47 protein-coding genes and 1 pseudogene (1 of these 48 cut by a window edge) are annotated in these 57,328 nt (G+C 73.7%); 30 read left to right on the forward strand and 18 right to left on the reverse strand.

From position 1 onward, the window contains the following. Positions 1–160: 160 nt before the first annotated feature. The gene (locus ABZ693_RS22815) at positions 161–1,069 is read right to left on the reverse strand and encodes a LysR family transcriptional regulator (RefSeq protein ID WP_359880203.1); all 909 of its coding nucleotides are present in this window, start codon (positions 1,067–1,069) and stop codon (positions 161–163) included. A gap of 179 nt (positions 1,070–1,248) precedes the next feature. On the opposite strand from ABZ693_RS22815, the gene ABZ693_RS22820 reads away from it, so the two are divergent. After that, entirely contained in the window at positions 1,249–2,748 is a 1,500-nt protein-coding gene (locus ABZ693_RS22820; protein WP_359880206.1) for an MFS transporter, read from the forward strand. Positions 2,749–2,787: 39 nt separating this feature from the next. On the opposite strand, the gene ABZ693_RS22825 is transcribed toward ABZ693_RS22820, so the two are convergent. After that, the gene (locus tag ABZ693_RS22825; protein WP_359880208.1) at positions 2,788–5,313 is read right to left on the reverse strand and encodes an FtsX-like permease family protein; all 2,526 of its coding nucleotides are present in this window, start codon (positions 5,311–5,313) and stop codon (positions 2,788–2,790) included. A 419-nt stretch (positions 5,314–5,732) separates the two neighbouring features. On the opposite strand from ABZ693_RS22825, the gene ABZ693_RS22830 reads away from it, so the two are divergent. From ABZ693_RS22830 to ABZ693_RS22850, 5 genes are read left to right on the forward strand one after another with little or no spacing between them, the layout of a single operon-like run. Further along, entirely contained in the window at positions 5,733–6,539 is an 807-nt protein-coding gene (locus ABZ693_RS22830; protein WP_359880210.1) for a TIGR03084 family metal-binding protein, read from the forward strand. Beyond that, complete coding sequence (locus ABZ693_RS22835; protein WP_359880213.1) at positions 6,536–8,266, forward strand: acyclic terpene utilization AtuA family protein; 1,731 nt, start codon at positions 6,536–6,538, stop codon at positions 8,264–8,266. The genes ABZ693_RS22830 and ABZ693_RS22835 overlap by 4 nt, the downstream gene beginning before the upstream one ends. Further along, complete coding sequence (locus tag ABZ693_RS22840) at positions 8,263–9,867, forward strand: acyl-CoA carboxylase subunit beta (RefSeq protein ID WP_359880216.1); 1,605 nt, start codon at positions 8,263–8,265, stop codon at positions 9,865–9,867. The genes ABZ693_RS22835 and ABZ693_RS22840 overlap by 4 nt, the downstream gene beginning before the upstream one ends. Positions 9,868–9,878: 11 nt before the next feature. Next, the gene (locus ABZ693_RS22845) at positions 9,879–11,849 is read left to right on the forward strand and encodes an ATP-binding protein (protein WP_359880218.1); all 1,971 of its coding nucleotides are present in this window, start codon (positions 9,879–9,881) and stop codon (positions 11,847–11,849) included. Beyond that, entirely contained in the window at positions 11,846–12,979 is a 1,134-nt protein-coding gene (locus ABZ693_RS22850) for an acyl-CoA dehydrogenase family protein (protein WP_359880220.1), read from the forward strand. Before ABZ693_RS22845 ends, ABZ693_RS22850 begins: the two co-directional genes overlap by 4 nt. Positions 12,980–13,083: 104 nt before the next feature. Here ABZ693_RS22850 and ABZ693_RS22855 read toward each other — a convergent pair whose 3' ends face one another. From ABZ693_RS22855 to ABZ693_RS22865, 3 genes are read right to left on the reverse strand one after another with little or no spacing between them, the layout of a single operon-like run. Continuing rightward, on the reverse strand, positions 13,084–14,331 hold the full coding sequence (locus tag ABZ693_RS22855) for a vWA domain-containing protein (protein WP_359880222.1): 1,248 nt from the start codon (positions 14,329–14,331) through the stop codon (positions 13,084–13,086). Next, positions 14,328–15,596: an AAA family ATPase gene (locus tag ABZ693_RS22860; protein ID WP_359880224.1), complete on the reverse strand. Its 1,269-nt coding sequence runs from the start codon at positions 15,594–15,596 to the stop codon at positions 14,328–14,330. Before ABZ693_RS22860 ends, ABZ693_RS22855 begins: the two co-directional genes overlap by 4 nt. 48 nt (positions 15,597–15,644) lie before the next feature. Further along, on the reverse strand, positions 15,645–16,991 hold the full coding sequence (locus ABZ693_RS22865) for a hypothetical protein (protein ID WP_359880225.1): 1,347 nt from the start codon (positions 16,989–16,991) through the stop codon (positions 15,645–15,647). Between the two features lie 372 nt (positions 16,992–17,363). Here ABZ693_RS22865 and ABZ693_RS22870 point away from each other — a divergent pair, with 372 nt between their 5' ends. Next, complete coding sequence (locus ABZ693_RS22870) at positions 17,364–18,086, forward strand: enoyl-CoA hydratase family protein (RefSeq protein WP_359880228.1); 723 nt, start codon at positions 17,364–17,366, stop codon at positions 18,084–18,086. Between the two features lie 104 nt (positions 18,087–18,190). Next, positions 18,191–18,715 (forward strand): TetR/AcrR family transcriptional regulator, encoded by a 525-nt coding sequence (locus ABZ693_RS22875; RefSeq protein ID WP_359880348.1) that lies wholly within the window; start codon positions 18,191–18,193, stop codon positions 18,713–18,715. Between the two features lie 102 nt (positions 18,716–18,817). Here ABZ693_RS22875 and ABZ693_RS22880 read toward each other — a convergent pair whose 3' ends face one another. After that, positions 18,818–19,927: a citrate synthase 2 gene (locus ABZ693_RS22880; RefSeq protein WP_359880230.1), complete on the reverse strand. Its 1,110-nt coding sequence runs from the start codon at positions 19,925–19,927 to the stop codon at positions 18,818–18,820. A 248-nt stretch (positions 19,928–20,175) separates the two neighbouring features. On the opposite strand from ABZ693_RS22880, the gene pdxH reads away from it, so the two are divergent. Further along, entirely contained in the window at positions 20,176–20,925 is a 750-nt protein-coding gene (pdxH, locus tag ABZ693_RS22885) for a pyridoxamine 5'-phosphate oxidase (protein WP_435842512.1), read from the forward strand. Between the two features lie 422 nt (positions 20,926–21,347). After that, on the forward strand, positions 21,348–22,724 hold the full coding sequence (locus ABZ693_RS22890; protein WP_359880233.1) for a PAS domain-containing protein: 1,377 nt from the start codon (positions 21,348–21,350) through the stop codon (positions 22,722–22,724). Positions 22,725–22,795: 71 nt separating this feature from the next. Here ABZ693_RS22890 and ABZ693_RS22895 read toward each other — a convergent pair whose 3' ends face one another. Next, complete coding sequence (locus ABZ693_RS22895; RefSeq protein ID WP_359880235.1) at positions 22,796–23,551, reverse strand: SIS domain-containing protein; 756 nt, start codon at positions 23,549–23,551, stop codon at positions 22,796–22,798. Between the two features lie 150 nt (positions 23,552–23,701). Between ABZ693_RS22895 and ABZ693_RS22900 the strand changes: the two genes are divergently transcribed. From ABZ693_RS22900 to ABZ693_RS22910, 3 genes are all read left to right on the forward strand, one after another. Further along, on the forward strand, positions 23,702–24,394 hold the full coding sequence (locus ABZ693_RS22900; protein WP_359880238.1) for an iron-dependent transcriptional repressor DtxR: 693 nt from the start codon (positions 23,702–23,704) through the stop codon (positions 24,392–24,394). A gap of 543 nt (positions 24,395–24,937) precedes the next feature. Continuing rightward, entirely contained in the window at positions 24,938–25,786 is an 849-nt protein-coding gene (locus tag ABZ693_RS22905) for an alpha/beta fold hydrolase (RefSeq protein ID WP_359880239.1), read from the forward strand. 119 nt (positions 25,787–25,905) lie between these two features. Further along, the gene (locus tag ABZ693_RS22910; protein WP_359880241.1) at positions 25,906–26,874 is read left to right on the forward strand and encodes a hypothetical protein; all 969 of its coding nucleotides are present in this window, start codon (positions 25,906–25,908) and stop codon (positions 26,872–26,874) included. Between the two features lie 131 nt (positions 26,875–27,005). Here the strand turns inward: ABZ693_RS22910 and ABZ693_RS22915 are convergent, their stop codons facing one another. From ABZ693_RS22915 to ABZ693_RS22925, 3 genes and pseudogenes are all read right to left on the reverse strand, one after another. Then, a complete protein-coding gene (locus tag ABZ693_RS22915; RefSeq protein WP_359880242.1) occupies positions 27,006–28,673 on the reverse strand; it encodes a transporter in 1,668 nt (555 codons plus the stop codon). Then, positions 28,670–29,509 carry an ABC transporter ATP-binding protein gene (locus ABZ693_RS22920; protein ID WP_435842513.1) on the reverse strand — a complete coding sequence of 280 codons (840 nt, stop codon included), beginning with the start codon at positions 29,507–29,509 and terminating at the stop codon, positions 28,670–28,672. Before ABZ693_RS22920 ends, ABZ693_RS22915 begins: the two co-directional genes overlap by 4 nt. A 434-nt stretch (positions 29,510–29,943) precedes the next feature. Then, positions 29,944–30,594, reverse strand: a pseudogene (locus ABZ693_RS22925) (bifunctional DNA primase/polymerase); the annotation flags it as partial. 462 nt (positions 30,595–31,056) lie between these two features. On the opposite strand from ABZ693_RS22925, the gene ABZ693_RS22930 reads away from it, so the two are divergent. The 3 genes from ABZ693_RS22930 to ABZ693_RS22940 all read left to right on the forward strand — a co-directional run bounded on the left by ABZ693_RS22930 (position 31,057) and on the right by ABZ693_RS22940 (position 34,854). Continuing rightward, positions 31,057–32,439: an NsdA family TPR-like regulatory protein gene (locus ABZ693_RS22930; protein WP_359880248.1), complete on the forward strand. Its 1,383-nt coding sequence runs from the start codon at positions 31,057–31,059 to the stop codon at positions 32,437–32,439. Positions 32,440–32,782: 343 nt separating this feature from the next. Next, on the forward strand, positions 32,783–34,156 hold the full coding sequence (locus ABZ693_RS22935) for a hypothetical protein (protein WP_359880251.1): 1,374 nt from the start codon (positions 32,783–32,785) through the stop codon (positions 34,154–34,156). A 17-nt stretch (positions 34,157–34,173) separates the two neighbouring features. After that, a complete protein-coding gene (locus tag ABZ693_RS22940; protein WP_359880254.1) occupies positions 34,174–34,854 on the forward strand; it encodes a tyrosine-protein phosphatase in 681 nt (226 codons plus the stop codon). A 39-nt stretch (positions 34,855–34,893) separates the two neighbouring features. On the opposite strand, the gene ABZ693_RS22945 is transcribed toward ABZ693_RS22940, so the two are convergent. Further along, positions 34,894–36,210, reverse strand: coding sequence for an ABC transporter substrate-binding protein (locus ABZ693_RS22945; protein ID WP_435842509.1), 1,317 nt, complete (start codon positions 36,208–36,210; stop codon positions 34,894–34,896). A 183-nt stretch (positions 36,211–36,393) separates the two neighbouring features. On the opposite strand from ABZ693_RS22945, the gene ABZ693_RS22950 reads away from it, so the two are divergent. Further along, on the forward strand, positions 36,394–36,840 hold the full coding sequence (locus ABZ693_RS22950) for an SCO4402 family protein (RefSeq protein ID WP_359880354.1): 447 nt from the start codon (positions 36,394–36,396) through the stop codon (positions 36,838–36,840). Positions 36,841–37,007: 167 nt separating this feature from the next. Further along, entirely contained in the window at positions 37,008–37,859 is an 852-nt protein-coding gene (gene purU / locus ABZ693_RS22955; protein WP_359880258.1) for a formyltetrahydrofolate deformylase, read from the forward strand. A 132-nt stretch (positions 37,860–37,991) separates the two neighbouring features. Here purU and ABZ693_RS22960 read toward each other — a convergent pair whose 3' ends face one another. Beyond that, entirely contained in the window at positions 37,992–39,371 is a 1,380-nt protein-coding gene (locus ABZ693_RS22960; protein ID WP_435842510.1) for a zf-HC2 domain-containing protein, read from the reverse strand. Next, on the reverse strand, positions 39,368–39,961 hold the full coding sequence (locus ABZ693_RS22965) for a sigma-70 family RNA polymerase sigma factor (RefSeq protein WP_359880264.1): 594 nt from the start codon (positions 39,959–39,961) through the stop codon (positions 39,368–39,370). Before ABZ693_RS22965 ends, ABZ693_RS22960 begins: the two co-directional genes overlap by 4 nt. Before the next feature lie 262 nt (positions 39,962–40,223). On the opposite strand from ABZ693_RS22965, the gene ABZ693_RS22970 reads away from it, so the two are divergent. Further along, a complete protein-coding gene (locus ABZ693_RS22970; RefSeq protein ID WP_359880267.1) occupies positions 40,224–40,598 on the forward strand; it encodes an STAS domain-containing protein in 375 nt (124 codons plus the stop codon). Between the two features lie 79 nt (positions 40,599–40,677). Here ABZ693_RS22970 and ABZ693_RS22975 read toward each other — a convergent pair whose 3' ends face one another. Further along, on the reverse strand, positions 40,678–42,270 hold the full coding sequence (locus tag ABZ693_RS22975) for a class I adenylate-forming enzyme family protein (protein ID WP_359880270.1): 1,593 nt from the start codon (positions 42,268–42,270) through the stop codon (positions 40,678–40,680). Positions 42,271–42,459: 189 nt separating this feature from the next. On the opposite strand from ABZ693_RS22975, the gene ABZ693_RS22980 reads away from it, so the two are divergent. The 4 genes from ABZ693_RS22980 to ABZ693_RS22995 all read left to right on the forward strand — a co-directional run bounded on the left by ABZ693_RS22980 (position 42,460) and on the right by ABZ693_RS22995 (position 46,617). Beyond that, positions 42,460–43,650, forward strand: coding sequence for an amidohydrolase family protein (locus ABZ693_RS22980; protein WP_359880273.1), 1,191 nt, complete (start codon positions 42,460–42,462; stop codon positions 43,648–43,650). Further along, on the forward strand, positions 43,650–44,783 hold the full coding sequence (locus ABZ693_RS22985) for an acyl-CoA dehydrogenase family protein (RefSeq protein ID WP_359880274.1): 1,134 nt from the start codon (positions 43,650–43,652) through the stop codon (positions 44,781–44,783). Before ABZ693_RS22980 ends, ABZ693_RS22985 begins: the two co-directional genes overlap by 1 nt. Positions 44,784–44,791: 8 nt before the next feature. Further along, a complete protein-coding gene (locus tag ABZ693_RS22990) occupies positions 44,792–45,694 on the forward strand; it encodes an acyl-CoA dehydrogenase family protein (RefSeq protein ID WP_359880357.1) in 903 nt (300 codons plus the stop codon). Between the two features lie 365 nt (positions 45,695–46,059). After that, entirely contained in the window at positions 46,060–46,617 is a 558-nt protein-coding gene (locus tag ABZ693_RS22995; RefSeq protein ID WP_359880276.1) for an ATP-binding protein, read from the forward strand. Positions 46,618–46,909: 292 nt separating this feature from the next. On the opposite strand, the gene ABZ693_RS23000 is transcribed toward ABZ693_RS22995, so the two are convergent. Then, positions 46,910–47,836, reverse strand: a complete 927-nt coding sequence (locus tag ABZ693_RS23000) for a cyclase family protein (protein ID WP_359880279.1) — start codon at positions 47,834–47,836, stop codon at positions 46,910–46,912. Between the two features lie 102 nt (positions 47,837–47,938). Between ABZ693_RS23000 and ABZ693_RS23005 the strand changes: the two genes are divergently transcribed. Genes ABZ693_RS23005 through ABZ693_RS23015 form a run of 3 tightly spaced genes read left to right on the forward strand, consistent with a single transcriptional unit; the run spans position 47,939 to position 51,215 of the window. Then, on the forward strand, positions 47,939–48,898 hold the full coding sequence (locus tag ABZ693_RS23005; protein WP_359880280.1) for an SDR family NAD(P)-dependent oxidoreductase: 960 nt from the start codon (positions 47,939–47,941) through the stop codon (positions 48,896–48,898). Further along, positions 48,895–49,950: an alcohol dehydrogenase catalytic domain-containing protein gene (locus tag ABZ693_RS23010; protein WP_359880283.1), complete on the forward strand. Its 1,056-nt coding sequence runs from the start codon at positions 48,895–48,897 to the stop codon at positions 49,948–49,950. The genes ABZ693_RS23005 and ABZ693_RS23010 overlap by 4 nt, the downstream gene beginning before the upstream one ends. 38 nt (positions 49,951–49,988) lie before the next feature. Beyond that, positions 49,989–51,215, forward strand: coding sequence for an MFS transporter (locus ABZ693_RS23015; protein ID WP_359880285.1), 1,227 nt, complete (start codon positions 49,989–49,991; stop codon positions 51,213–51,215). 7 nt (positions 51,216–51,222) lie between these two features. On the opposite strand, the gene ABZ693_RS23020 is transcribed toward ABZ693_RS23015, so the two are convergent. After that, complete coding sequence (locus ABZ693_RS23020) at positions 51,223–52,284, reverse strand: GlxA family transcriptional regulator (protein ID WP_359880288.1); 1,062 nt, start codon at positions 52,282–52,284, stop codon at positions 51,223–51,225. Between the two features lie 24 nt (positions 52,285–52,308). On the opposite strand from ABZ693_RS23020, the gene ABZ693_RS23025 reads away from it, so the two are divergent. The 3 genes from ABZ693_RS23025 to ABZ693_RS23035 all read left to right on the forward strand — a co-directional run bounded on the left by ABZ693_RS23025 (position 52,309) and on the right by ABZ693_RS23035 (position 55,980). Beyond that, a complete protein-coding gene (locus ABZ693_RS23025; RefSeq protein WP_359880290.1) occupies positions 52,309–53,670 on the forward strand; it encodes an MFS transporter in 1,362 nt (453 codons plus the stop codon). Positions 53,671–53,766: 96 nt separating this feature from the next. Then, positions 53,767–55,152: an MFS transporter gene (locus ABZ693_RS23030; protein ID WP_435842511.1), complete on the forward strand. Its 1,386-nt coding sequence runs from the start codon at positions 53,767–53,769 to the stop codon at positions 55,150–55,152. Positions 55,153–55,215: 63 nt separating this feature from the next. Continuing rightward, positions 55,216–55,980: a hypothetical protein gene (locus ABZ693_RS23035; protein ID WP_359880296.1), complete on the forward strand. Its 765-nt coding sequence runs from the start codon at positions 55,216–55,218 to the stop codon at positions 55,978–55,980. 120 nt (positions 55,981–56,100) lie between these two features. Here ABZ693_RS23035 and ABZ693_RS23040 read toward each other — a convergent pair whose 3' ends face one another. Continuing rightward, a complete protein-coding gene (locus tag ABZ693_RS23040) occupies positions 56,101–56,403 on the reverse strand; it encodes a helix-turn-helix domain-containing protein (protein ID WP_359880299.1) in 303 nt (100 codons plus the stop codon). 301 nt (positions 56,404–56,704) lie between these two features. Between ABZ693_RS23040 and ABZ693_RS23045 the strand changes: the two genes are divergently transcribed. Further along, a complete protein-coding gene (locus tag ABZ693_RS23045) occupies positions 56,705–57,262 on the forward strand; it encodes a hypothetical protein (protein ID WP_359880301.1) in 558 nt (185 codons plus the stop codon). Here ABZ693_RS23045 and ABZ693_RS23050 read toward each other — a convergent pair. Continuing rightward, a protein-coding gene (locus tag ABZ693_RS23050) for a flavin reductase family protein (protein ID WP_359880359.1) crosses the window boundary here: on the reverse strand, positions 57,249–57,328 show its final stretch. The gene runs 544 nt beyond the window's last position; the window shows 80 of its 624 coding nt (coding positions 545–624); its start codon lies beyond the right edge, outside the window; the stop codon is at positions 57,249–57,251. The two genes, ABZ693_RS23045 and ABZ693_RS23050, sit on opposite strands and share 14 nt — an antisense overlap.

Below are 57,328 nucleotides of genomic sequence, written 5' to 3' on the forward strand. Positions count from 1 at the left end.
GCCGCCGCCACCCCCGCCGGGGCGCGCGCCGGAGCGCCGGGTCAGGAAACCGAGCGCCCCTGACCCACCCGGCGTACCGCCGAGGAGCCGAGAAGTGGTGTCGGAGGGGGAAATCACCCCCTCCGCCGCCACTTTTCTGTTCCCGCCTTCCCGCGCGCGCTCACCTGGCGGTACGGGCCCTCACCTCCCGCGCCGCCTCGCGCGCGGCCGTGACGAAGGCCCCCACCGCCTCGGTGGTGTGACCGGCCCGCCACACCAGGCCGTAGTCGGTCGGCTCCGCGTCGGCGAAGGGGACGTAGGCGACGCCGGGGCGCGCGTGGTACGTCGCCGTGTGCGCCGGCGCGAGCAGCGCGCCCCGGCCGCCGGCGATCAGCATCAGCGCCTCCTGCAGCTGGGTCACGCCGGGCCCGCGGGCGATCGGCCGGCCGCTCGGCGTGTGCGTGGGGACGTGGTGGGCGAGCCAGGAGGCGGGTACGTCGCCGTCGACCGTGAGCAGGGTGACCTCGGCCAGGTCCTCCAGGGACACCGCGGCCCGCGCGGCGAGCGGGTGGGCCGCGTGGATCGCGAGGACGCGTTCCTCCGCGAGCAGTGCCGGGCCCGCGCTCAATTCTTCGTCTTGTACGGGCAGCTCGGAGATCTGGACATGGAGTTCGCCCTTGCGGAGCTGACCGTACGGATCGGCGAGCGGGGCCTCGCAGAACTCCACGGCAAGCCGCGGGCGCCCGGCGCGCAGTGTCTCCGCCGCCCGCATGGCGATCTCGCCGGTCAGGGGGTTGGCGAACCCGACGTACAGCACGGTGTCGATACCGCGCGCGCTGGCGGCCGCCCGTTCCAGGGCGGCCTCGATCGCGCGGTGGTGCGGTTCGAGATCGGCGCGCAGCTGCCGCCCGAGCGAGGTGAGGGCGACCTTGCGGCTGGTACGGGCGAACAGCGGTGCGCCGACGCGGCGTTCGAGCCGCTGGACGAGCTGGCTCACCCGGGCCCGGGACAGCCGCATCCGTTCGGCCGTGCGGCCGAAGTGCAACTCTTCGGCGAGCAGCAGGAAACACTCCAGCTCGTCGTGCTCCACCGGCGTTCCCCCTGCTTGCTCGGTATCGGTAAGCCTGGCTGAACGAACGTTGCGTTCTTCGCCGTTGTTCCCCCCTCCCGCCCTGACCGAGGGTGGTCGAGCCGACGGATCCCGGCACCGCCCTTCATTCTCTTCAGCCCCTTCATCTGCCCCTCCGCCCTCACCATCGAGGAATCGACATGACTTCACGGCAAACAGCGAGCGGTGCTCTGCGCGGACGCGAAGGGGGCGTCCTGCTCGTCCTGTGCGGCGCGATCTTCCTGGAGGGCATCGACGTGGCCATGCTCAACGTGGCCCTGCCGTCCATCCGCGCCGACCTCGGCCTGTCCACCGGCTCGCTTCAGTGGGTCATGAGCGCGTACGTCCTCGGATACGGCGGCTTCATGCTGCTCGGCGGCCGGGCGGCCGACCTGTTCGGGCGCCGCCGGATGTTCGTCGGCTGGCTCGCGGTCTTCCTGCTCTTCTCCGGCCTGGGAGGATTCGCCACCGAGGGCTGGACACTGATCGTCGCCCGGTTCGTCACCGGCGTCGCCGCCGCCTTCATGACCCCGGCCGGTCTGTCCATCATCACCACCGGTTTCGAGGAGGGCCCGAGGCGCGACAAGGCCCTGCTCTTCTACGCCGGCACCTCGGCCGCCGGCTTCTCGAGCGGCCTCGTCGTCGGCGGGCTGCTCACGGCGGTCGACTGGCGCTGGGTGTTCTTCGCCCCGGTCGTGCTCTCCGCGCTGATCCTCGTTGCCGCGCTCGCCCTCGTACCCAAGCCGCCGCGCCCCGGCCGCGCCGGGACCGGCACCGGGGGAGCGGGCGTCCGGCAGAGCGTCGACCTGGCCGGGGGCGTCACCGTCACCGCCGCCGTCGTCCTGCTCGTCCTCGGCGTGGAGCGCGCCACCCATTCGAGCCTCGCCTGGACGGCCGGAACGATCGGCGCGGGCCTCGCCTTCCTCGCCGCGTTCGCCGCCGTGGAACGCCGTTCGGCGTCCCCGCTGGTCCGTCTCGGCGTCTTCCGCAGCGGCGCCCTGGTCCGCGCCAACCTCTCCGGGCTGCTGTTCTCGGCGGGCTTCTTCGGGTTCCAGTTCCTGGTCGTCCTCTACCTCCAGGAACTGCGCGACTGGTCGACTCTTCAGACCAGCTTCGCGATGATCGTCATCGGCATCGACGCGGTCCTCTCCCCGCTGCTCACCCCCCGGCTGGTGGCCCGCTTCGGCAACGCCCGGGTGATCTTCGGCGGACTGCTCCTGGCCTCGCTCGCGTACGCCCTGTTCCTGCCGGTCGGCGCCGACTGGACGTACCCGGCGATGTTCCCCAGCCTGATCGTCCTCGGCCTCGCCTTCTCCCTCGCCTACGGCCCGCTGACCATCGTCGCCACCGAAGGCGTCAAGGAGGAGGAACAGGGGCTGGCCGGGGGACTGCTGTACACCTCCTTCCAGTTCGGCGCCGCGCTCGGCCTCTCCACCGTCACCGCCGTCAACGTCGCCGCCACCACGTCGACTTCACCGGCCGCGCTGCTCGACGGCTACCGGGCCGCCCTGTGGGTACCGCTCGCCGCGGCCCTGCTCGCCACCCTGGTCAGCGCCTTCGGGCTCCGCGCGCGGCGGGCTGCCGGAACGGTGGTCTCGCCGGGAGAACCCGTCGACCGGGGAGCCGACCGCAGCAGCGATCAACTCCCCGTATCCCACTGATCCTTCGCGCCCGGCTCCGCCCCCCCCGCAGGCCCCCGCTCACGCCTCCCGCAGCGCGTCCACGATCACCATCCGCCGCACCCGCCGGGCCGGCAGGACCGAGGCCGCGATGCCCGTCACGACGGTGGCGGCGAGCAGGGCCAGGATCGTCAGGGCCGTACCGCCCGACGAGGCCAGGACGTCCAGCGGGGCGATCCGGCCGCCGAGGACGGAGCGGGCGGCGAGGGTGCCGTAGACGACACCGAGCAGGGTGCCCGCGAGCGCGCCCGAGAGGGCGAGGAGTACGGACTCCAGAGTCAGCATGCGGCGCAGCTGCCCGCCCACCAGCCCGATCGCCCGCAGCATCCCGAACTCGCGGGTCCGCTCCTCCACCGTCAGCGTCAGCGTCGCCGCCACGCCCAGCGCGGCGATGGCCGTCGAGAAGCCGAGCAGCACGGTGACCACCATCATCAGCCGGTCCAGCATCGTGCGGACGAGCTTCGCGTCGGAGCCGGTGTCGGCGACGCGGATGCCGGGGTACGCGGCGAGCGCGCGGTCCACCGCCGCCCGGGCCTCGTCGCGGCCGGTCCCGTCCGCCGGGTTGACCAGCACCGTCGCGAGCCGGGCCGCGGTCGGCTCCGTACCCCCGTCGGAACCCGACGCCAGCCGGTCGAACGTCGCCCCCGTCACGTACAGCCCCGCGTCCGGGTACAGCTGCATGGGCAGCATCTCCGCGCCCCGTACGGCCGTGAGGTCCGGCCCCGGGTTCCGCAGCGGCCCGAGCGCCTCCCCGTCCCGCAGCGCCCGCGCCTGCGGTACGCCGTCGGCGCGCGGGTTGAGGCCCGCAGGGTCGGCCGTGGCGACGAGGGTGCGGTGTCCGTCGAGGGTGACGGTGGCGGTACGGACGGGGGTGACGGTCAGGTTCCGCTCGGCGCGCAGCGCCGCGAGGGCCCCGGCCGGCACCGTCTCGTCGTCCGGGTCGAGGGCGAACACCGACGGCATCCGGTCCGCCAGCAGCTCCTCCAGGCCGCCCTTGGTGATCCCGATGGCCGTCACCGCCGACACGGCGACCGTCACGCCCACCAGCATCGCGGAGGCGGCGGCCGCGGTCCGGGCGCCGTTGGCGCGCAGCTGCTGCACCGACAGCCGGCCGACCGTGCCGAACGGGCGGCGCAGCGCGAGGCCGATCAGCCCGACGATCGGCGGCAGCAGGTGGCGCGCGTACCGCAGGACGGCGAAGAAGGTGAGGATCGCGCCAAGCGTCACCGCGAGCAGCGAGATCGCCGAGCCGCCGAACGCGCCGATCGCCAGCAGCCCCGCGCCCGCCACCAGCATCACGACGGAGACGGCCTCGCGCACCGCGCGCCGGCCCGGCTCGGGCAGGGTCGCGGCGCTGCCGGCGGCGAGGGCGGCGACCGGCGGTACGGCGGAGGCGGCGCGCGCCGGGCGGCGGACCGCCCACAGGGTGAGGAGGACGCCGAACAGTCCGCCGAGGAGGAACGTCCAGCGGCCCGGCATCAGCGAGATCTCGACCGGGCCGAGGTCGGCGAGCCCGGCCAGGAGCGCCGTGCCGAGCGCGCAGGCGCCCGCGCCGGCCGCCAGTCCGGTGCCGGAGGCGAGTACGCCGAGGAGCAGGCCCTGGCGGCGGATGATCCGGCGGATCTGTTCGCGGTCGGCGCCGACGCAGCGCAACAGGGCGAGCTGGCGGGCGCGTTGGGCGAGGACGACGGAGAAGGTGTTGGTGACGACCATCCGCGCCACGGCCATCGCGATGAGGACGAACGACAGCGCCGCCGTGAGCACCACCGCGTACATCGTCTTCCCGCTGCGCATGGCCTCCTCGACGGCCCGGGTGTGGGTACGGGCGGCGACGTCGTCGCCGAGCGCGCGCCGTACATCGGCCGCGACGTCGGACGCGTCGGCGCCGGGGCGCAGCGCGAGGTCGAGGTGGGTGGCGCGCAGGCCGGTGGCGTACGTGGCGGTGGCGGCCTCGGGGATGCCGAGGGCGGGCTGCGAGCCGAGGGTCTGCGAGGAGGCGGTGTCGAGCAGGCCGGTGAGGCGGACGCGGGCGGTGCCGCCGGTGGCGGTGGTGACCGTCACCGTGCCGCCGACGCGGGCGCCGACGCGGGCCGCGCTGTCCTCGTCGAGGGCGATCTCGCCCGCGCGTTCGGGCCAGGCGCCGGTGGCCAGGCGCTGCCAGCGCAGGGCGGGTTCGGCGGCGACGGAGGTGACGAGCGCGCGGTCGTCGAGGGGGCGGCCGGCGGGGGTGAGGACGTTGGCGTGGCCGACGAGGCGGGCGGCGACGGCCGCGACCCGCGGGACCTTCGCGGCCTTGGCGGCGGCGCCGGCCGGGAGGGCGGCACCGGGGGCGCCGCCCCGCGGGGCGACCTGGACGGGCGCGTCGCCGACGTCGATCGCCGCCGACTGCTCGTACGACTGGACGAGCGCGCCCGCGCCGCCGACGGACAGGACGAGGAACGCGACGCCCACGGCGACGGCGGCGCCGGTGAGGACGAGTCGGCGCAGCTGGGAGCGGAAGTCCTTGAGCGTGAAGGAGAGCAGTGAAGCGGAGCGGGTGGGCGGCATGGTCTCCACGCTAGGAGTGAGGGGCCCTCATATGCGGCCCTACCAGGCACGATTCCGGGTCATCCCGGAGTCGGCGGGTCAGGGGCGGGGGCGTACCTCTCGGGGATGACCCGGTGTACGACCCGGGGCGCGGGGCCGGGCGCGGGACCTGGAGTGGAGCCGGGTCCCGACCTGGTGGGTAGCCGGACGAGAGACCGGCGGGGAAGCCGGGTGCCGGGCCTGGAGCGGGGCCGGGTACGGGCTCGGACGCGGGGCCGCGCGGTGTGCGGGCGGGGTCCGGCCGGCGTAGTCCCCCAGGTCCTCCCGCGGGCCCGAAAACTCAAAGCAAGCACGCTTGATTGTTTCTGTGGTGGCTGCCATGCTCCTCACGCACGTCCGTGACCCGCCCGTCCCCGCCCCGACCTCGAGGGGAGCGCTCCGTGTCCGACCCTGCCGCCGTACTCGACGACCTGCGTGCCGAGAGTGAGGAAGTCGACGCGCTCGTACGGGAGTCGAGCGAGGAACAGTGGGCGCTGCCCACGCCCGCGCCGCGCTGGACGGTCGCGCATCAGATCGCCCACCTCGCCTGGACGGACAACGCCGCGCTGCTCGCGGCGACCGACCCGGAGGCGTTCGCGGGGGAGGTGGCGAAGGCCGCCGCGGCGCCCGACCGTTTCGTCGACGACGGCGCCGAGGAGGGCGCGGCGCTGCCGCCCGCCGAACTGCTCGCCCGCTGGCGGGCCGGCCGCGAGGAGCTCCACCGGGTGCTGCGCGAGGCGCCGCCCGGCACTCGATTCCCCTGGTACGGGCCCGCCATGAGCGCCGTCTCGCTCGCGACGGCGCGGCTCATGGAGACCTGGGCGCACGGGCAGGACCTGGCCGACGCCCTCGGGGTCGTCCGCGTGCCGACGGCCCGGCTGCGGCACGTGGCGTGGATCGGACTGCGCTCCCGCGACTACGCGTACCACGTGCGCGGCCTCACCCCGCCCGCCGAGCCCTTCCGGCTCGAACTCACCTCTCCCAGCGGGGAAATGTGGATGTACGGCCCCGAGGACGCGTCGCAGGCCGTCACCGGACCGGCCCTCGACTTCTGCCTTCTCGTCACCCAGCGCGTCCACCGCGCCGACACCGCGCTCGTCGCGCGCGGTGCCGACGCCGAGCGGTGGCTGGGCATCGCGCAGGCGTTCGCGGGCCCGGCCGGACCGGGGCGGGCACCTCGCGAGACCGGCGCGGAGGGGGAGGCGTGATCCTGCGGGTCGGCAACGCCTCCGGCTTCTACGGCGACCGCTTCGACGCCGTCCGCGAGATGCTGACCGGCGGCGAACTCGACGTCCTCACCGGCGATTACCTCGCCGAACTGACCATGCTCATCCTCGGCCGCGACCTCCTCAAGGACCCCGCGGCCGGATACGCCAAGACCTTCCTGCGCCAGATGGAGGAGGGGCTCGGGCTCGCCCACGAGCGCGGTGTGAAGATCGTCGCCAACGCCGGCGGACTCAACCCGGCCGGTCTCGCCGACGCCCTGCGCGCGCTGGCCGAACGGCTCGGTGTCCCGGCCCGCGTCGCCCACGTCGAGGGCGACCGACTCCCGCCCCGGCTTGGGGTGTTGGCGGCGAACGCCTACCTCGGCGGCGGCGGGATCGCGGCCTGTCTCGCCGCCGGTGCCGATGTCGTCGTGACCGGCCGGGTCACGGACGCCGCGCTCGTCACCGGGCCCGCGCAGTGGTTCTTCGGCTGGCGGCCGGACGACCCGGACTGGCACGACAAGATGGCGGGCGCGGTCGTCGCCGGCCACGTCCTGGAATGCGGCACCCAGGCCACCGGCGGCAACTACGCCTTCTTCACCGAGCACGGCGCGGACGGTCCGGAGGGCCTGGACGGCCCGGACGGCCCGTACCGCCTCCGCCGCCCCGGCTTCCCGCTCGCCGAACTCCACGCCGACGGCACGGCCGTCATCACCAAGCACCCCGGTACCGGCGGCTTCGTCGACACCGGCACCGTCACCGCCCAGCTGCTGTACGAGACGACCGGCGCCCGCTACGCCGGCCCCGACGTGACCGCCCGGCTCGACACCGTACGGCTCACCCAGGACGGGCCGGACCGGGTACGGATCGACGGGGTACGGGGCGAGGCGCCGCCGCCCACGCTCAAGGCGGGCCTGTGCCGGCTCGGCGGCTTCCGCAACGAGGTCGTCTTCGTGCTCACCGGCCTCGATATCGAGGCGAAGGCCGCGCTCGTCCGCGCCCAGGTCGAGGACGCCCTCGGGAAATCCCGTCCCCAGCAGGTGAGTTGGGAGCTGGCGCGCACCGACCGTCCCGACGCGCCGACCGAGGAGACCGCCAGCGCGCTGCTCCGCCTCGTCGTGCGCGACCAGGACCGGGAGGCCGTCGGCCGGGCCGTCACCGGCGCCGCGATCGAGCCGGCCCTCGCGAGCTACCCGGGCTTCCACGTCACCGCCCCGCCCGGCCGGGGTGCCCCCTACGGGGTCTTCGAGTCGGCGTACGTCCCGGCCGGCGAGGTCGCGCACACGGCCGTGCTGCCCGACGGGACCCGCGTCCCCGTCCCCGTACCGGAGCGCACCCGGCCCCTGGAACCCGTACCGGAACCGCCGCTGCCCGAGCCCCCGCCCGTCCCCGCCGGTCCGGTGCGCCGGGCGCCGCTCGGCCGGGTCGCCGGGGCGCGCAGCGGCGACAAGGGCGGTGACGCGAACGTCGGGGTCTGGGTCCGCGGCGAACCGGCCTGGCGCTGGCTCGTCCACACCCTCACCGTCGACCGCTTCCGCGCCCTGCTGCCCGAGACGTCCGAACTCCCGGTGGAACGCCATGTGCTGCCGCGTCTGCGGGCGCTGAACTTCACCGTGACCGGCCTCCTCGGCGAAGGCGTCGCCTCCCAGGCCCGCTTCGACCCGCAGGCCAAGGCCCTCGGCGAATGGCTGCGCTCCCGCCGTCTCGACATCCCGGAGGAACTGCTGTGACCGTCCTCGCCTCCGCCCTCGACACCGGCGGACCGGACTATACGAGCAACCGTTCGGCCATGCTCGACAAGATCGACGCGCTCGACGCCGAGCACGCGAAGGCGCTCGCGGGCGGCGGCGAGAAGTACGTCGCCCGGCATCGCAAGCGCGGCAAGCTGCTCGCCCGCGAGCGCATCGGACTCCTCGTCGACCCCGACACCCCCTTCCTGGAACTGTCCCCGCTCGCCGCCTGGGGCAGCGACCATGCCGTAGGGGCGTCCCTGGTCACCGGCATCGGGGTGATCGAGGGCGTCGAGTGCCTGATCACCGCCAACGACCCGACCGTGCGCGGCGGCGCCTCCAACCCCTGGACGCTGAAGAAGGCCCTGCGTGCCAACGAGATCGCGTACGCCAACCGCCTCCCCGTCGTCTCGCTCGTCGAGTCCGGCGGCGCCGATCTGCCCTCGCAGAAGGAGATCTTCATCCCCGGCGGGGCGCTCTTCCGCGACCTCACCCGGCTGTCCGCCGCGGGAATCCCGACGGTCGCGGTCGTCTTCGGCAACTCGACGGCCGGCGGCGCGTACGTCCCCGGCATGTCCGACCACACCGTGATGATCAAGGAGCGGTCGAAGGTCTTCCTCGGCGGGCCGCCGCTCGTCAAGATGGCGACGGGGGAGGAGAGCGACGACGAGTCGCTCGGCGGCGCCGAGATGCACGCCCGCGTCTCCGGGCTCGCCGACCACTACGCCGTCGACGAGCACGACGCGCTGCGCCAGGCCCGCCGGATCGTCGCCCGCCTCAACCACCGCAAGGCGCACCCGGATCCGGACCCGCTCGCCGTCCTGCCGCCGAAGTACGACGCGGACGAACTCCTCGGCATCGTGCCCGGCGACCTCAAGACCCCCTTCGACCCGCGCGAGGTGATCGCGCGGATCGTCGACGGCTCGGACTTCGACGAGTTCAAGCCGCTGTACGGGACGAGCCTGGTCACCGGCTGGGCGCGGCTGCACGGCTACCCGGTGGGCGTCCTCGCCAACGCGCAGGGCGTGCTCTTCTCCGCCGAGTCGCAGAAGGCCGCCCAGTTCATCCAGCTCGCCAACCAGCGCGACATCCCGCTGGTCTTCCTGCACAACACCACCGGCTACATGGTCGGCAAGGAGTACGAGCAGGGCGGCATCATCAAGCACGGCGCGATGATGATCAACGCGGTGTCGAACTCGCGCGTCCCGCATCTGTCCGTCCTGATGGGCGCCTCGTACGGGGCCGGGCACTACGGGATGTGCGGCCGGGCGTACGACCCGCGCTTCCTCTTCGCCTGGCCGAGCGCCAAGTCCGCCGTCATGGGGCCGCAACAGCTGGCCGGCGTGCTGTCGATCGTCGCGCGGGCGAGCGCGGCGGCGAAGGGGCAGCCGTACGACGACGAGGCGGACGCCGGACTGCGCGCGATGGTCGAGGCGCAGATCGAGAGCGAATCGCTGCCGATGTTCCTGTCCGGGCGGCTGTACGACGACGGGGTCGTCGACCCGCGCGACACCCGTACCGTCCTCGGGCTCTGCCTGTCCGCGATCCACACGGCACCGGTCGAGGGCGCGCGCGGCGGCTTCGGCGTCTTCCGAATGTGAGGCATCCCGACATGTTGTCGACTCTTCTCGTGGCCAACCGGGGCGAGATCGCCTGCCGGATCTTCCGTACCTGCCGTGACCTGGGCATCGCGACCGTCGCCGTGTACTCCGACGCGGACGCCGACGCCCTGCACGTACGGGAGGCGGACACGGCGGTACGGCTGCCGGGCGCGGCCCCCGCGGACACCTATCTGCGCGGCGACCTGATCGTGAAGGCCGCGCTGGCGGCCGGGGCCGACGCCGTCCACCCCGGCTACGGCTTCCTCTCCGAGAACCCCGGCTTCGCGCGCGCCGTCACCGACGCCGGACTGGTGTGGATCGGCCCGCCGCCGGCCGCGATCGAGGCCATGGCGTCCAAGACCCGTGCCAAGGAACTCCTCGGCGTGCCGCCGCTCGCCGCCGCCGACGTCACCGCCGACGACCTGCCCGTCCTGGTGAAGGCGGCGGCGGGCGGCGGCGGCCGGGGCATGCGTGTCGTACGGCACAGGGCCGACCTGGACGGCGAGTTGAAGGCCGCGTCGGCGGAGGCACTGAGCGCGTTCGGGGACGGCGAGGTCTTCGTCGAGCCGTACGTCGAGAACGGCCGCCACGTCGAGGTGCAGATCCTGGCCGACACCCATGGCACCGTCTGGACCCTCGGCACCCGCGACTGCTCACTCCAGCGCCGCCACCAGAAGGTGATCGAGGAATCCCCGGCGCCCGGTCTGCCGCCCGGACTCGTCGCCTCGCTGTACGAGCGGTCGGCGGCGGCCGCGAAGGCCGTCGGGTACACCGGTGCGGGCACGGTCGAGTTCCTGGTCGCCGGCGGCCGCGCGCACTTCCTGGAGATGAACACCCGCCTCCAGGTCGAACACCCGGTCACCGAGGCCGTGTTCGGTATCGACCTCGTCGCCCTCCAGATCGCCGTCGCCGAGGGCGACGCGCTGCCGCCCGATCCGCCGGAGCCGTCCGGGCACGCCGTCGAGGCCCGCCTGTACGCGGAGGACCCGGCCGCCCGCTGGGCCCCGCAGACCGGCCGGCTGCACACCTTCGAGCTGCCCGGCCTGGGCCTGTCCGGCTCCGGGCTGCCCGGCTCCGGCTCGGCCGGCTCCGGTCTGCCCGGCGGACCGGGCCTCAGGGTCGATACCGGTTACGTCTCCGGCGACACCGTCGGCGTGCACTACGACGCCATGCTCGCCAAGGTCGTCGCCCACGCCCCGACCCGCGCCGCGGCCGCCCGCCTGCTCGCCCGCGGCCTTGAACGCGCCCGTATCCACGGCCCGTCGACCAACCGCGACCTGCTGGTCGCCTCCCTCCGCCACCCCGGCTTCACCGAACCGGCCCGCCTCGGCACCGACTTCTACGCCGAACACCTGGACGCCCTGACGGTCCCGCCGCCGGGCGAGGAGTACGCGGCGGTCGCGGCCGCCCTCGCCGACGCCGCCGTCAACCCATCTCGTTTCGGGGGAGGTTGGCGCAACGTACGGTCGCAGGACGAGCGCCGGGCGTACACCGGACTCGCCCGCACGGGCGACGGCGGTCACGAGGTCGCGTACCGCCCGACCCGCGCCGGCGGCTATCAGGTGACCAGCCCTCCCGGAGTGCGTGCCGTCGCCGTCGCGGCCGACCGCGTCAGCCTCGAAGCCGGCGGAATCGTCCGGCACTTCTCGATCGCCCGCCACGACGGGACCGTGTACGCCGGACCGCACCGCCTTACCCCCGTACCCCGCTTCCCCGACCCCGACGACCAGCGGGAGCCCGGCTCCCTGCTGGCCCCCATGCCCGGCACCGTCGTCCGCGTCGCCGACGGCCTGGCCGTCGGCGGCCGGGTCGAGGCCGGGCAGCCCCTGCTGTGGCTGGAGGCCATGAAGATGGAACACCGGGTCACCGCGCCCGCCTCCGGCACGCTCACCGCGCTCCACGCCGCCCCCGGCCGCCAGGTCGAGGTCGGTGCCCTGCTCGCCGTCGTATCGACCGATGCACAGGAGGAACCGTCCGCATGAGCACCCTCATCGAACCGGCCGAACACACCGCCCTGCGCGCCGCCGTCGCCGCCCTCGGCCGCCGTCACGGCCCCGGCTTCGACCGCGCCGAACTGTGGGCCGAGGCCGGCAAGCTCGGCTACCTGGGCGTCAACCTGCCCGAGGAGTACGGCGGCGGGGGCGGCGGCATGGCCGAACTCTCCATCGTGCTCGAAGAGGCCGGCGCGGCCGGCGCGCCGCTCCTGATGATGGTCGTCTCGCCCGCGATCTGCGGCACGGTCCTCGCCCGCTTCGGCACCGACGCGCAGAAGGCCGCCTGGCTGCCCGGCCTCGCCGACGGCAGCCGCACCATGGCCTTCGGCATCACCGAACCCGACGCCGGCTCCAACTCCCACCGCATCACCACCACCGCCACGCGCACGGGCGACGGCTGGGTGCTCGACGGCCGCAAGGTCTTCGTCTCCGGCGCCGACATCGCCGACGCGACCCTCATCGTCGGCCGCACCTCCGATGCCCGCACCGGCACGCTCAAGGCCTGCCTCTTCATCGTCCCGCGCGACACCCCCGGCTTCGGCCGTCGCGCCATCGACATGGAACTCGACGCCCACGAGAAGCAGTTCGAGCTGACTCTCGACGGCGTCCGGCTCCCCGCCGACGCCCTCGTGGGCGACGAGGACGCCGGACTCCTCCAACTCTTCGCGGGCCTCAACCCCGAGCGCATCATGACGGCCGCGTTCGCCATCGGCATGGGCCGCTACGCCCTCGCCCAGGCGGTGACGTACGCCAAGGAACGCCAGGTCTGGAAGACCCCCATCGGCGCCCACCAGGCCATCGCCCACCCCCTCGCCCAGTCCCACATCGAACTCGAACTCGCCCGCCTGATGATGCGCAAGGCCGCCGCCCTCTACGACGCGGGCGACGACCTGGCGGCCGGCGAGGCCGCCAACATGGCGAAGTACGCCGCGGCCGAGGCCTGCGTGAAGGCCGTCGACCAGTCCGTCCACACCCTCGGCGGCAACGGCCTCACCCGCGAGTTCGGCCTCGCCCGCCTCATCACCGCCGCCCGGGTGGCCCGGATCGCCCCGGTCAGCCGCGAGATGATCCTCAACTTCGTCTCCCACCAGACCCTGGGCCTGCCGAAGTCGTACTGAGAGACCGGAGTACGCCTCGGGACCCGGCTCCCCGGTACGACGACGGGGAGCCGGCCCGGAAGGAGGCCGACCGCCGGGCCGTCGCACCGTCGGCCGGGCTTCCCTCACCCGATGCGGACCACCCGGGCCCAGTCCGGGGGCCGGTCCGGCACGTAGTCGGGGTCGTCCTCGTCCACGTGCCGGACGGGGCGGGCGAAGAGGCCCACGACCGTGCGGCAGTCCGGGCGCCGCGCGGGCCAGGGGGTCTGGCCGTCGGTGAGGACGACCACGACGTCGGGGCGCGGGCGGGCCCGCAGGGCGACGGTGAAGCCCGTCCGCAGGTCCGTACCGCCGCCGCCGATGAGGGTGATGCCCTCCGCCTGGCACACCGGGTGCGCGATCCGGGCGGCGGCGTCGCAGGAGACGACGCTCACCAGGTCCCGGCGGCCGCCCACCGCGCGGGTGATGGCGGCGACTTCCAGGAGCGCGCTGCCCAGTTCGCCGTCGCTGACCGAGGCGGACGTGTCGATGACGACCGTTACCCGGGGCGGTCTGCGGCGCAGGCTCGGCAGCACGATTCCGGGCAGGGCGCTGGAGCGGCGCGACGGGCGGCCGTGACTGTGGTCCTCGCCGGCGCCGGCCCCGGAGGTCGCGGTGCGGACCGCCGCGCCCAGCAGCTCCCGCCAGGGCTGCGGCGGATGGAGTGCCCGGTCGGCCCAGCGCTGCCAGCCCTTGGGCGCGGTGCCGGGGCGGCCGGTGATGCCCTGGGCGACCCGGAAGCGGATGCCGTCCCGTTCCTGTTCGCTCAGGCCGTGGGCGCCGTCCGGGCCGAGGTCCCATTCCCGCTCCAGGCCGTCGGCGCCGCTGCCGCAGTCGAGCCAGGCGGCCATGAGGTTCGGCCACTGTTCGAGCCGGAACCGCCCCAGGTAGTCCTCCATCAGCTTGCCCTCGGGCAGGCCGAGGGACTGCGGGGTGAGGACGCCTTCGGGCGGCACGAGGCCGTCGCCGTACGCGTCGTCGTTGATCTCGCAGTCCGCCGCGATGTTGATGCGCAGCCGGTCGGCGGCGCCGGTGAGGCCGCGGGCGCGGGCGACCCGGTCGCCCCGGCCGTGGTGGTCGCGCAGCAGGTGGGACACCTCGTGCACCCACACCCCGGCCAGCTCCTCGACCGGGGTGCGGGCCACGAAGGCGGGGGAGACGTAGCACCGCCAGTGGCGGTCGACCGCCATCGTCGGCACGCGCCGCGACTCCACCGGGTGCAGGGCGAACAGGGCGGTCGCCAGGTACGGGCGGACCCGGGCGGCGTGCAGGCGCGCGGCGAACAGCTTCTCCCGGTCGAGCTCCAGGCCCCCCGTGCTCGCCTCGCCGCTCATCGGCCCGCCCCCGTCCGCTCCTTGGCCGCCCGCGCCATCGAGCGGTCCGCGCGCCGGGACATGGACACCACGCCCGCGAGCCGCTCGATCGCCTCCGGTACGTCCCAGTCCTCGCGCCGCAGCGCCGCGAGGGTGGTGGCGGGCACGACGACCAGGTCCGGTGCACCGGTTTCCATCGCCCGTACGAGCAGCGCCCAGGCCGCGTTCCAACGGTCCTCTGTGAGAAGGGATTTGACCACCTCGACGACTCCTTCGAGGGTGGCCTGGCGCCGGTCGCCGCGTTCCGGCAGTTCGGCGTGCACGGGGTCGGCGAGGAGGAGTTCGGGGTCGGGCAGGTCCATCCGGTCGAGCCAGGCCAGGAGTTCGAGGCCGGAACCGTCGCCGACGGTGCCGCGCACGAGCAGCGACAGGACGTCCCGGTCCGAGCCGGCGGCGGTCGCGAAGGCGATCAGGGACAGGGCCATGTCCCAGCTGCGGGGCGACGGCCAGGCGCCGCCCCGGCGGGTCTCGGTGCCCGGCAGCCGGTGGACGAGGGCGGGGCGCGCGGTCAGCAGCCCGCACACCGCGCGGCGGGCCCGGTCCACGGCGCCGGGGAGCAGCGCGGGGTCCAGGCGGGGGAGGACGGCGCGCGGCCAGGTGCCGCCGAGGCCGCGGATCACCACCTCGTGGTCGTGGGCCCACTGGAGATGGACGAAACGGTTCGCCAGCGGGGCGCTCAGCTCCCAGCCGTCCGCCGCCGAGGCCCGCGGATTGGCGGCGGCCACGATCCGTACGTCGGCCGGGAGCCGGAGCGAGCCGATACGCCGTTCCAGGACGAGGCGCAGGAGCGCGGCTTGGACGGCGGGCGTGGCGGTGGACAGTTCGTCGAGGAACAGCAGCCCGCGGCCCTGCCGTACGAGCCGGATGGCCCAGTCCGGCGGTGCGAGCGGCACGCCCTGTTCCGCCGGGTCGTCGCCGATGACGGGCAGGCCGGAGAAGTCGGAAGGTTCGTGCACGCTGGCGATGACGGTGGTGAGCGGCAGATCGAGGGTGTCGGCGAGCTGGGTCAGCGCGGCGGTCTTGCCGATGCCGGGCTCGCCCCACAGCAGGACCGGGAGGTCGGCGGAGACGGCCAGGGTCAGCGCCTCCAGCTGGGGGTCGGGCCGGGGCTCGGTGCGGGTGTCGCGCAGGAGGGCGAGCAGGTCGGCCGCGACGTCGAGCCGGGCGGGGGCAGGAGCGGGGGAGGCGGAAAGGGAGGGGGAGGGGGAAGGGGTATATGAGGGCATAAGGGTCACCTGAGGGTCGAGGAGGGGAAGGGTGGGGGCTCGCGCGGATCAGCGCGGGGAGCGGCGGCGGGGCCGGGTGCGGGGGTTCTCGGTACGGCGGGGTGCGCGGCCGGCCTGCTGCCGGGGCCGCGGGCCGATGAGGCCGGCCCGGTAGAGCCCGTACGTGATCCGGCGCCGGGCGGCGTCCTCCAGGGCGTCCCGGAGCGCGCCGTCGCGCAGCGTCGCCGCGGGCCCGAGCAGGCCCTCGACGACGGCCAGGGCCCCGGCGGCGTCACCGTGGTCCAGCCGGTCCCGTACACCGGCGAGGCCCTCGGGGCGACGGTGCGCGTCGTCGATGGCCCGCAGGCAGGGCAGCGGGGTGCCGGACAGGGCGGCCAGCAACTCCTCCCGCCGGACCTCGGCGGGCGAGTGGTCCAGCGCCGAGAGCACCCCGTCGACCAGCGCGATCCGGTGCCGGGCGCCCCGGCACACCACGGTCCGGGGCCGGCCCGGCTCGTGCTCCGCCGGCGGCGGCGTCTCCCGGGCGCGATCGGGTACGAGCGCGGCGGCGACCAGGGGATGCAGCCGGCCCGGATCGATCGCGCCGGCCCGCAACAGCAGCAGGTCCGGCGGGACACCGGCCGCCGCGTCGGGCAGCAGCGGCAACACGGTACCCGGGCCGCCGCGGTCGCCCCGCGGCTGCTCGGTGATCCGTGCCGCCGCCCGAGCGTCCACCGCGACGACGAACCGGCGGCCGGCCGCCCGTACGGCCACGTCACCCGACGTACGCCCCTCGGAACGCAGCAGGATCCGGGCCTCGGCCGCCCACCGGCCGAACGGCGGCCCGTCCGGCTCCGGGTCGTCCACCGCCCCGGAGCGGGCCCGCAGTTCATCGGTCCGGCGCGCGTCCCAGAGGTGCCGGTGCAGATCGAACCGGAAGCGCCGGCTGGGGTGCGGATGGGGATGCGGGTACGCGGGGCCGCCGGGCGGTCCGCCGTCCCAGAGCGCGAGACTGATCCGCTGCCCGCCGTCCGCCCAGGCGGGCGCCGTGCGGACCACGAGGGTCAGCGCGGACGGCACGTCCCGGTCGGGCGGTTCGTACCGGGCCAGAGGAACGGTGAGGCCGGGCCGCAGCAGCCCGTCGGGAGCGATCCGGGGCATGTGCCAGCGCAGCAGGTCGGGCGCCAAGTGCCGTAGATCCGCGCGGACATGGCGGGCCGCCTCGCTGCCGTGGGTACGGGCCAGGGACTTCAGGCCGAGGTCGAGATCGAAGCCCGCCGCGGCGCACGCACCGGCCCAGTCGCCGGTCCGGCGCCGTGCGGTCGCGGTCTCGATCATGGAGGCCGGCACGGCGAACTCGCGCACGCGCGGCCAGAAGGAAAGAGGAGTCGTACCGTTCGCGGTGTCGGTGAGCATCAGCACTCACCTTGCGCGGACGGGACCCCCGATCTGTGAGAGGTGTGAGTCGTCATCGCGGCGATCGTAACCGCGCGCGACTTCCCGGCGCCACACCCATGTCGCGGCCGCCGAACCATGCATGCGTGCTTGCTTGTTTTCGACGCCGGTGCCAAGGTCTCACCCAGCCGTCCGCCGCACCGCGCCCGTACCAGCGGCCGGCTGAAGAAACGACAGGTCGAGTTCGGTCGAACGACACCGGGACCCGGGTGGTGTCGGGCAAGATCCTTCGCCGGGAACCGAAGGGCCGAAGGCGCCCAGGGCGCCCAGCGCGCCCATGGCACCGAAGGCACCGACGACTTCGAAGGCACCGAGGGAACGGAAGGACCGGACATGAGCCTCATCCGTACGGCGTCCGAGCGCGGGATCACCACCCTGACCCTGGACTCCCCGGACAACCGCAACGCCCTGTCGGCGGCGCTCGTCGCCGAACTCTCCGACGCTCTCGCCGCCTGCGGCAAGGACCCGGCCGTCCGCGCGGTGGTGCTCGCCCACACCGGCACCACCTTCAGCGCGGGCGCCGACCTGAAGGCGCCCCCGAGCCCGTACACCTTCGTCGACCTGCTGCGGCAGATCGTCGAACTCCCCAAACCCGTGGTCGGCGTGGTCGACGGCCACGCGCGGGCCGGCGGGCTCGGACTGCTCGGCGCCTGCGATGTCGTCCTGGCGTCGGAGGGCGCGGACTTCGCGCTCACGGAGGTACGGATCGGGGTCGCGCCCGCCGTCATCGCCCTCACCCTGCTGCCGAAGCTCGAACCCCGCTCGGCGGCCCGCTACTTCCTGACGGGCGAGCGGTTCGGGACGGCCGAGGCGCGAGTGATGGGACTGGTGACGGGGCCGCTCGCCGACCTCGGCCAGGTCCTCGACGGACTGCGACGTGCCTCCCCGCAGGGGCTGCGCGCGACGAAGCGGCTGGTCACGGCTAGAGTCCTGGAAACCTTCGAGCGCGACGCGGAGGAACTGGTCCAGTTGTCCGCCACGCTCTTCGCCTCCACCGAGGCGAGAGAAGGGATGACGGCCTTCCTCGAACGACGGGACCCCGCGTGGCGACTGTGACTGGCGGCGGCCCGGCGGGCCCCGGAAGCGGTAACGGGGGCGGAAACGGCGGCGGCCGCGGCGCCGGGCCCAAGCAGGACCGCAGCCGCGCCACCCGGCAGCGGCTGCTCGAAGCGGCTGTCGCCTGCCTCGCCGAGTACGGCTGGGCCGGTTCCACCGTCTCCGTCGTCGCCGAACGCGCCGGGGTCTCGCGCGGCGCCGCCCAGCACCACTTCCCCACCCGCGAGGACCTGTTCACGGCCGCCGTCGAGTACGTCGCCGAGGAACGCTCCCAGGCCCTGCGCGCCCTGCCCACCCAGGACCGGCCCACGGTCGTCGCGGCCCTCGTCGACCTCTACACCGGGCCGCTCTTCCGCGCCGCGCTCCACCTGTGGGTCGCCGCCGCCGACGAGGAGCAGCTGCGGCCCCGGGTCACCGAGCTGGAGGCGCGGGTGGGCCGCGAGTCGCACCGCATCGCCGTCGAACTCCTCGGCGCCGACGAGTCCCGCCCCGGCGTCCGCGAATCCGTCCAGGGCCTCCTCGACATGGCCCGCGGCCTGGGCCTGGCCACGCTCCTCACCGACGACCGGGCCCGCCGCGAACGGGTCGTCGCCCAGTGGGCGAGGCTCCTGGACGAGGCCCTGGGCTGAGCGCTCAAGGGCCCGGGCGTCCCCGGCGGACGGCCCGGGCCCGCGCCCGTACACGAGCGGTACGGGCCGTACGACGCGTACCGCGCGCGTACGGCCGCCGGATCAGTTCGCGAGGTCCACGATGTCGCCGAAGCCCTCGATCTCGCGCGGGTCGCGCTGCCCCGGCCCGGTGTAGCGGGCGGACGGGCGGACCAGGCGGCCGGTGCGCTTCTGCTCCAGGATGTGCGCCGACCAGCCGGCCGTACGGGCACACGTGAACATCGACGTGAACATATGCGCCGGGACCTCGGCGAAGTCGAGCACGATCGCGGCCCAGAACTCCACGTTCGTCGCGAGCACCCGGTCCGGGCGGCGGTTGTGCAGCTCCTCCAGGGCCGCCTTCTCCAGCGCCTCCGCGACCTCGAAGCGCGGCGCCGCGAGCTCCTTGGCGGTCCGGCGCAGCACACGGGCGCGCGGGTCCTCGGCGCGGTAGACGCGGTGGCCGAAGCCCATCAGGCGCTCGCCCTTGTCGAGGGCCTGCTTCACGTACGCGGTCGCGTCGCCGGTGCGCTCGATCTCCTCGATCATGCCGAGGACGCGGGACGGCGCGCCGCCGTGCAGCGGCCCGGACATCGCGCCGACCGCGCCGGACAGGGCGGCGGCCACGTCCGCGCCGGTGGAGGCGATGACGCGGGCGGTGAAGGTGGAGGCGTTCATGCCGTGCTCGGCGGCCGAGGTCCAGTACGCGTCGACGGCCTTGACGTGCTTCGGGTCCGGCTCGCCGCGCCAGCGGATCATGAACCGCTCGACGATCGACCCCGCCTTGTCGATCTCGCTCTGCGGCACCATCGGCAGGCCCTGGCCGCGCGCCGACTGGGCGACGTACGACAGCGCCATGACGGCGGCCCGGGCGAGGTCGTCGCGGGCTCGCTCGGCGGAGATGTCCAGGAGCGGCTTGAGGCCCCAGACCGGCGCGAGCATGGCGAGCGCGGACTGGACGTCGACGCGGATGTCGCCGGAGTGCACCGGGATCGGGAAGGGTTCGGCGGCCGGCAGGCCGGGGTTGAAGGCGCCGTCGACGAGCAGGCCCCAGACGTTGCCGAAGGAGACGTGCCCGACCAGGTCCTCGATGTCGACCCCGCGGTAGCGGAGCGCGCCGCCCTCCTTGTCGGGTTCGGCGATCTCGGTCTCGAAAGCGACGACTCCTTCGAGCCCGGGTACGAAGTCGGACATGGGGCGGCTCCTCGATCGATCGATGGTGACGCAACGGAACGCGAACGGACGGCTGCGAAGAAGCAAGGGAATAATTGATCGATGATCAATCATTCGGCGGTCCGCTTGGGGGAGAGTGACAGCGATTCAGGGACGAGTCTGTACGGTTCCGATGGTGCGGGGAAGCGTGACATCCGGCACACTGCGCCGATCCGGCGAGGAAGGATTGGCACCCCGTGCCACTGGGCAGAATGAAGCGCTGCGGCAGGATGGGACACGTGACCGACGCCCTCGATCCCGCCGACGCACCCCGCGACGCGCACGACGCGCACGACGCGCGTGATTCCCGCGATACCGCCGGTGCGCCCCTCGAACCCCTCGATCCCGCCGACATGCGCGAGCAGTACCGGACCAGGGAACTGATCACGGACGATCTCGCGCCCGAGCCGATCGGACAGTTCGCGCGCTGGTTCAAGGAGACCGCCGCCAACCCGGCGATCCACGAGCCGAACGCCATGATCGTCTCCACCGCCGACGCCGACGGCCGCCCCTCCTCGCGCACGGTGCTGCTCAAGCACTACGACGAGGCCGGCTTCGTCTTCTTCACCAACTACGGCTCCCGCAAGGGCCGCGAGCTGACGGCCAACCCGTACGTCTCGCTGCTCTTCCCGTGGCATCCGCTGGCCCGCCAGGTGATCGTCACCGGCCGCGCCGAGCGCACCGGCCGGGACGAGACCGTCGCGTACTTCCGTACCCGTCCGCACGGCTCCCAGCTCGGCGCGTGGGCCAGCCGCCAGTCCACGGTGATCGGGTCGCGGGCCGAACTGCTCGCCCGGTACGAGGAACTGGCCGCCCGCTACCCAAAGGACGAGCAGGTGCCGGTGCCGCCGGAGTGGGGCGGCTTCCGGGTCGTCCCGGAGACGGTGGAGTTCTGGCAGGGGCACGAGAACCGGCTGCACGACCGGCTGCGGTACGTGGCCGAGGGCGGGTCCTGGCGGGTGGAGCGCCTGTCCCCGTGACGCACGGGCTCCCTGGTGTGCGGGTCCCGTGGTGCACGGGCTCCCGGATCTACGGGGTGACAGGCGGGGAAACGCAGACGACCCGTGGGCCTTGGTCCCGTCCGCCTAGGTTCGGACGGGAGCCGGTCGGACTGACCGGCGGCCCACGGGTCGGGTGACTGCGGTGGTGTCGGCAGACGGCCTGCCGAGCTGCACACGAGTGCGACGGCAGGCCTCAGCCCGCAGTCACCTCACGAGTCCGAAAAGAAATCATGTTTTCGGATCACCTCCTTTCGCGTGTACCCCCACCCTAGGAAGCACCCGTCTCCCGGCTCAACCGGTTTTTCGCGGTGGAATTTTTGTGGCGTCCTTACGCCGAACTTTCACCGAAGGGGCTGTGTCCTGGGTCACGTTTCGAGTTGAATGAGGCAGGGGGTGGCCTGATGAGTACTGGCTCTACACGCGACACGACCGGTACGGCGAGCGTCCCGGAGGTTCCGGGTGTCGATCTGCTCGCCGCCCTGCTCGACGGAATGGACGCCGCGCTCTGCGCGCTCGACGCCACCGGCACCGTCACCCACTGGAACCGCGAGGCCGAACGCATCCTCGGCTGGAGCGCCCGGGAGGCCGTCGGACGGCACGGGTTCGACGGCTGGGCGGCCCGCAGCGCCGACGCCGAGGAGGTCCTGGCCCGGCTGATGTGCGCGATGACGGTGCCGGGCCGGCAGGTCCACGAGTTCGCGCTGCTGCGCAAGGACGGCGGGCGGGTCCTCGTCCGCGCCCAGACGACCGGCGTGCGCGGCGCCGACGGGCGCCCGGCCGGGGTGTACTGCGCCTTCGGCGAGACCCACGTCCAGATCGACCTGGAACGCTCGCTCGCGCTCGGCGAGGGGCTGCTCGCGGACGCCGCCTGGGGCGTCGTCCTCGTCGACGCCGACCTGCGCCCCGCCGTGCTCAACGGTCACGCCGCGCGCGCGTTCGGCGCGCCCCGCGCCGCCCTGCTCGGCCGGCCCCTCGGCGACCTCGTCGGCCAGGGCGTCGACGAACTGGAGAGCGCCCTCCTGCACGTCCTCGCCTCCGGCAGCGCGCCCGAACCGGCCGACGTGTGGGTGACCCTGCGCGGCCCGCACGGTGAACGCCGCCGCTGCTGGCGCTGCGGGTTCGTCCGGCTCGCCTCGCCGTTCGCGGAGGCGGACGACCCCGTGCCGCTCGGCGCGGGCTGGCTCTTCCAGGACGTCACCGACACCCGGCGGGCCACCCAGGACGCCGACCGGCTGACCCTGCGCTTCGCCCGGCTGCACCGCGCGTGCGCGGCGGCCGCCGAGTGCGAGGACCCGCTGCGGGCGGCCGGCGCGCTGCTCGACGCCGTCCTCACGGGGTACGCGGACCACGTCCTGGTCGACCGGGCCACCCCGGACGGGCGGCTCGTCCGGATCCTCGCGAGTCCCTCCGGCGCCGCCGCTCCCGGCCCGGTCGCGCCGGTCGCCTCCGGCGGCATCCCGACGCGCTACCCCGCCGCGCACCCCGCGCTGCGGGTGGTCGCCCACCCGGCCCCGGCCCGCGCCGAGGCACCCGGTGCCGCCGTGCCCGACACCTCCGCCTCCGGCGCCCCGCGCTGGGCCGCCGACCACCGCTGGCCGGCGGACACCATGCGGGCCCTGTGCCTGCCGCTGCGGGCCGGCGGCCGCACCCTCGGCGTCCTCACCTTCCTGCGGTCCGGTTTCCGGCCGCCCTTCTGCCGTGAGGACACGGCATATGCCGAGACGGTGGCGGCCCAGGTCGCGGCCCGGCTGGCGGTCCCGGCGGCGGAACAGCCGTGAACGACGGCGTGGGGGCCGTGGCGAGAACACGCCACGGCCCCCACGTACGCGCGCGTGAGCATCCGAATCGTTCAGTGACGGTAGAAGACGCGGTCCCCGTACTCCGTCATCACACGGCCGTTCCACTCGTGGCCGCCGTCCACGTTCCCCGAGCGCAGCAGCGGCGGCTCGATGCCGCGCGCAACCAGCTCCTCGACGGCCGCGGCCGTCATGGCCTGCATCAGGGCGCTGGTGACGACCGTCGAGGCGGGCGCGAACGGCGCCTCGACGGCCTCGTGGGTGAGCTCCGCGTCCCCGACCGCGATCTTGGAGTCGAGGACGATGTCGCAGTGGTCCTTGAGGTACGTGCCCGAGGCGTGCCGGGAGCGGGTCTCCGTCGCGTACGCCACCGAGGTCACCCCGATCACGGTGAGGCCCAGGGCGCGTGCGTTCATCGCCATCTCGACCGGCAGGGCGTTGCGCCCGGACAGGGAGATGATCACCAGGACGTCGCCGGCCCGCGCGGGGGAGGAGTCGAGGACCGCGCTCGCCAGGCCGTCGACCCGCTCCAGGGCCGAGCCGAGGGTCGCTGGCATGACGTCGACGCCGACGGCGCCCGGCACCGCCAGCAGGTTCATCAGGGCCAGACCGCCCGCCCGGTAGACCACGTCCTGCGCGGCCAGCGACGAATGGCCCGCGCCGAACGCGAAGAGCCGGCCGCCCGACACGACGGCTTCGGCGATGGCGGTGCCCGCGGCGGCGACGGACGCCGCCTCCTCGTCCCGTACCTTCTCGAGCAGGCCGATGGCGGCGTCGAAGAACTGCCCGGCCAGCTTGCTCTCGCCCATGGCGGCGGCTCCTTCTCCCTCGTGGTCGCGGATCACGGTGCGGTCTGGACCATTGCTCTGTCAATACCGCGTCGTCCGGCGAGCCACGGTTGTCGGTGCGATGCGTCAGAATTGGGGCAGGGCCAGCGCACGACTCATCGAGGGGCACGTATGTCCGGACTGATCGACACCACCGAGATGTATCTCCGCACCATCCTGGAGCTGGAGGAGGAAGGTGTGGTCCCCATGCGTGCCCGGATCGCGGAGCGGCTGGACCAGAGCGGTCCGACCGTCAGCCAGACGGTGGCGCGCATGGAGCGGGACGGTCTGGTGGCCGTCGCCAGCGACCGGCATCTGGAGCTGACGGACGAGGGCCGCCGCCTGGCCACGCGCGTGATGCGCAAGCACCGCCTCGCCGAGTGCCTGCTCGTGGACGTGATCGGCCTGGAGTGGGAGCAGGTCCACGCCGAGGCGTGCCGCTGGGAGCACGTGATGAGCGAGGCCGTGGAGCGGCGCGTCCTGGAGCTGCTGCGGCACCCGACGGAGTCGCCGTACGGCAACCCGATCCCGGGCCTGGAGGAGCTGGGCGAGCGGACCGAGGCGGAGTCCTTCCTGGACGAGTCGATGGTGTCGCTCGCGGACCTGGACGCCGGCGACGACGGCAAGACGGTGATCGTGCGGCGGATCGGCGAGCCGATCCAGACGGACGCCCAGCTGATGTACACGCTGCGGCGGGCGGGCGTGCAGCCCGGCTCCGTGGTGTCCGTGACGGAGTCGCCGGGGGGTGTCCTGGTGGGCAGCAGCGGCGAGGCCGCCGAGCTGGACGCGGAGATCGCGGCGCACGTCTTCGTCGCCAAGCGCTGAGGCGCCGCCCGGCTCCCCGAGCCTGAGGCGCCGCGCGGCCCCCTGATCCCCGAACCCCGTTCGCTGATCCCCGGCCCCGGCCCCGGTCCCCGAGCCCCGAATCCCGATCCCTGATCCGGACTCCCGGCTCCGGATCGGGGGCCGGGGCGAGCTTTTTCCTGTCTTTCCCCGCCTCGCCGTCACGATTCACGGCGGAATGGCCGCGCGTGCGCCCCTTTTTGTGCCACGCTGGGGTGATGAGGGTCGCCCTCCCGACGACAGACGCAGCGAAGAACCCCGGCGCCGCATGGCGCCGGGGTTCGTCCTCCCCTGTGCTGACCCGGAGCCCCGAGCTCTCAGGGTCATTCCCCGCGGACCGGTTTCCCCGAGCGGTCCGCCCCCCGCTCAAGATCTCCCCTCGGCCACGGCCGTCAACCCTTGAGGGCTGTCACTCGAAGGTGGGGTGTCGCGTGGCAGAAGGGCGCTTTCGAACGTAGGTTCGATAATCTGATGCAGTTCCACGGATCAAGCGGGGTCATGGGGAAAGAGGGGGTGTCGAGGAGCGTGATGCGACGACTCGACGTCAAGGGAGCCGACGGCGTACGCCTGGCGGCCTGGGATTTCACGGAACCGACCGCACCCGACAGCGGGCCCGGCGTCCTGCTGCTGCACGGTCTGATGGGCAGTGCCTCCCACTGGGCCCCGGCCGCCGCGTGGCTGGCCCCGCGGCATCGCACGATCGCCCTGGACCAGCGCGGCCACGGCGCCAGCGAGAAGCCGGCCGGCCCGTACACCTGCGAGGCGTACGTGGCGGACGCGGCCGCCGTCGTCGAGGACCTCGGCATCGGCCCGGTGACCCTGGTCGGCCACTCCATGGGCGCGCTCACCGCCTGGCGGCTGGCCGCCGAGCGCCCCGACCTGGTCCGCGCGCTGGTCATCTGCGACATGCGGCCCTCCGCGCTCGGCGTGGCCTCGCAGCGCGAGTGGCAGGACTGGTTCCACCACTGGCCGGTGCCGTTCCCGACGCTCGACGCCGTGCACCGCTGGTTCGGCGAGGACGACCCCTGGGTGGAGCGCCCGCGGCCGGCCCGGGGCGCGTTCTTCGCCGAGGTGATGGCCGAGCACGCGGACGGCTGGCGGCCGGTCTTCGACACGGGCCAGATGCTCACGTCCCGGGAGATCTGGGCCCGCGAGGCGCACTGGGACTCGCTGGCCCGGGTCGGCTGCCCCACCCTCGTCGTCCGCGGCCTCGACGGCGAACTCGGCCGGGCCGAGGCCCAGGAGATGGTCCGGGTGCTGCCCCGGGGCGCGTACGCGGAGATCCCCGACGCGGGCCACCTGCTGCACTACGAGCACGCCGACGCCTGGCGCGAGGCCGTCGAGCCGTTCCTGAACGGCGTCCTCGCCGTCTGACCCATCCCGGTCGTCTGCCCCGTCTCGTCGGGAACCCGCCGCCAAGCCCGGTTGGCGGGTTCCGTGCTGAGTACGCGTACTCATGTACTCCGTGGCTGCCCGCTGACATGCTCCGCGCCATGACGACCGACAGCAGAAGCGGCGGAAGTGGCGGCGGAACCGACGGCGGAACCGGTGGCGGACACGGCAGGGGCGCGCTGACGGCCCTGCATCTCTTCCTGGTCTGGGCGGCGATGACGGCCGCGGTGCCGATGCTCGGCTTCGGCGTGGTGGCGGCGGCCTGGAGCGGCGGGGCGGCACCGGTCTTCGCCGTGGCCGTGCCGCTGACGCTGGCTCTGCTGGTCCTGGCGGGCCTGCCGGCCAGGACCGTGGTGCCGATGTGCGGTTCCCGGTCGGGGCTGGTCGGCTGGGCCGCCCTGGTCTTCGCCCTCGGCACGATCGGCATCCTGGCGGGTCTGGCGGCCTACACCGGGGACGTCGACCTGGGGAGCGCCGGCACCCGGATCGCCCTGACCGGGGTGCCGTACGCCGTGGCCGCCGCGTTCTTCGTACCGGGCCGGTGGGTCCGGCCGGCCGCGCTCGCCGTCCTGGCCGCCGCGGTGGCGTACGGGGGTTTCGTCGGCCCGGCGCGCGCCGAGCGGCAGCAGGACGAGGCCGAGCTCGCGCGGTACCGGGAGCACAAGGAGCTGCTGTTCCTGGGCGACGCGCCGGCGGGCATGCGGGTGTCCCGTGCCCAGGTCGGCCCCACCGACTTCACCGTTGAGTACCGGCCCGTCCGGGAGAGCTACGTGTCGGGGTACGCGGGCCTCGCGGTGCGCCGGGTGTTCACGCCGGAACTCCGCTGCCCGGAGCCGGTCAAGGACAGGACCTGCGCGGTGGGCGCGGACGGCGTGATGAAGCTGGTCGACGAGTTCCCGGACGGCGCCCGCAAGGTCACCCTCGCGCGCCGCATCGGGAACGTGGAGGTCACGGTCGGCGACGGGACCGCGGACGAACCCCTGCTGCGCCGTCTCCTGGCCACACTGCACTCGCTGTCGGACGCGGAGCTGGAGAAGCTGAGGCAGGAGAAGGTGATCACCTTGCGCTGACCTCCGCATGGTCCGCCACAACGCGGAGGCCCCCGCCGCACGGCGAGGGCCTCCGAGATGTGATCGCCGACGGGCGACGGGCGACGGGCGACGGGCGACGGGCGACGGGCGATAGGCGACGGGCGCCGCCGTCAGCCCTTGCTGACCGCTGCCAGGATCTCCGGCAGCCGCTTCGCGACCCGCGGGGCCGCCAGCTTCAGACCGCCCCAGATCAGCAGCGCCCCGTACAGCAGGCCGCCGAGCAGCAGCCCCATGCTCGTGACGGCGTCCGAGTCGTCCATCAGGATCGCCGGCACGAGCACCGGCGAGCACAGCGCCGCCGCCGCGAACATGCTGCCGAAGATGGACATCCAGGCGAGTCCGCCCTGCCCCGGCGCCACGTTCTTGTAGGCGCTGTCCTGCGGGATGGAGTACGGGAAGTACGCCGACGCCACCGCGCCGAGACCCACCATCGCGCCGAGGATCGCCAGCGCCGCGCCGAGGACCTGCGCGAAGCCGTTCCACTCGCCGAGGATCGCCGCCGTCGCCACGAACACCAACAGCGTGTACGGCAGCGTGATGGCCAGCAGCGCCATGGCCCGCGCCCGCAGCTCGGCGTAGGCGTCGGCCTTGGTGGCGATGGTCTGCGCCACCATCCAGAACGCCGAGGTGTCCTGGCCGAACTGGTTGAACATCTGCATGCCGAGCATGCTCGTGGCGAAGCACGCCCAGTACAGCGAGCCGTTGCCCTGCACGGTGTTGACCACCGGGACGATCAGGCCGACGGCGAGCGAGGTCACCCACGACGCCTTCGTCTTCGGGTCGCGCCAGATGTAGCGCAGGCTGCGCTCCATGACGGCGCCCGCGCGCCCGTCCGGCAGCATCCGGCCGAGCCGGCCCGCGCCGGCCGGCGTGTCCTCGGCCTTCGCGCCGCCGCCCCCGGACGCGCCGATCGTCGAACCGTCCGGCTCGGTCATCAGGCGTACCAGGCTGCGCTGCCACCAGGCGACGAGCCCGGCCAGCGCGGCGGCGGAGATCAGCAGCTTCACGGCGGCGACGGCGTAGTCCCCGTCGCCCGCCGCGTCGATCGCGGAGACGGCGGAGGCCGGCGGCAGCCAGCCCACCACCTCGGCGGCCGGCCGCAGCGTGGCGAGCCCGCCCGCCTCGCTGAGCCGCTGCGCGCCCAGGTTCACGAACTGCATGCCGACCGCGATCATCAGGCCGGACAGCAGGGCCAGGTCGCGCCCCTTGCGCGAGGTGAGGAGCCGGATGTTCGCGGCGGCGACCGCGCGGGACAGCGCCACGCACCCGACAAGGACCAGCGGTACGGCCAGCACGGCGACGACCGCCGCGGCCGCGCCCCGGGCCACGGCGAGGGCCGCGCCCAGCGTCAGGACCAGCGTGAGCGCCGGGCCGACGCCGACCAGCGAGGCCACGAGCAGAGCCCGCGTCAGCGGCCGGGGCCGCAGCGGCAGCATCACCAGACGCGAGGGGTCCAGCGTCTCGTCACCGCTGGGGACGAACAGCGGCATGACCGTCCAGCCGAGCGCGAGCACGCCGACGAGCAGCACCGTCACCGTGCCCGCGTCCGCGCTGCCGCGCAGTCCGAGGAAGGCGAACAGCATGCCGACGGCGAAGAGCGTGGCGAAGGCGATCGAGGAGATGTACGCGGCCATGCGGCCGCCCGACTGCTTCAGCCCGTTCTTCAGGATCGACAGCTTGAGCCGGACGAAGACCGAGGTCAGCGACGGCACCTTGGCGGCGGGCGCCGGGGAGGACGCCGGCGTGGGGGCCGGCGCGGGGGGAGTGGCGGTGGTCATCGGGCCGGACCGCCCAGCCAGTCCAGCGACTCGCCGCTGTCCCGCCCGTTGGCGCCGACCAGTTCCAGGAACGCGGCCTGGAGCGACGGCGCCGAGCCGCGCACCCGCTCCAGCGGGCCCTGCGCGCGGATCTGCCCGGCCGCCATGACCGCGACCCAGTCGCACAGCGACTCCACCAGCTCCATGACGTGGCTGGAGAAGACGACGGTGGCGCCGGAGTGGGTGTAGCGCTCCAGGACGCCGCGGATGATCTGCGCGGACACCGGGTCGACGCCCTCGAACGGCTCGTCGAGGAACAGGACTTCGGGGTTGTGCAGCAGTGCGGCGGCCAGGCCGATCTTCTTGCGCATACCGGTCGAGTAGTCCACGACCAGCTTGTGCTGCGAGCCCGCGAGGTCGAGGACCTCCAGCAGCTGGGTGGCGCGCTTGTCGACCTCGGCGCCGGGCAGCCCGCGCAGCCGGCCGCTGTACGCGAGGAGCTCACGGCCCGAGAGCCGCTCGAACATCCGCAGCCCCTCCGGCAGGACGCCGATCCGCGTCTTGACCTGGGCGACCGACTCGGGATCGGCCCATACGTCGTGCCCCGCCACCCGGATGCGTCCCGCGTCGGGCCGCAGCAGGCCCGTGATCATCGAGAGCGTGGTGGTCTTGCCCGCTCCGTTCGGGCCGACCAGACCGATGAACTTGCCCGCGGGCAGGACCAGATCGATCCCGTTCACCGCGATTTGCTGGCCGAATCTCTTCCACAGCCCCTCGACACGCACGGCGGGAGTGCCGCCGTCCTGCGGCGCACCACCCTCCGTACCCAACGCCCCGTCATATGCCTGGTCAGGCACCATATGCGTCAACCCCCTCGGTTGCCCGTTCGGTCTGGACCACCTTAGAGGGGGGTGCGCTCGGGTCATTTAGCCAAAATGTCGAGGAGCGTTCCCGTCGTTATGAATCGTTAAGAATGCGCGGCGGATCCGGTGTGCTTCGTGGTGGGGCCGGGGCGCTGCGGCAGCCGGGGGCGGTCCGGGGGGCCCGGCGGTCCCGGGCGCTTCGCGACGGCGTCGGCGCGTTCCATCCGCTCCGCGCGGTCCCGGCGCTCCACGCGCTCCATCCGCTCGCGGCGTTCCAGGTGGTCGCGGCGCTCGGCGTGCTCACGGCGCTCGGCCCGCTCCCTGCGTTCGGCGCGTTCGGCGCGCTCCGTGGCGTACGTACGGCCGGCCCGCTCGATCCGGTCCCCGCGCCGCGCCTGCTCCTCGTCCTGGTCCCGCGCGTCCGCCATCTCCCGGCCGCGCGCGTACGCGAGCGGGCCGATCAGCGACTCGACGTCCGGCAGCCAGCGGTTCGCCGGGGTCGGCTTGCGCGCCCACTGCACGACGCCGTAGCCGCCGACCCGGGTGGGCGGCGCGACCACGTACCGCCCCTCGCCGTACCCGGAGAGACCGAGCACGGACGGCATCCAGCCCAGACTGCGCACCAGGTCCGGCATCTTGCAGGCGGAGCCGGGCAGGACGAAGAAGTACATGCGGCGGTCCGGCGTGTGGGTCACCGGGCCCAGCATCATGTCCATCCGCTCCATCCGGGCCAGCGCCAGGAGGCCGGCCGTCTCGGAGACCTCGATCGCGTCGAACGTACGGCCCGTGGGCAGCAGGACGGACGCGGCCGGATGCTTCGACCACAGCCGGCGCGCACCGCCGGCACTGCCCGTGGCCTGGGTCGACCAGTCGGGCCTGACGGGGTGGGCGCCGGGCATCCGACAGGCGTCCCCGTCGCAGGAACAGCGCACGCGGCCGCCCGGCACGGCCTCCAGCCAGGTCCCCGGGAACACGTCCCAGTGCCGCTCTTCCGCGTACCGCACGGCGTTGTCCAGAAGCGACTCTCGTCGTTCCTTGGGGATCTGTGCGGATTTCGTGACTCCGATGGTCTCTTCCACACCCGACTCAACTCCCGCCGTCACCCGTGGTTACGGGCGTCACGCTCTGGTGGGTGGCGCATCGATCCCGTGCGCGGGGCGCACGGGTGCATGTGCGGGGGCGCGTGGTGAGGTGGGGGCGGTGGGGCGGGTACGCAGTGCGGAGGGCACCGCGCGGGAGCCCCGAGGGCTCCCGCGGCCGGCGTGTCCGGTTTCGCGTGTTCACATCTGCATTGACCGGATATCGGCCGGGCAGTGATCAGCCAGTCGATCGACGGGATCGATGAAGACCAAGGTGACCGACCGGATCGACGAACGCGACCGACGGGCCCGACCGGAGACCTGCCTCGCGTGGCGGGCCCGCCAGGACCGGCCGGAGCGACCGGCCCGGCCGGACCGGACACCGTTGGAACGACCGGACCGTACACCGCTGGAACGACCGGGCAGGCCCGAACCGAACGCCGGCCTCAGGGGGTAACAACCATGGCAGTCAGGCCACTCGTCGCCCGCCAGCCCAACGAACGGCTGCAGGCGCTCATCCAGGAGGCCGGGTGCTCCAACGCCGGCCTCGCCCGCAGGGTCAACATGGTCGGCGCGGAGCGCGGCCTCGACCTGCGGTACGACAAGACGTCGGTGGCGCGCTGGCTGCGCGGCCAGCAGCCGCGCGGCCGGGCGCCCGGGATCATCGCCGAGGCGCTGGGCCGCAAGCTGGGCCGTACGGTCACCATCGACGAGGTGGGCATGGCCAACGGCCGCAACCTCGCCTCCGGCGTCGGCCTCCAGTTCGCGCCGACCGTGCTCGGCGCGATCGAGCAGGTCTGCGAACTGTGGCGGAGCGACGTGGGCCGGCGGGACTTCCTGTCCGGCTCGGCGGTCGCCGCCTCCGCGCTCGTCGAACCGAGCAGGGACTGGCTGATCACCGGCCCCGACCCGTTGGTCGCGCGGGCCGCCGGGGCGCGGGTCGGGGTCTCGGACGTGGCGGCGGTACGGGCGATGACGGACGCGCTGGTCCGGCTCGACCGGCAGTTCGGCAGCGGGCACGTACGGCCGGTGGTCGTCCATTACCTCAACAGCGTGGTGTCCGGGATGCTCTCCGGCTCCTACCGGGAGGCCGTCGGGCGCGAGCTGTTCGCGGCGGTGTCGAGACTGACCGAGCTGGCCGGGTACATGGCCGTCGACACGGGGCAGCCGGGGCTCGCCCAGCGCTACTACATCCAGGCGCTGCGGCTCGCGCAGGCGGCCGGGGACCGGGCGTACGGCGGGTACGTGCTCGCCGCGTCGATGAGTCATCTCGCCGCCCAGCTCGGCAATCCGCGCGAGATCGCGCAGCTCGCGCGGGCGGCGCAGGAGGGGGCGCGCGGGCAGGTGCCGCCGCGCGCCCAGGCGATGTTCCTGGCCGCCGAGGCCCGCGGGCACGCGCTGCTGGGCGACGGGCACGCCTTCGACCTGGTCGTGGGGCGGGCCGAGGAGGCGCTGGAGCGGGCCGATCCGGAGGCGGGCGACGACCCGGACTGGATCGCGCACTGGGACGAGGCGTATCTCGCGGACGAACTGGCGCACGGCCACCGCGACCTGGGGCGGGGGCGGGAGGCGGCGGTCGCGGCCCGGAAGTCCCTGTCCGGGCATCCGGAGAGCCGGGCCCGGCGGCGCGCGATCGGCCTGGCGCTGCTCGCGGCGGCGCAGGTCCAGCAGCGCGAGGTGGAGCAGGCGGTGCACACGGGCGGCCGGGCGCTGGAGATGCTCCGGACGCTGCGGTCCTCGCGGGGGATGGAGTACCTCGGGGATCTGAAGGAGCGGCTCGAACCGTTCGCGGCGGAGGTGGTGGTACGGGAGTTCGGGACCCGGCTGGAGCTGTACGCGGCGTGAGAAGGCGGCGCGCGTGACCCGGGCGGGCCTGGGTTCGGGGGCGCGTACGGGGTGGTGAAAGGAGCGAAGAGGTGTGAAGGGGAGTCAAGAGGAGTGAAGAGGAGTGAAGAGGAGTGAAGGCGGGGGAACCGGGCGCCGGAAGGAGGCCGCGTGGAGGAGCCGGCACGGAGGCGGCGGCCGGGAGGAGGGGCGTGAAGAAGGGGGCGTGACGGAGATCACCGACGTCACACCTCCGTTACACCTGGGTCGGACGTGTGTGCGGCGCCCCGTGACCACCCGGTAGCGTGAGCCGACGGTTCCGTAGGTAGGCGGACGCACACACAGTCCATTGGTAGGAGTCCCGGTGACGCACAGCGGACAGGGGCCGGAGCAGCAGTATCCGGCCGCTCAGCCCCTCCCCCCTGAGGTGACCCCTGGTGGCCCCTCGGACGCCCAGTCGACGCAGTACCTGCCGCCGATACCGGGCGCGGGGGCGCCGCCGCAGCCCGGTTACGGCTATCCGCATCCGCACGCCGCCCAGGCGCCGCAGCCCGGCGTCCCGCAGCACGGCGCGCCGCAGCCCGGATACGGCTATCCGCACCCGGCCGCCCCCGCGGACGCGCAGGCCACCCAGTACATCAGCCCCGTCCCCGGCGCCCCGGCCCCCGGCGCGGACAGCCAGGCCACGCAGTACCTGCCGCCGGTCCCGCCCGCGGGGGCGGACAACCAGGCGACGCAGTACCTCGCGCCCGTGCCCCAGCAGGGCCCGCCGCCGGGACACCCGCAGGGCCCGCCCCCCGGCGCCGTACCGCCGCCGCACGGGCAGCAGGAGCGGCCGCCGCTCGCCGACTTCGACAACCTGTTCCGCAACGACGCCCCGCAGCAGGCCCCGCAGCAGGCCCCGCAGCCGCAGCCGGGGTACGGCTATCCGCACCCCCAGGCCGCCCCGCAGCAGCCCCAGCAGCAGCACGGGTACGGCTACCCGCACCCGCAGGCGGCCCCGCCGCAGCAGCAACAGCCGTACGGCGGCTACCAGGACGCGTACCAGGACCCCCACTACGCGGAGCCCGAACCGCCCCGCCGCAAGGCGCCGGTGAAGCTGATCGCGGCCGTCGTCGCGGGCTGCGCCGTGGTCGGTCTCGGCGCGGGCGCGCTGCTCAGCGGGGGCGGCGACGACAAGAAGAACGTCGCGGGCAAGGGTGACCAGAACGTGGCCGCCAGTTCGCCCGTGCCGCCCACCGGCCCCGGGCAGGCGCCGGCGCCCGAGGCGACCGTCGACCCGGTGAAGACCCAGGCCGCGGCCCTCGACAAGCTGCTCGCGGACAGCAACAGCAGCCGTGACGCGGTGATCCGTTCGGTCGAGCTGATCAAGAAGTGCGACAACCTCGACCAGGCCGCGGCCGACCTGCGCGCCGCGGCCGCGCAGCGGCGCGGTCTCATCACCCGGCTCAAGACGCTGTCCGTGGACAAGATCCCGAACAACGCCGCGCTCACCGACTCCCTCACCCGGGCCTGGCAGGCGTCGGCCTCCGCCGACGACTACTACGCGGCGTGGGCGGTCCAGGCGAAGACCAACCACAAGGTCTGCAAGGGCGGTCACGTCAGGCCCACCAGCCAGTCCAAGGCGGGCGACCGGAAGAGCGGCGAGGCCACCGCCGCCAAGAAGCAGGCGTCCGGGCTCTGGAACCCGACCGCCGACAAGTACCAGCTGTCGCGGCGCGAGTGGTCCCAGCTCTGAGCCGGCCGACGGCGCCGGTGACCTCGCCGGCGCCGGTCCGCGTCGACGGGGTGCGCAACCTCCGTGACGCGGGCGGCGTCGGCGCGCTGCCGCCGGGGACGCTCTTCCGTTCCGGCGCGCTGCACGCCCTCGCGCCGGACGGGGCACGGCAGTTGGCGGCCCTCGGCATCCGTACGGTCGTGGACCTGCGCAGCCGGCCCGAGGCCGCCGAACGGCCGGACGCCCTGCACGGCGTGGGGATCGCGCACGCGCACGTGCCGGTGTTCGCGGAACGGGGCTGGCCCGCGGGGCAGCCCGAGCTGTACGAGGCGATGGCCGGGCGGGCGGGCCACGCCACGCTGGCCGTCCTGCGGCGGCTGACCGCCGAGGGCGCCGAGGACGGCGGGCCGGTGCTCGTGCACTGCGCCTCCGGGAAGGACCGGACCGGGGTCGTGGTCGCCGCCGTGCGGAGCCTGTTCGGCGCGTCCGAGGCGGAGGTCACCGCGGACTTCGTACGGTCGAACGCCGAACTGGGACTCTCCGCCGCGCCGTTGACGTCCGAAGCGATGCCCGGCCACAACACCCTGCCGGTCGCGCCCGCGCATCTGCTCGCCGCGCTGCGGTGGATCCGCGCGCACCACGGCTCGCTGCCCGCCTGGCTGCGGGCGCACGGCGCGACGGAGCGCGAGCTGGCGGCGCTGCCGCCCACCGCCGTCTGACTGCTTCCTGACCGGCGTCCGACCGGTGTCCGCCCGGCGTCAGGAGGCGCTGGACAGGACCGTCTTGCCGACATCGACGAAGCCCGGCCGCTGGGCGACGAGCCGGCCCTGCCGGACCACCTGGAACGTCACCGCGCGGTTGACGATCCGGGGGAAGCCCGGGGCGCCGAGGAGGTCGTCGTATCGCCAGCGCAGCGGGGGCGTCAGACCACCGGTGTCGATCTTCGCGCCCTGGTCGAGCGCGTGCGACAGCTGGTACGCGGTGACCCGGTCCTCGCCGAGCGACTCGACGAGCCGGCGCAGCACGGTGTACGCGATCCAGGTCGTCTGCACGCCCGCGTCGGTCGGGTCGACGCGGTTGTCGGCGAAGGCGTTCTCCTTGATCACCTTTCGCATGGGCTGCCACGCCGGGTCGTCGGCCTGCGGGTACCAGCCGGTGACGTACGCGCCCTCGAACGGGCCCTTCGCGCCGCCGGTGCGGTCGATCAGCGGCTGGTCGACGCTGCCGAGGACGGAGGAGATCCGCGGTCCGTTCTTCTCCTCGCCGGTGCCGGTGCCGGTGCCGGTGCCGGTGCCGGTGATGCCGCCGGCCGTGTCCTGTTCGGCGGGCAGGCGGCGGTACGAGTCGAAGAAGACCTGGGTGCGCTCGCCGAGGACGGCGGTGACGCAGCCGTCCGCGCCGCCCGCGCGGGTACGGGCCCGGGTGGCCTCCCGGGTGTACGTGTCGGCGTCCTCGGTCGCCGGGATGTCGGCCGCGCCGTCGTGGCCGGTCCGGCGCAGCCCGGAGTTCAGCAGGTCGGGCAGCCGGTCGCCGGCGATGGTGTCGGGGCGGACCAGGGAGACCCCGCGGCAGGACGCGGCGAGCTGGGCGCCGTGGCCGGCGACGAGGGCGGCCACCCCGCCGTTGACCGGGTAGGACAGCGGGCTGGTGAACTCGTCCTCCGAGATCCCGTAGCCGCCGATGTAGGGGATGCCGGCCGCCTCCAGCGGTGCGATGAAGGCGTCGCCGTTCTGGCTGTACGAGCCGACGACGGCGACGGCGCCCTCGTGGACGGCCCGCCGGGCGCAGTCGGATGCTCCGGCGCTGGTGTTCTGCTCGTTGCAGGTGAGGACACGCAGTTCGTGTCCGTCGATGCCGCCGTTGGCGTTGACCCAACGGGCATATGCCTGAGCCATGGCGGGCATGCCGGGCATATTCGTGGCGCGTGTACGGTCCGGGGCCCAGGTCATGACGGTGACGGGCTCCTTGGAGCCGCCCGCCATCACGGGGAGAACGCCACAGCCGCTGAGCAGCGTTGCCGCTGTCGCCATCGTTGTGGCATATGCGAGAAGTGAGGTGAGACGCCTGCCGGTCATGGACACGCACCATTCCTCCCGATGCGTAACACCGGAGTGAGCTCGCCCCAACGGAGGGTGACGGCAGGGTGAATTGCGAGACTCGGCGGCGGGCCTGTCGGCGGAGGAACGTACGATCGAACGGTGTCCAGCTCCCCCTCCCCTTCCGAGAACCCTTCCCGTCGCGGCCGTCGCTCCTCCACCATGGGCGGCATGCCGCTCAACGACATGCCGTGGTGGCGCTGGCGCGTGAACGTGCGCTCGGCGCTGCACATGCTTTCGGATCCGGGGTTCCACGAGACGACCTGGCGCACCGGCCAGGAGGGGTACGGCGACGTCACCGACGCCGTCTACCGCCTGGTGGAGGACACCTGGCTGGACAACTGGTCCGCGGAGAAATACGTGGGAGCGATCTTCCGCGACTCCGGCGAGGCCTCCCTCGTCGACCTCGTCGTGCTGCGCGTCCTGCGGATCATGCACCAGGTCGGCGCGGACGCCCCGGTCTCCGCGTTCCTCGACCACCACGAGTGGCCGGAGGCCGTGCGGGCCGCTCGCGAGGCACACGTACGGATGGCTTCCGCGGACGGCGAGGACCCGGACGTGCCGCCGCACCCGCTGGACGTGATCCGCATCATGACGCGGGCGGCGTAAGGCCGACGGGGCGCCCGCCCGGGCCCCGTGGCCGTTTCGACGGCCGTCCGGAGGTTGCCCGACGTCCGTCCGTCCCGCATCCGGCCGCCATCCGGCCGCCATCCGACCGCCGTCCGTCTGACGGACGGCGCGGCGGCCGGGCGGGCCGTCTGTGGCAGGCTGGGCCAATGACCGACCAGTACGTCCTCACCCTCTCCTGCCCCGACAAGCAGGGCATCGTGCACGCCGTGTCGAGCTATCTCTTCATCACCGGCTGCAACATCGAGGACAGTCAGCAGTTCGGAGACCGGGACACCGGTCTTTTCTTCATGCGGGTCCACTTCTCGGCCGAGGCGCCGGTGAACGTGGACAAGCTGCGGGCGAGCTTCACCGCCGTGGGCGACTCCTTCGCGATGGACTGGCAGATCCACCGGGCCGACGAGCGGATGCGCGTCGTGCTGATGGTGTCGAAGTTCGGCCACTGTCTGAACGATCTGCTGTTCCGGTCGCGGATCGGCGCGCTGCCGGTCGAGATCGTCGCCGTGGTGTCCAACCACACTGACTTCGCCGAACTGGTGGGCTCGTACGGGATCCCGTTCCGGCATATTCCCGTCACCAAGGAGACCAAGGACCACGCCGAGGCCGAGCTCCTCGAACTGGTGCGTACGGAGAACGTCGAACTGGTCGTCCTCGCCCGCTACATGCAGGTGCTCTCCGACGACCTGTGCAAGCAGCTGACCGGGCGGATCATCAACATCCACCACTCCTTCCTGCCGAGCTTCAAGGGCGCGAAGCCGTACCACCAGGCGCACGCCCGGGGCGTGAAGCTGATCGGCGCGACCGCGCACTACGTGACGGCCGACCTCGACGAGGGCCCGATCATCGAGCAGGAGGTGGCGCGGGTCGGCCACGAGGTCACGCCGGACCAGCTGGTGGCGACCGGCCGGGACGTGGAGTGCCAGGCGCTGGCCCGTGCCGTGAAGTGGCACGCGGAGCACCGCATCCTGCTCAACGGCCACCGCACCGTCGTCTTCGCCTGACTCCCTCGTAGGTGATGCCGCCGCCCATCGCCTCGTCGCAGGTCGCGCAGCGCACGGAGAAGCGCGGGTCGACCCGGAGGAAGGCCGCGTTCTTCAGCTCTCGGATGCCACGCGTGAGCCGTCCGCGGCCGCCTACAGCCGGCTCAGGCCGGCCGCCGCCGAGAGGACGTCGCGGATGGCCTCGCGGTCGCCGTCCTGACCGACGGCCGCCTCTTCCGGCGGTACGTGTCCGGCGAGCAGCTGGCAGAACTCGACCCCGTCCATCGCGACCTGCGCCACCGCGTGCTCGCGCGAGCCCCGGGCCGCCGGCGAGTCGAGCGCGATGAACCAGTGCCCGCCGCCCGCGCCCTCGATCTCCAGATGCAGCGAACGCCCCGGCGCGCCCGCCGCCACCAGCTCCCGGGCCGGTCCCGCGAGTCCCGACCGCCGCCGCCCGGCCAGGGCCGCCGGAAGCTGCCGCGCCGCGAGGTCGATCATGCCGTGCAGATGGGCACCGCTCGGCGGCTCGTACGGATACGCCACCGCCTCCGCGATGTCCTCCGCGTGCACCCAGCACTCGAACGCCCGCTCCAAGAGCGCGTCCCGCAGGGGCATGGCGAAGTCCCCGTAGGTGACCGTCAGGTCCGCGACCCCGCGCCCCGCGAACGACACCGTACGGATCAGGGTGTGGCTCTGGTCCCGCCACGGCTCGCGGACCGCGCGGGTCGGCGGCTGGGACGAGCGGGTCCAGTACGCCTCCGTCCGCTCGGTCGGCGACAGCTCTCCTATGCCGGGGCCGAGCGGGTCGTCCAGGCCGAGGGCCGCCATGACCAGTCCGTCGACGGCGAGGAGATGGCCGATCACCCCGGCCACCGTCGTCTTCCGGTTCACCCTCCGCTCGTGCTCGAACCAGCGCAGCCGGACCGGCGCGTGCCACTCCGCCTCGCCGATGTCCCGCAGCAGCGCGTCGAGCCGCGCGGTCTCCGCGTCGTACGGCGTCGCCCACGTGGGCACCGGGATCCGGGCCGGGCGGCGGCCCAGGCAGTTCTCCAGGACACGGGAGCGCAGCAGCGGGTCCAGGTCCAGATCGCGTTCGGCGTGCAGCAGTCCGACGGCGTCGCGCAGCCGCAGCGCCTCGTCCGCGCAGGGCGCGCACTCGGTCAGATGGGCCTCGACGGCCAGGGTCTCCGCGGGCGAGCAGGCCGACAGCGCCCAGGCCCCGAGCAGCGAGGTGAGCACCCGGTGCGGCAGCTCCGCTTCCGGTTCCGCCGCGGTCTCCGTACGGGGTTCCGGCGCCGGCTCCGCTGCCGCCGCGGCACCCGCGTCCGGCTCGCCCGTCTCGCTCGGCTCGCCCGTCTCGCTCGGCTCGCTCGGCTCGCCCGGCTCGCTTGGCTCGCCCATCCAAGGGAGGGGGTCCGCGAGCGGGGCCGGCGGCCGTGCGGCCAGGTCCGCGTGGTCGTCCGGCGACCGGCGCGGTCCCGGTATCCAGGGCGCGCGGGCGACCTCCTCGTGGTCGTCGTGTCCGGGGTTCACAGGGCCCGTCCGTAACCATGGGGACCAGGTGGCGAGGAGCCTTCCAGCGGCCGGGTGTTCGCCGTCGACAGGAGCTGGAGCCCGAGCCGCAGCCGGCGGCGCGCCTCGTCCTCGGTCACCCCGAGGTCGGCGGCGGTCTGCCGGTAGTCCCGGCGCTGGAAGTACGCGAGCTCCAGGGCCTGGCGCAGCGGGGTCGGCATGGACGTCACGATGTAGTCGGCGCGCGCCGCGACCGACGCCTGCCGCACCTTCTGCTCCAGTTCCTCCGCCGTGCCCTCGCCGCGCTCCGCGTACGCCCGGGCCTCGGTCTGCCGCAGCCGGTGCACGGCCTGCCGCTGGGTCAGCCGGGCCACCCAGGAGCGCAGGTTGCCCTGCTTGGGGTCGTAGTGGTCGGGGTTCTCCCAGACGTAGCCGAAGACCTCGCGGGTGACCTGGTCGGCGGCCTCGTCGTCGTCGAGGACGCGGTGGGCCAGGCTGTGTACCAGGCTGGCGAACTTGTCGTACAGCTCGCCGAGAGCCGCCGCCTCACCGCGCGCGAGCCGCTGCTGCATCCTGCGGTCCCAGCGCAGGGGTGTGTCCTTCGCCGCCATCCGATGCCCTCCCGACAGCGCTCCCGACCGTTGTCTCCTCCAAAGTAATGGGCCCCCGAGGCGGCGCACTCCGGTTTGTCACAAGTGCGCCCTTGACGGGGTACGGGATGGTAAGGAACGCGTCAAGCCTGGCTGCGGGGGTTTCGGACGGCTGTGAACGGGCAGCGGGAGGGGACGGGAAGGGCTGCCTCCGGTTGACCCCTGTTCAGCCCCGTTCGCCCCGTTCCGCTTCCCGCCCTCCCCACCCCGAAAGGTGCCGCTCGTGACGATCCAGGTCGACGAGGACGAGCAGGACCCGTGGACCGTGCTGCGCATTCGCGGGGAACTCGACCTCGTCACCTCCCCGCTGATCCGCAAGCGCGTGCACGCCGCAGTCGCCGGCGGCCGGCACGACGTGGTCCTCGATCTGTCCGCCGTCCGCTTCTGCGACTCCAGCGGCGTCGGCGTGCTGATCGCGGCCCGCCGCCTGATGCGCTCGTGCGGCGGCCGGCTCCGGCTGATCCTCCCGGCGCGGGGCGCCGAGGAGGGCGCGCACGTGAACCGGGTGCTGGCCGCGCTCGGGGTGCGCCGTCTGTTCGACGTGTACGCGGACGTCCCCGCCGCCGTCGAGGACGAGGCCCGCCCGCTGTCGGCCTGACCCGCGGCCCGGTCCGTACACCGACCCGCGCCCCGACCCGCGCCCCGGTCCGTACCCCGGTTCGTGCGACGCCCTCCCGCTACTCCGCCTTCTCTCCGTACCGCTCGCGCAGCCGGTATTTGAGCACCTTCCGCAGGGTGTCGTTGCGCGGCAGCGCGTCCACCACCTCCAGCTGTTCCGGCAGCTTGACGACGGCGAGGCCCGCGCCGCGCAGGAAGGCGGTGACCGCGTCCAGGGTCAGCGGTTCGGCGCCCGGCGGCTGTTCGACCACCGCGCACACCCGCTCGCCGCGCTCGGCGTCCGGCAGCCCGATCACGGCGACGTCCCCGACGCCGGGGTGCTCGTGCAGCAGGTCCTCGATCTCCTTCGCCGAGATGTTCTCGCCCTTGCGGATGATGACGTCCTTGAGACGTCCGGTGAGGACGAGATGGCCGCTCGGCGTGAGCCGGCCGAGGTCGCCGGTGCGCAGGAAGCCGTCCGCGTCGAAGGCGGCGGCCGTCTGCTCCGGGTCCAGATAGCCCTGGCACACCGCCTCGCCGCGCAGCAGTACCTCGCCCTCCTCGCCCTCTTCGCCCGCCTTTCCGGCGCCGGCGATGCGGATCTCCATGCCGGCGGGCGGGCGGCCCTCGGTCGTCGCCAGGTTCTCGGGGGTGTCGGCCGGGTCGCCCATGGTGATCATCGGGACCTCGGTCATGCCGTAGCCGTGGGTGAGCCGGCAGCCCAGCTCGCGGACCACCGCGTGGTACAGCTCGGGCGGTTTCGGCGCGCCGCCGCCGGTGAGCAGCCGCAGGCTCGGGATGACCGGCTCGTCCGGCCGCTTCCGCTGCTCGGCCAGGAACATCGCGTAGAAGGCGGTGGAGCCGCCGGCCACCGTGACGCCGTGGCGGCGGTACTCGGCGAGGGCGCCGGGAAGCGCGAAATGTTCGAACATGACAGCGGGGAAGCCGTACATCAGCAGCATCACCGTGTAGTCGGGGCCGGCGATGTGCGCGTACGGGAAGGCCATCGAGCCGACGTCGTCCGGCGTGAGGCGCAGCGCGTGCGCGAGGCAGGAGCCGCCCGCGATCAGCGAGCGGTCGGTGTGCAGCACGCCCTTGGGGTCGGAGGTGGTGCCCGAGGTCCAGTAGATCCAGCGCACGGCGGTGCCGTCGGCGGGCGCGGGCGGCGGCGGGAGGACGGCCGGGTCGCCGTCGGGGAGGCTGTCCGGCCCGTACACCTCGAGGATCCCGCGCGCGCCGAGCCGCCGGGCCATCGCCGTGTGGTCGAATCCCCGCCAGACGCCGGGGACGGCGAAGAATTCGGCGCCGGACGCGCGGAGCGCGTAGCCGACCTCCTTGTCCCGGTAGAAGGGGATGACCGGGGTCTGTACGGCGCCGAGGCGGGCGAGCGCGAAGGTGAACACCGCCGTCTCGATCCGGGTGGGCAGCTGCCAGGCGACGACCGTCCTGGCGCGCACGCCCCTGGCGTACAGGCCGGCGGCGGCGCGTTCGGCGCGGTCGCGCAGGCCGCCGAAGGTGAGGACGCGGTCGCCCTGGAGGAGGACGGGCCGGTCGGGGGTGCGGGCGGCGCGGCGTTCGACGAGTTCCCAGAGGGTGCGGGAGGCACCGAGGGCGTGCGCCGCCTCGACCGTGTCGTCCGTGCCCCCGCTGTCGGTGCCGCCGCTCTCGGACATGCCCGTACCCCCTTGCCCCGGAAGAAATCTGACGTCACGTCAGATCGGTTGTGCGGCAGAGCGTAGAGGGACGGTTCTTGTCGGTCCAGGGGTGCGGGGCTAGCCTGACCCCGGCATGAATCTGACGATCCATCAGATTCATGGGATCCATCGCCCACCCGATATCCGGCAGCCATCCCCGGAGGGGTCATGACGGAACTGCCCCGCATCATCAGCGTCGACGACCACGTGATCGAGCCCGCCCACCTCTTCGCGACCTGGCTTCCGGCGCGCTACCGCGACCGCGGGCCCCGGCCGCTCACCGCCGGCATCGGCGAACTCGCCTACGTCGGCGGCAAGTACCGGATCACCATGGACCCGGACGGGCCGCCCACCGACTGGTGGATCTACGAGGACCTCCAGTTCCCGTACAAGCGCAACATCGCCGCCGTCGGCTTCGACCGCGACGACATGACCCTGGAGGGCATCACCCGCGCGGAGATGCGCCGGGGCTGCTGGGACCCGAAGGCGCGGCTGGCCGACATGGACCTCAACCACGTCGAGGCGTCGCTGTGCTTCCCGACCTTCCCGCGCTTCTGCGGCCAGACCTTCGCGGAGGCCCAGGACAAGGAAGTGGCCCTGGCCTGCGTCCGCGCCTACAACGACTGGATGGTGGAGGAGTGGTGCGGCGACAGCGGCGGCCGGCTCATCCCGCTGTGCATCATCCCGCTCTGGGACATCGGACTCGCCGTCGCCGAGATCCGGCGCAACGCGGCCCGCGGCGTGCGCGCGGTGACCTTCTCGGAGATCCCCACCCACCTCGGGCTGCCGTCGATCCACTCCGGCTACTGGGACCCGTTCTTCGCGGTGTGCCAGGAGACCGGGACCGTCGTCAACATGCACATCGGCTCGTCGTCGCAGATGCCGGCCGCCTCCCCGGACGCCCCGCCCGCCGTCCAGGCCAGCCTCAGCTTCAACAACGCGATGGCCTCGATGATGGACTTCCTCTTCTCCGGCGTTCTCGTGCGGTTCCCGAGCCTCAAACTGGCCTACAGCGAAGGCCAGATGGGCTGGATCCCGTACGCGCTCGAACGCGCCGACGACGTGTGGGAGGAGCACCGCGCCTGGGGCGGGGTGCGCGACCTGATCCCCGAGCCGCCGTCCACGTACTACTACCGGCAGATCTTCTGCTGCTTCTTCCGCGACAAGCACGGCATCGCCTCGCTCGACGCCGTCGGCCGCGACAACGCCACCTTCGAGACCGACTACCCGCACGTCGACTCCACCTTCCCGCACACCAAGCAGGTCGCCCTCGACCATGTCCGCGGCCTCGACGACGAGACGGTCCACAAGCTGATGCGCGGCAACGCCATCCGCATGCTCGGCCTGGACCTCGTCTGATGGAGCTGGACTACTCGGCGGAGGAGGAAGAGTTCAGAGCCCGGCTGCGCCACTGGCTCGGCACCGAACTGCCCAAGCTGCCGGCCCGGCCCGACCCGCTGGACTGGCCGGCCCGGCGGGCGTACGACTGCGGCTGGCAGCGGCGGCTGTACGACGCCGGGTACGGGCACGTCCACTGGGACGGCTCGCCGACCCGGCGGCTGATCTTCCTGGAGGAGACGGAGCGGGCCGGCGCCCCGTACGTCGGCGCGGGCTTCGTCGGGCTGCTGCACGCCGGGCCCACCATCGCCGCCGAGGGCACGCCCGAGCAGCGGGAGCGCTGGCTGGAGCCGGTGCTGCGCGGCGACGCGGTGTGGTGCCAGGGCTTCAGCGAACCCGAGGCCGGCTCCGATCTCGCGTCCTTGCGCACCCGCGCGGTCCGGGACGGTGACGCGTACGTCGTCACCGGCCACAAGATCTGGACCTCGCACGCCGAGATCGCCGACTGGTGCGAACTTCTGGTCCGTACCGACCCCGACGCGCCGAAGCACCGTGGCATCAGCTGGCTCGCCATGCCCATGGACGCGCCCGGCATCACCGTCCGGCCGCTGCGCACCCTCGCCGGGACGGCCGAGTTCGCCGAGGTGTTCCTCGACGAGGTGCGGGTGCCGGTGGCGAACCGGGTCGGGGCGGAGAACGACGGCTGGCGCGTCACCCTCGTCACGCTCTCCTTCGAACGCGGCACCGCCTTCGTCGGCGAGGTCGTCGCCTGCCGCCGCGTGCTCGGCGAACTCGCCCGTACGGCACGGAAGAACGGCCGCTGGGACGACCCCGTCCTGCGCCGCCGGCTCGGCAGGCTCGGCGCCGAGTTCCAGGCCCTGTGGCGGCTGATCCAGTGGAACGTGAGCGAGGCCGCCGCCACCGGCGGGGTGCCCGGGACCGGCGGCTCCGTCTTCAAGCTGAGTTACTCGCACGCCCGCCAGGAGCTGTACGACGCGGCCGCCGCCGTCCTCGGCCCCGACGCGCTCGACCTCGGGCGGGAGTGGCCCCGGGACCGGCTGTCCTCGCTGTCGTACACGATCGCCGCCGGTACCTCGCAGATCCAGCGGAACATCGTCGCCGAGCGCGTCCTCGGCCTGCCGAAGGGGCGGTGAACGAGCCCATGGACTTCCGGCTCACCGACGACCAGCGGGCGCTGGTGCGCGGGATACGGGACCTGGTCGGGCGCCGCTTCGGGCCGGACGCGCTGCGGGCCGCCGCCGGCGCGGACGGCGCGGGGGAACTCGACCGGGGGCTGTGGCGGGAGCTGGGCGCGGCCGGGTTCTTCGCGCTGCGGCTCCCGGAGGACGCGGGCGGGGTCGGGCTCGGCCTGCCCGAGGCGGCGCTGCTCTTCGAGGAGGCGGGCCGGGCGCTGCTGCCGGGCCCGCTCGTCGCGACGCACCTGGCCGCCGGGCGGGTGCCGGGCGCCGCGGAGGGGACGGCGGTGGTCACCCGGGCCGACGGGGGCCTGGTCGAGTGGCTGGACGCGGCGGACGTGGTGCTGGGGGTGGGGGACGGGGTGACACCGCGGCCCCTCCGGTCGGTCGACCCGCTGACCCCGCTGCACCGGCTGGCATATGCCCGGCTCGATACGGGTGACGTACCCGACGCGCACGAGGCGTCCCTGCTCACCGCCGCCGAACAGCTGGGCAGCGCGGGCCGTACCACCGCCCTCGCCGTCGCCCACGCGCGCGTACGCGAGCAGTTCGGCCGGCCGATCGGCTCCTTCCAGGCCGTCAAGCAACTGTGTGCCCACATGCTCGTCCGAACTGAAGTAGCCCGCGCCGCCGTCTACGCCGCCGCCGTCACCGCCGATCCGGTCGAGATCGCGGGCGCCCGGCTGCTCGCCGACGAGGCCGCCGCGGAGTGTGCCCGCGACTGCCTCCAGGTGCACGGCGGCATGGGCTTCACCTGGGAGGCAGAGGTCCATCTGCACCTGAAGCGGGCCTGGGTACGGGCCGCCCGCGGACTCGGCGGCGCGGTGGCGGAGGAGGCGGTGGCGGAGAGCCTGGCGGCCACCCCGTAGCCGCGCGTCACGGAGCGTTCGTGCCGGATCGCGCCGGTCGGCGGGGCCGTCACGGCCTGGAGTCGACAAGGTGCTCCGGTACGCTCCGTTGGATGCGAGTGCTTGTGGGCCCGGATCACGCCGGTGCCGCCACCGAGGCGGCTCCGGATCCCGGGATGCCTGCGGTTCGCGCCCTTTCGGGGCGTTTTGTGAGCCCTCGTTCGACTCCCCGCAGCGCGCGTCGCACAGTATGGACTATGCGTACTCCTTCGCGCTGGAATATGCCCGAAGCGCTTGTTGCGGTGACTGTACGTCAACCATGCTGTCCCACAAGGGAATCACGTTCCGTTAGGTCGTCGATGACGCCGGTTCGGATGGTGTGAACGGTGCAGGTGCTTCAGGTTCAGTTGGAGGTCGGGGCGGACCCGGCGGAGGTGGGGCGGGCCCGCCGGTGGGCGCGGTCGCGGCTCGCCGGTTCGGGCATAGAGGAGGACGAGCCGCTCGCGGAGACGCTGGTGCTGCTCATCTCCGAGCTCGTGACCAACGCCGTGGTGCACACGGGCTGCCCGGCCGTGCTGCGGATGCTGTTCGGGCGGGCGGGGGTGCGGGTCGAGGTCGCCGACGCGAGCGACCGGCCGCCGGCGCCCCGGCGCGCGGACGGCGACGCGACGAACGGGCGCGGTCTGGAACTGGTCGACGGCCTCGCCGACCGGTGGGGCTGGCAGCGCGAGGGCGCGGGCAAGAGCATCTGGTGCGAGGTCGACCGGGCGGAGTCCGTCCACGACGAGGCCGGCCGGGCGGAGTCCGCGCCGGGGGTCGCCGCGCCGCGGGACGGGCAGCTGGACGGACAGCGGCCCGTGGTCCCGGCGCCGAGCGCGGGCACGGCCCGGGGGACGGGCGCTGGGCCCGTGCTGTGGCTGTCACCCGGACGGATGCGCTGTTGACGGGTGGTGGCGCATTGATCACCCTGGGGTGAGCGATTCGTCGTGCGAGGGGAGTCGAGGGGCGTGCCCCTCGGCGAGCGCGGGTCGTGACGGGTGGCGGCTCTCGTGCCGTGCTCGGGGCGCGCGCGGGCGCGCCGCCACCCGCGATCTCACCCCGCGATCTCACCCGCGATCGGTCTTTCCGCGGTCGGCCTCCCCGCGGTCTTCCCGTGATCTTTTCGCCCGGTCCGCGCGCTACAGTTCATCGCCTGGATCGCCGCCCGCCGGAGCCCGTCCGATCCGCCCGCCCCGCTCACAGCAGGGCCACCGGCGCGACCGGCGCACCCGTCCCGCCCACGAAGGGCTCGGGCGTCGCCGTCAGCAGGAACGCGTAACGCCCTTCCTGTGCACAGGTTGTGGACAACTCTTCGAGGTTCCAGTTCTGCCCCTGCAGCATGCCCATCTCGACCAGGTCGAGCGCGTGCACGGGCATCCACAGGCCGTCGATCTCCGGCGGGAAGATCTCGAAGGTGAGCGTGTCGTTGGCGACCGCCGCCACGTCCCGCGCGTGGAACCACTCGGGCGTACGGACGGACAGGCCGGGTGACGGGAACGCGTAACCGTGCCGGTCGCCGGCCAGGTACGCCCGTATCTGCCCGGTCCGGACGAGGACGAGGTCCCCGGCGCGTACCGTGACCCGCCCGAACTCCGCTGCCTCGTCGAGGTCTTCGGGGGTGACGGCGTGGTCGCCGGGCAGCCGGTCGACCCCCTTGGCCGCCGCCACGTCGAGCAGGACGCCCCGCCCGGCCACGTGCCGGACGGTGTGGATGCCGCTGAACGCGGAGCGGCCGTGGGCGGTGACGGTCGAGGCCGGGCGGCCGTTGTAGATCCGGCCCGAGTGGGACGCGTGGGTGAGGGCGTCCCAGTGGGTGCCGGCCTGCAGGCCGAGGGTCACGGCGTCGTCGCTGGTCGCGACCGTGTCCGGGCCGAAGAGTTCCTGGTTGACCTGGACCATGACGTGCAGCGGGTTGACCCGGCCGGGGATCACGCCGGTCTGCACGCCGTCCTGCCTCAGCTCCAGCGCGAGCGGGACGCGCAGGCCGGAGCGGACGGTGTCGGCGGCCTCCCGTACGGCCTCGTCGGTGATGAGGTTGAGCGTGCCGATCTCGTCGTCCTGGCCCCAGCGGCCCCAGTTGTTGACGCGTGCGGCGATCTCGTGGAACTCGGCGGGAAGTGACATCGGGCGGCTCCGGGGTCTTGTTCTCCGGTCACGGACGGGTCGTAGAATCCAGCCCACGCACGAATCTAACGGACCGTCAGAAATCGCGGGAAGGGGCCGGGCGTGGGGAACTTCTTGGCAGGCAAGGTCGTCGCCGTGACGGGCGCCGGACGGGGGATCGGCCGTGCGGTCGCCCTCGCCTGCGCGGCGCACGGGGCCAGGGTCGTCGTCAACGACTACGGGGTGTCGATCGAGGGCGGTGAGCCGACGAGCGCGGTCGCCGAGGCGGTCGTCAAGGAGATCGAGGCGGCGGGCGGCGCGGCGGTCGCCGTCGCCGACGACATCTCGACCATGGCGGGCGGGCAGCGGGTGGTCGACACCGCGCTCGCCGCGTACGGGCGGATCGACGGCGTGGTGTGCGTCGCGGGCATCCTGCGCGAACGGATGCTCTTCAACATGTCGGAGGAGGAGTGGGACCCGGTCGTCGCCACCCATCTCAAGGGCACCTTCACCGTCTTCCGCGCCGCGTCCGCCGTGATGCGCCGGCAGGGCTCGGGCACCCTCATCGGCTTCACCAGCGGCAATCACCAGGGCTCGGTCGCGCAGGCCAACTACTCGGCGGCCAAGGGCGGCATCATCTCCCTGGTCCGCAGCGCGGCCCTCGGCCTGCACAAGTACGGCGTGACGGCGAACGCGGTCGCACCGGTCGCCCGCACCCGCATGTCCGCCAACGTGCCGATGGAGCTGAAGGAGATCGGCGAGCCCGAGGACGTGGCGGCGCTCGTCGTCTATCTGCTCTCCGACCGGGCGAAGGACACCGGCGGCGAGCGGATCACCGGGCAGGTCTACACGATCGCCGGACCCAAGATCGCGGTGTGGGCGCAGCCGAGGGAGCTGCGGGCGGGGTACGCGGAGGGCGGTGCGTGGACGCCGGAGCGGATCGCGGACTTCCTGCCCGGGACGGTGGGCACGGACCCGATGCCGATGCTGCGGCAGCTGGCCGAGATGGCCCGCGCGGCGGCGGAGGGCGCGCGTCCGAACCGTACCGAAGGCGCCGGCTCCCCTCAGGGGGAGGGGGCATGAGAGGGGTCGTGTACGACGGGGCGGCGGTACGGGTCGTCGACGATCTGGAGGTACGGGAGCCGGGCGCCGGGGAGGTGGCGGTCGCGATCCGGGCCGCCGGGCTCTGCCACAGCGATCTGGCGGTGCTGGACGGCACGATCCCGTTCCCGGTGCCCGTCGTCCTCGGCCACGAGGGCGCCGGCGTCGTCGAGGCCGTCGGTCCGGGCGTCACCCATGTCGTGCCCGGCGACCATGTCGCCCTGTCCACGCTCGCCAACTGCGGGGCGTGCGCCGACTGCGACCGGGGCCGGCCGACGATGTGCCGGAAGGCGATCGGGCGGCCGGGCCGGCCGTTCAGCCGGGCCGGTGCTCCGCTCTTCCAGTTCGCGTCCAACTCTTCCTTCGCCGAACGCACCGTCGTCCAGGCCGTCCAGGCGGTGAGGATTCCGGCCGAGGTGCCGTTCGCCTCGGCCGCGCTGCTCGGCTGCGGCGTCCTCACCGGCGTCGGCGCCGTCCTCAACCGGGCCCGGGTCGCGCCCGGCGACACCGTCGTCGTCATCGGCTCCGGCGGCATCGGCCTCAACGTCCTCCAGGGCGCCCGGATCGCGGGCGCGACCACGATCGTCGCCGCCGACACCAACCCGGCGAAGGAGGACACGGCCCGCCGTTTCGGCGCCACCCACTTCCTGACCTCGGCCGATCCCGCCGCCGTCCGGGAGATCCTGCCCACCGGCGCCGACCACGTCTTCGAGTGCGTGGGCCACACCGGACTCGTCCGTACCGCCGTCGACCTGCTCGACCGGCACGGCCAGGCGGTGCTGCTCGGGATGACCGCGCCCACCGCCGAGGCGACGTTCGCGCCCGCCGCGATGTTCCTAGACAAGGCCATCCTGGGCTGCCGTTACGGCTCCTCGCGGCCCCAGAAGGACATCGCGCTGTACGCCGAGCTGTACCGCGCCGGGCGGCTGCTGCTCGACGAACTCGTCACCGCCACCTACCCGGTGGAAGAATTCGCCCGGGCCGCGGCCGACGCCGAGGCGGGGAAGGTGGCGCGCGGCGTGCTCGTTTTCTGACGTGCGCGGCGGAAGGCGGCTCCCTTACGGTCGCACGCATGTCCTATCGCGAACTCGCCACCCGCCCCGTCCTGTCCTGGTCCGCCGTCGTGGTCGCCTCGCGGCTGCCCGTCGCCATGGCGCCGCTGGCGCTGGTCTTCCTGGTCCGCGAGCGGCCCGGCGGCTACACCCTGGGCGCGGTGCTGGCCGCCGTGTACGTGATCGGCGAGATCATCGCCGCGCCCGTCCTCGGCCTGCGGATGAACCCAGGCCGGGCCCGCCCCCAGCTGGTGGCCGGACTCGCGGCCGGCGCGGCCGGGTTCGCCGGGCTCGGGCTGCTGGGCGGCGACGGGCATCCGGTGCTGCTCGGCGGCTGCGCGTTCCTCGCGGGCGCGGGCCCGGCCGCCGTGCCCGGCGGGCTGCGCGCCCTGCTCACCAGCCTGGTCCCGGAGGGGGCCGTCACCCAGGCGATGAGCATGGAGTCGGTGCTGACCTTCGCGATCTGGGCCGCCGCCCCGGCGCTGGTCACCGGCCTCGCGCTCGGCACCGACCCCGCCGTACCGCTGCTGCTCCAGGGGGTGTTGCAGGCCCTCGCCGTCGCCGGGATGTGGCTGCTGCCGCCCGGCTGGCAGAACGATTCCGAGGACGGGAAGAAGGGGGCGGGAGCCGGTGCTTCCCTGGGCCGGCTGCTCGCCCGCGCCTGGCCCGTCTACGTCACCGGCGCGGCCGGCCTCACCCTGCTCGCGCTCGCCGAACTGATCCTGCCCGCCCTGCTCGAACAGCGCGCCGTCGCGATCGGCTGGGCCGGGCCGCTGCTCGCCGGGTTCTCCCTCGGCTCGGCGGTCGGCGCCTTCCTCTACGGCCTGCGCGGCTCCTGGCCCGGCCGGCTGCCGGTCCAGGCCGCCGTGCTGACCCTCGCGGTCGCGGCGGGCGTCGCGCTCGTCGCCGTCCTGCCGTGGACGGCCGCGATGGCGGCCGGCCTGGTCGCCGCGGGACTCCTCCAGGCCCCGGCCATGCTGACCCGCAACCTCGCCCTGCGCGAGGCCCTGCCGCCCGAGGCCGTCGCCGCCGGGTACTCGGTGATGTACGCGGCCGTCGGCGCCGGGTACGCCGCGAGCGGCACCCTCGCCGGCGGTCTCCTCAAGGTCGTCGCCCCCTCGACCGCGATCCTCTGCGGCGTCGTTCTGACGGTGACCCTGGCGGCCGTCGGCTTCTGGGGCGAGCGCCGGATAGCGGGCGCTCGGGCGGTGGAGGAGGGCCCGCGGGTGGTGAAGGAGGGCGTGTGAGCGGCGGTCAGCCGGCGCGGCGGGCGGTGTCCGCGCTGCTCGCCGCACTCGGTCCACCCGGTCCGGCCAGTCCACCTGCCCCGCCTGGTCCGCCGGGGACGCGGAAGGTGCGGCGGTACGCGCGCGGGGTCACGCCGATGGCCGTCTGAAGGTGGGTGCGCAGGGACTGGGCGGTGCCGAAGCCGGCGTCCCGGGCGATCTGGTCGATCGGCAGGTCGGTGGATTCGAGCAGGTGGCGGGCCCGTTCCACGCGCTGCTGGGTGAGCCACTGGCCGGGGCTGAGGCCGACCTCCTCGCGGAACCGGCGGGTGAAGGTCCGGACGCTCATCGCCTCCCGCGCCGCCAGATCCCGCAGCTGCAGCGGTTCGCCGAGGCGGGCCAGCGCCCAGGCGCGGGCCGCGGCCGTGCCGGTGCTGCCGGGCTCGGGCAGCGGGCGCTCGATGTACTGGGCCTGGCCGCCGTCGCGGTGCGGCGGGACGACGGTGCCGCGGGCCACCCGGTTGGCGACGGCCGCGCCGTGGTCACGGCGTACGAGATGCAGACAGAGGTCGATTCCGGCGGCCACGCCGGCGGAGGTGAGCACGTCGCCGTCGTCGACGAACAGGACGTCGGCGTCGACCCGTATCCGCGGGAAGAGTCGCTGGAAGTGGTCGGCGAGGGCCCAGTGGGTGGTGGCCGGGCGGCCGTCGAGCAGGCCGGCGGCGGCGAGCACGAAGCTGCCGTTGCAGATGGACACGAGGCGGGTGCCGGGTCTGATGTGGGCGAGGGCGGCGGCGAGTTCGCCGGTGAGCGTGCCCTCCTCGTACACCGGCCCCAGCTCGTAGGAGGCGGGGATGACGACCGTGTCGGCGGTGGCGAGGATCTCCGGGCCGTGATCGACGTGGACGGCGAAGTCGGCGTCGGTCTCGACCGGTCCGGCGGCGGCCACGCCGCAGGTGAGGGTCTCGTACAGCGGGCGCCCGCGCGGCCCCTCGGCGTCCTTCGCGCGGCCGAAGATCCGGTGCGGGATGCCCAGCTCGAGGGGCAGCAGACCGGGCAGGGCGAGGACGACGACACGGTGCGGGCGCATGGCGGACGGCTCCGTAATTCAGTGGTGGTCCAGACCACACGCTGGTACGTGTGTCTGTTCGTGACGGACAACACGTACCAGTCTGAGGCCGCCGGGCCACTGCCCGCCCCGGCCGACCCGCTCAGAGCCCCCGCGGAGGCGGCTCCCGACTCTTCCGCCGACGGAACGGGGGAGGCCGGGCCGCCGGCCGCGAAGGTCTCCCTGTGGGGCCGGAACTTCCGGCTCTTCTTCGTCGCCCGAGCAGTCGCCGTCTTCGGCGAGGGCATGGTCCCGGTCGCCTTCGCCGCCGCGCTGACCGGCGCCGGCTACCCGGACGCCTCCGTCGGCTACACCCTCGGCGCCTGGACGGCCGCCTTCGCGCTCTTCGTCCTCTTCGGCGGGGTCCTCGCCGACCGGTTCACCGCCCGCCGGATGATGATCATCGCCGATCTGCTCCGGCTGCCCGGCGCCGCCGTGCTCGCCGTCTCCTTCAGCACCGGCAGCCCGCCGCTGTGGTCCGTCTACGCGCTCTCCGCGCTCAGCGGCGTCGGCGCGGCCCTCTTCCAGCCAGGCGTCGCCTCCACCATCCCGCGCATCGCCCCCGACGTGCAGCGCGCCAACGCCGTCATCCGGGTCGTCGAGGCGCTGATGGTGATGGCGGGCCCGGCCGCCGCCGGCCTGCTCGTCGCGCTGTCCGGAGCGGGAGCGGTGTTCGCCGTCAATGGCGCCTGCTTCGCGGTCAGCGCGGTCTGCTTCACCCTCATGCGCCTGCCGTCCGTGCCCGCCGACGAGGTGCGCCGCGCATCCCTCGGCCGTGAACTCGTCGGCGGCTGGCGGGAGTTCCGGTCCCGCAGCTGGCTGTGGGGGGTCATCGCGATCTGGACGGTGCACGGCCTGATGGTCGGCGGCCCGATGGTCCCGCTGACCGCGACGCTCGTGACCGGGGACCACGGCTCGACGACGTACGGCATCCTCATGACCGTCCAGGGCGCGGGCAGCGCGATCGGCGGCATGCTCGCGGTCCGGCTGCGTCCCCAACGGCCCCTCGCCTCCGGCGCGTTGGCGCTGCTCGGCCTGCCGGTGTTCCTGGTGCTGCTCGGTACGGGCGCCCCGGTGCCGCTGCTGTACGCGGGCGCGCTGATCGAGGGCGCCGCGTTCGCCTTCTGGCTGGTGATGTGGTCGACCACGGTGCAGACGCACGTACCGCAGGACGCGCTGAACCGGATGCACGCGTACGACGTCGCCGGCTCGCTGCTCATGATGGGCGCCGGGCGCACCCTGTCCGGGCCGGTGGCCGCCGAGGTCGGTACGGAGCGGGTGCTGCTCGCCGGGTCCGGGGTCGCGTTGCTCGTGGTGGCGGCGCTGCTGCTGGTACGGCCGATCCGGACGCTGCGACGGGTGGGCTGAACACCGGCCGCTTGTGGGAAACCCTGGCCCGATCCTTTGGAAAGCTGTCGTCCGGGCCAGTGGTTCGCGGGGGAGCCGGACCGGATGCTGAGGGGCGTGACCCAGACAACCCCGTCCTCCTCGTCCTTCCGTCCCCCCGACCCGGGCTCCGGCTCGGGTTCCGGACCGGTTTCCGATCCCGGCTCCGGCACCGGCATCGGCCCCGACTCCGGTCCCGGCCCCGTCCGCTTCGCCCGCGTGCACCGCGCGTGGTTCGTCGCGGCCGTCACCTTCGTCACGATCATCGGCGCGGCGGCGTTCGCCTCCCTCCCCGGGCTCCTGATCGAGCCGCTGCATGAGGAGTTCCGCTGGTCACGTGGCACGATCGGGCTCGCGGTGTCGGTGAACCTCGCGCTGTACGGCCTGACGGCGCCGTTCGCCGCCGCGCTCATGGACCGGTTCGGCATCCGCAAGGTCGTGGCGCTGGCCCTGACCGTGATCGCGCTCGGCTCGCTGCTCACCGTGTGGATGACGGCGGCCTGGCAGCTCGTCCTCTTCTGGGGCGTCCTCGTCGGCCTCGGCAGCGGCTCGATGGCGCTCGCCTTCGCCGCGACCGTCACCAACCGCTGGTTCGTCGCCCGGCGCGGCCTCGTCACCGGCATCCTCACGGCCGCGGGCGCGTCCGGCCAGCTGGTCTTCCTGCCCCTGCTGTCCTGGCTGGTCGAGCACCACGGCTGGCGGCCCGCCGCGATCACCGTCGCGCTCGCCGCGCTCGCCGTCGTCCCGTTCGTCTGGCTGCTGCTGCGCGACCATCCGGCGGACTTCGGACTCGCCCCGTACGGCGGCGAGTTCGTACCGAAGCCCGCACCCGTCCCCGGTGCCGCGCGCCGCGCCGTCACCGTCCTGTTCCGGGCGGCCCGCACCGGCCCGTTCTGGCTGCTCGCCGGCTCCTTCGCGATCTGCGGCGCCTCGACGAACGGCCTGGTCAAGACCCACTTCGTACCCGCCGCCCACGACCACGGCATGCCGGTGACGGCCGCCGCCGGACTGCTCGCGGTCATCGGCGTCTTCGACGTCGTCGGCACGATCGCCTCCGGCTGGTTCACCGACCGCTTCGAGGCCCGCCGGCTGCTCGCCGTCTACTACGCGCTGCGCGGCGTCTCGCTGCTCTTCCTGCCGATGCTGCTCGCGCCGTCCGTCCAGCCGCCGATGCTGTTCTTCATCGTCTTCTACGGCCTCGACTGGGTCGCGACCGTCCCGCCCACGATCGCGCTGTGCCGCGAGCACTACGGCGCCGACAGCGCCATCGTCTTCGGCTGGGTCCTCGCCTCCCACCAGGTCGGCGCGGGCGTCGTCGCCTTCGCGGGCGGCCTGGCGCGCGACACCTTCGGCTCGTACGACGTCGTCTGGTACGCCTCCGGCGCGCTGTGCGCGGTGGCGGCCCTGATGGCCCTGGTCATCCGCCGCCGGGGCAAGGACTCGGTGGAGCTGCCGGCGGTGTAGCGGGACCCCGGTGGTGCGATCCCGTTCCGCAGGAGGCATGATGCGGGGCGGGAGGGGAATTGAATGCGTTCAGAACATCAGGAAGAGGTACTGGTAGGAGAGTTCGGGCCCGGACAGACGTGGGTGGGGGTGCGCCATCGGGTGGGGGCGATCCTCGTGGCGACGATCTCCGTGGTGATGGTCGAGGCGGTGGTCGGTTCGATCCTGCTGATCCTGGTGAGGCAGGCCGGGGAACAGCCGGACTCGATCGTCGAATTCGGCTTTCTCGAAGCCGTGTTGGTGGCGGGCTTCAGCGTGCTCGCCGGGACGGTCCTGCTCACCGGCCCGGCCGTGTTGGCGGCGTGTCTGGTGACGCCGCTGGTCGTGCTCGCGGGCTGGGCGGGCCGCCGGATCGGTGGCCGTGAGTCCTGGTGGTGGGTTCCGGCGGTGACGGCCGTCGTCCTTCTTCCGCTCCTCGGCGGGGCGTTGGCGCTGGGAGCCGGTCTTCCGTTGGCGTCGGCGGTGTGGTTCGCGGCCACGGTCGCGGTCGTGATCCCGGCGCTCGTCGTCCGTCGTCTGCTGCTTTCGGGCCGCCCGCGTCTGACGGGCGGCGCGATGTTCCTCCGGTTGGCGGTGGGAGGGCCGCTCGCCGTCATCGTCACCGCCGTGCTCGGTGGCCTCGGTTTGTGGGGCGGGCTGTTGTACGAGCCGCCGGAGCTGACGCGGGCCGGGGCGCGGTGTGTGGGACCAGACGGTGAAGACGACCGTCGAGGGCTGTTTCGGTCTCGGCCCGTGGGAGGTGATCGGGACGGAGGAGCACCCGAAGCTGTTCGTCTACATCGGCGGTGAGGGTTCCCGGGTTCCCGAGAACCTCTACACCCTGGAACGTGCCACCACCTCGCCGTGACGCCGGCCCGCCCGGTCCGGAGTCCGCGGGCGGGACAGCGGAGGGGGCGGAGAAGTGGAATCTCAGCCGGCTGCGCGGTCCAGGGGCTCGAAGCCGACGTTCAGGCGCATGCCGAGCGCCGCCGCCAAGCGTTCGAGCATGGGGAGAGTGGGCATGGTCCCACCCGCCTCGAACCGGGCGACTGCCGGCTGCTGAAGTCCGGACAGTCGGGCCAGGTGGCTCTGTGTCATTCCCAGTTCCTCCCGCCGCTCTCGCACGGCGCGCCCCAGTTCGTATCGGACGTGAGCGGCTTCGTAGGCGGCGGCGGTCTCGGGATCGCGCAGGGCGTCCTCCCGAAGCTCGGCCCAGTTCGCACGGCTGGTCATCGAGTCACCCCTCGTCGATGGTGTGTTTCTGTACGACGCAGCGGGCCCAGGCCCGGACGGCACGCTCGATCTCCTCCGGCTCTCGCTGTCGCGTCTTCCGGAAGGCGGTCAGAAGGATGATTCGTCGTGCTGGAGCAATCCAGTACGTGCGACGCTTCCCCGTGACATAACGCAGACGTTATAGCCAGCTTATCTCGCCCGGATGCGGACTGCCGAGGACTACTCGAAAGGGTGAGGGGCGGGGCCGCCCCCGGCGGGAGGGCGGGGCCGGAGGATCGTGACGAAAACGGGGGTGAGGTCGATGAAGACCGAGACGAAGGCGATGACCGGGCCGGGCTTCCGGCGGATGCTGCTGGTCGCGATGCTTGTCCTGTTTCTGGAGGCGGTGCTGGCGATTGTTCTGATCGCGCTGTTCGGGGACGTACGGGAGACGGGGCCGGCGCCCGGGTCCGGGGCGGAGGCGGAGGTGGACACCGGCGGCGGAGGTTTCGGCATCGTCCTCGGCCTCGTGCTGATGCCGGTCCTTCTGGGGCTGATCGCGGCCCCGCCGGCCGCCGGGGCGGCGGCTCTGGTGGTCCCGGCGGTGCTGCTCGGCGACCGGCTCGCGGGCCGTGTCGGTGGGCCGGCGGTCGGCTGGCAGTTGCTGTACACGGCGGCGGGGGCCGGTCTGGTGAACGGGGTGTTCGAGATCTGGCCGTTCAGGGGCTGGTGGGGGTGGCTCGCGGCGTGGGCGGGTCTGTTCGTCGCGGCGCTGGTCACCTGGCGCACGCGGCCCGGCCGGCGCTACCCGGTGCTGGTGTTCCTGTGGGGCCTGGCCGTCATCGTCGCGGTCCTCGCCGGCGGCCTCATCGGGGGGTGAAGCGCCCGAACCGGCCCCGGTGGAACAGCAGCGGCTCGGCCGGGGTCTCGCCGACGGCCCCGGTGT

Source organism: Streptomyces laurentii, assembly GCF_040635425.1.
Lineage (GTDB): Bacteria > Actinomycetota > Actinomycetes > Streptomycetales > Streptomycetaceae > Streptomyces > Streptomyces laurentii.

Bases quoted from the DNA above. Each gene is read 5' to 3' on its own strand.
- ABZ693_RS22850 (WP_359880220.1), top strand. From the start codon at position 11,846: ATGAGCACCCTCATCGAACCGGCCGAACACACCGCCCTGCGCGCCGCC.
- ABZ693_RS23015 (WP_359880285.1), top strand. From the start codon at position 49,989: ATGTCCTATCGCGAACTCGCCACCCGCCCCGTCCTGTCCTGGTCCGCC.
- ABZ693_RS22825 (WP_359880208.1), bottom strand. From the start codon at position 5,313: ATGCCGCCCACCCGCTCCGCTTCACTGCTCTCCTTCACGCTCAAGGAC.
- ABZ693_RS22870 (WP_359880228.1), top strand. From the start codon at position 17,364: ATGAGCCTCATCCGTACGGCGTCCGAGCGCGGGATCACCACCCTGACC.
- pdxH (WP_435842512.1), top strand. From the start codon at position 20,176: ATGGGACACGTGACCGACGCCCTCGATCCCGCCGACGCACCCCGCGAC.
- ABZ693_RS22880 (WP_359880230.1), bottom strand. From the start codon at position 19,927: ATGTCCGACTTCGTACCCGGGCTCGAAGGAGTCGTCGCTTTCGAGACC.
- ABZ693_RS22855 (WP_359880222.1), bottom strand. From the start codon at position 14,331: ATGAGCGGCGAGGCGAGCACGGGGGGCCTGGAGCTCGACCGGGAGAAG.
- ABZ693_RS23035 (WP_359880296.1), top strand. From the start codon at position 55,216: ATGCGTTCAGAACATCAGGAAGAGGTACTGGTAGGAGAGTTCGGGCCC.
- ABZ693_RS23020 (WP_359880288.1), bottom strand. From the start codon at position 52,284: ATGCGCCCGCACCGTGTCGTCGTCCTCGCCCTGCCCGGTCTGCTGCCC.
- ABZ693_RS22985 (WP_359880274.1), top strand. From the start codon at position 43,650: ATGGAGCTGGACTACTCGGCGGAGGAGGAAGAGTTCAGAGCCCGGCTG.
- ABZ693_RS22950 (WP_359880354.1), top strand. From the start codon at position 36,394: ATGGGCGGCATGCCGCTCAACGACATGCCGTGGTGGCGCTGGCGCGTG.
- purU (WP_359880258.1), top strand. From the start codon at position 37,008: ATGACCGACCAGTACGTCCTCACCCTCTCCTGCCCCGACAAGCAGGGC.
- ABZ693_RS22890 (WP_359880233.1), top strand. From the start codon at position 21,348: ATGAGTACTGGCTCTACACGCGACACGACCGGTACGGCGAGCGTCCCG.
- ABZ693_RS22980 (WP_359880273.1), top strand. From the start codon at position 42,460: ATGACGGAACTGCCCCGCATCATCAGCGTCGACGACCACGTGATCGAG.
- ABZ693_RS23040 (WP_359880299.1), bottom strand. From the start codon at position 56,403: ATGACCAGCCGTGCGAACTGGGCCGAGCTTCGGGAGGACGCCCTGCGC.
- ABZ693_RS22895 (WP_359880235.1), bottom strand. From the start codon at position 23,551: ATGGGCGAGAGCAAGCTGGCCGGGCAGTTCTTCGACGCCGCCATCGGC.
- ABZ693_RS22945 (WP_435842509.1), bottom strand. From the start codon at position 36,210: ATGACCGGCAGGCGTCTCACCTCACTTCTCGCATATGCCACAACGATG.
- ABZ693_RS22820 (WP_359880206.1), top strand. From the start codon at position 1,249: ATGACTTCACGGCAAACAGCGAGCGGTGCTCTGCGCGGACGCGAAGGG.
- ABZ693_RS22990 (WP_359880357.1), top strand. From the start codon at position 44,792: ATGGACTTCCGGCTCACCGACGACCAGCGGGCGCTGGTGCGCGGGATA.
- ABZ693_RS22900 (WP_359880238.1), top strand. From the start codon at position 23,702: ATGTCCGGACTGATCGACACCACCGAGATGTATCTCCGCACCATCCTG.
- ABZ693_RS23010 (WP_359880283.1), top strand. From the start codon at position 48,895: ATGAGAGGGGTCGTGTACGACGGGGCGGCGGTACGGGTCGTCGACGAT.
- ABZ693_RS23000 (WP_359880279.1), bottom strand. From the start codon at position 47,836: ATGTCACTTCCCGCCGAGTTCCACGAGATCGCCGCACGCGTCAACAAC.
- ABZ693_RS22865 (WP_359880225.1), bottom strand. From the start codon at position 16,991: ATGCTCACCGACACCGCGAACGGTACGACTCCTCTTTCCTTCTGGCCG.
- ABZ693_RS22975 (WP_359880270.1), bottom strand. From the start codon at position 42,270: ATGTCCGAGAGCGGCGGCACCGACAGCGGGGGCACGGACGACACGGTC.
- ABZ693_RS23045 (WP_359880301.1), top strand. From the start codon at position 56,705: ATGAAGACCGAGACGAAGGCGATGACCGGGCCGGGCTTCCGGCGGATG.
- ABZ693_RS22915 (WP_359880242.1), bottom strand. From the start codon at position 28,673: ATGACCACCGCCACTCCCCCCGCGCCGGCCCCCACGCCGGCGTCCTCC.
- ABZ693_RS22965 (WP_359880264.1), bottom strand. From the start codon at position 39,961: ATGGCGGCGAAGGACACACCCCTGCGCTGGGACCGCAGGATGCAGCAG.
- ABZ693_RS22910 (WP_359880241.1), top strand. From the start codon at position 25,906: ATGACGACCGACAGCAGAAGCGGCGGAAGTGGCGGCGGAACCGACGGC.
- ABZ693_RS22860 (WP_359880224.1), bottom strand. From the start codon at position 15,596: ATGCCCTCATATACCCCTTCCCCCTCCCCCTCCCTTTCCGCCTCCCCC.
- ABZ693_RS22930 (WP_359880248.1), top strand. From the start codon at position 31,057: ATGGCAGTCAGGCCACTCGTCGCCCGCCAGCCCAACGAACGGCTGCAG.
- ABZ693_RS22845 (WP_359880218.1), top strand. From the start codon at position 9,879: ATGTTGTCGACTCTTCTCGTGGCCAACCGGGGCGAGATCGCCTGCCGG.